50 protein-coding genes and 2 pseudogenes (2 of these 52 only partly in view) are annotated in these 55,863 nt (G+C 70.9%); 27 read left to right on the top strand and 25 right to left on the bottom strand.

Annotated features, from left to right (window positions below; genetic code table 11):
• Both ACFYWY_RS17715 and ACFYWY_RS17710 read right to left on the bottom strand, forming a co-directional pair.
• Positions 1-231, bottom strand: the 5' portion of a protein-coding gene (locus ACFYWY_RS17715; protein ID WP_389186782.1) for a DUF2771 domain-containing protein. Its footprint begins 249 nt before the window's first position; only the first 231 of its 480 coding nucleotides appear in the window; it begins with the start codon at positions 229-231; the stop codon falls past the left edge of the window.
• A 183-nt stretch (positions 232-414) separates the two neighbouring features.
• Positions 415-1,764: an MFS transporter gene (locus ACFYWY_RS17710; RefSeq protein ID WP_389186779.1), complete on the bottom strand. Its 1,350-nt coding sequence runs from the start codon at positions 1,762-1,764 to the stop codon at positions 415-417.
• Between the two features lie 302 nt (positions 1,765-2,066).
• On the opposite strand from ACFYWY_RS17710, the gene ACFYWY_RS17705 reads away from it, so the two are divergent.
• Positions 2,067-3,002 carry a DUF3027 domain-containing protein gene (locus ACFYWY_RS17705; protein WP_389186776.1) on the top strand — a complete coding sequence of 312 codons (936 nt, stop codon included), beginning with the start codon at positions 2,067-2,069 and terminating at the stop codon, positions 3,000-3,002.
• Positions 3,003-3,192: 190 nt separating this feature from the next.
• Complete coding sequence (locus ACFYWY_RS17700) at positions 3,193-6,351, top strand: sacsin N-terminal ATP-binding-like domain-containing protein (protein WP_389186773.1); 3,159 nt, start codon at positions 3,193-3,195, stop codon at positions 6,349-6,351.
• A gap of 85 nt (positions 6,352-6,436) precedes the next feature.
• Here ACFYWY_RS17700 and ACFYWY_RS17695 read toward each other — a convergent pair whose 3' ends face one another.
• Positions 6,437-7,363 (bottom strand): DMT family transporter, encoded by a 927-nt coding sequence (locus ACFYWY_RS17695; RefSeq protein WP_389186771.1) that lies wholly within the window; start codon positions 7,361-7,363, stop codon positions 6,437-6,439.
• Positions 7,364-7,444: 81 nt separating this feature from the next.
• On the opposite strand from ACFYWY_RS17695, the gene ACFYWY_RS17690 reads away from it, so the two are divergent.
• Entirely contained in the window at positions 7,445-8,368 is a 924-nt protein-coding gene (locus tag ACFYWY_RS17690) for a LysR substrate-binding domain-containing protein (protein WP_389186768.1), read from the top strand.
• A 29-nt stretch (positions 8,369-8,397) separates the two neighbouring features.
• Here the strand turns inward: ACFYWY_RS17690 and ACFYWY_RS17685 are convergent, their stop codons facing one another.
• Entirely contained in the window at positions 8,398-10,857 is a 2,460-nt protein-coding gene (locus tag ACFYWY_RS17685; RefSeq protein ID WP_389186765.1) for an HAD-IC family P-type ATPase, read from the bottom strand.
• A 105-nt stretch (positions 10,858-10,962) separates the two neighbouring features.
• Positions 10,963-11,292, bottom strand: a complete 330-nt coding sequence (locus ACFYWY_RS17680; protein ID WP_389186762.1) for a DUF2530 domain-containing protein — start codon at positions 11,290-11,292, stop codon at positions 10,963-10,965.
• A 167-nt stretch (positions 11,293-11,459) separates the two neighbouring features.
• Here ACFYWY_RS17680 and ACFYWY_RS17675 point away from each other — a divergent pair, with 167 nt between their 5' ends.
• Complete coding sequence (locus ACFYWY_RS17675; RefSeq protein ID WP_389186759.1) at positions 11,460-12,914, top strand: NCS2 family permease; 1,455 nt, start codon at positions 11,460-11,462, stop codon at positions 12,912-12,914.
• Positions 12,915-12,931: 17 nt separating this feature from the next.
• Here ACFYWY_RS17675 and ACFYWY_RS17670 read toward each other — a convergent pair whose 3' ends face one another.
• Positions 12,932-13,114, bottom strand: a complete 183-nt coding sequence (locus tag ACFYWY_RS17670; RefSeq protein ID WP_389186756.1) for a ribbon-helix-helix protein, CopG family — start codon at positions 13,112-13,114, stop codon at positions 12,932-12,934.
• A 163-nt stretch (positions 13,115-13,277) separates the two neighbouring features.
• Here ACFYWY_RS17670 and ACFYWY_RS17665 point away from each other — a divergent pair, with 163 nt between their 5' ends.
• The 3 genes from ACFYWY_RS17665 to thpR all read left to right on the top strand — a co-directional run bounded on the left by ACFYWY_RS17665 (position 13,278) and on the right by thpR (position 15,788).
• Positions 13,278-13,721, top strand: coding sequence for a MarR family winged helix-turn-helix transcriptional regulator (locus tag ACFYWY_RS17665; protein ID WP_389186753.1), 444 nt, complete (start codon positions 13,278-13,280; stop codon positions 13,719-13,721).
• Positions 13,722-13,750: 29 nt separating this feature from the next.
• A complete protein-coding gene (locus ACFYWY_RS17660; RefSeq protein ID WP_389186749.1) occupies positions 13,751-15,067 on the top strand; it encodes an MFS transporter in 1,317 nt (438 codons plus the stop codon).
• Positions 15,068-15,218: 151 nt separating this feature from the next.
• Positions 15,219-15,788: an RNA 2',3'-cyclic phosphodiesterase gene (gene thpR / locus ACFYWY_RS17655; protein WP_389186745.1), complete on the top strand. Its 570-nt coding sequence runs from the start codon at positions 15,219-15,221 to the stop codon at positions 15,786-15,788.
• A 144-nt stretch (positions 15,789-15,932) separates the two neighbouring features.
• Here thpR and ACFYWY_RS17650 read toward each other — a convergent pair whose 3' ends face one another.
• From ACFYWY_RS17650 to ACFYWY_RS17640, 3 genes are all read right to left on the bottom strand, one after another.
• Positions 15,933-16,922, bottom strand: a complete 990-nt coding sequence (locus ACFYWY_RS17650) for an aldo/keto reductase (protein ID WP_389186742.1) — start codon at positions 16,920-16,922, stop codon at positions 15,933-15,935.
• Positions 16,923-16,971: 49 nt separating this feature from the next.
• Positions 16,972-17,550 carry a Uma2 family endonuclease gene (locus tag ACFYWY_RS17645; protein ID WP_389186739.1) on the bottom strand — a complete coding sequence of 193 codons (579 nt, stop codon included), beginning with the start codon at positions 17,548-17,550 and terminating at the stop codon, positions 16,972-16,974.
• Between the two features lie 92 nt (positions 17,551-17,642).
• A complete protein-coding gene (locus ACFYWY_RS17640; RefSeq protein ID WP_389186736.1) occupies positions 17,643-18,158 on the bottom strand; it encodes a MarR family winged helix-turn-helix transcriptional regulator in 516 nt (171 codons plus the stop codon).
• Positions 18,159-18,182: 24 nt separating this feature from the next.
• On the opposite strand from ACFYWY_RS17640, the gene ACFYWY_RS17635 reads away from it, so the two are divergent.
• On the top strand, positions 18,183-18,695 hold the full coding sequence (locus ACFYWY_RS17635) for a carboxymuconolactone decarboxylase family protein (protein WP_389186733.1): 513 nt from the start codon (positions 18,183-18,185) through the stop codon (positions 18,693-18,695).
• A 236-nt stretch (positions 18,696-18,931) separates the two neighbouring features.
• Positions 18,932-19,399 (top strand): hypothetical protein, encoded by a 468-nt coding sequence (locus tag ACFYWY_RS17630; RefSeq protein WP_389186730.1) that lies wholly within the window; start codon positions 18,932-18,934, stop codon positions 19,397-19,399.
• A 112-nt stretch (positions 19,400-19,511) separates the two neighbouring features.
• On the opposite strand, the gene ACFYWY_RS17625 is transcribed toward ACFYWY_RS17630, so the two are convergent.
• Positions 19,512-20,147, bottom strand: coding sequence for a hypothetical protein (locus tag ACFYWY_RS17625; RefSeq protein ID WP_389186727.1), 636 nt, complete (start codon positions 20,145-20,147; stop codon positions 19,512-19,514).
• 162 nt (positions 20,148-20,309) lie between these two features.
• Here ACFYWY_RS17625 and ACFYWY_RS17620 point away from each other — a divergent pair, with 162 nt between their 5' ends.
• Together ACFYWY_RS17620 and ACFYWY_RS17615 are read left to right on the top strand one after the other, a co-directional pair.
• Entirely contained in the window at positions 20,310-20,729 is a 420-nt protein-coding gene (locus ACFYWY_RS17620; RefSeq protein WP_389186723.1) for a winged helix-turn-helix transcriptional regulator, read from the top strand.
• Positions 20,730-20,984: 255 nt separating this feature from the next.
• Positions 20,985-21,815 (top strand): hypothetical protein, encoded by an 831-nt coding sequence (locus tag ACFYWY_RS17615; RefSeq protein WP_389186720.1) that lies wholly within the window; start codon positions 20,985-20,987, stop codon positions 21,813-21,815.
• Positions 21,816-21,817: 2 nt separating this feature from the next.
• On the opposite strand, the gene ACFYWY_RS17610 is transcribed toward ACFYWY_RS17615, so the two are convergent.
• Positions 21,818-22,510, bottom strand: a complete 693-nt coding sequence (locus ACFYWY_RS17610) for a GDSL-type esterase/lipase family protein (protein WP_389186717.1) — start codon at positions 22,508-22,510, stop codon at positions 21,818-21,820.
• A 124-nt stretch (positions 22,511-22,634) separates the two neighbouring features.
• On the opposite strand from ACFYWY_RS17610, the gene ACFYWY_RS17605 reads away from it, so the two are divergent.
• Complete coding sequence (locus tag ACFYWY_RS17605; protein ID WP_389186713.1) at positions 22,635-23,603, top strand: WD40 repeat domain-containing protein; 969 nt, start codon at positions 22,635-22,637, stop codon at positions 23,601-23,603.
• Between the two features lie 128 nt (positions 23,604-23,731).
• Here ACFYWY_RS17605 and serC read toward each other — a convergent pair whose 3' ends face one another.
• Both serC and ACFYWY_RS17595 read right to left on the bottom strand, forming a co-directional pair.
• The gene (gene serC, locus ACFYWY_RS17600) at positions 23,732-24,850 is read right to left on the bottom strand and encodes a phosphoserine transaminase (protein WP_389186710.1); all 1,119 of its coding nucleotides are present in this window, start codon (positions 24,848-24,850) and stop codon (positions 23,732-23,734) included.
• Positions 24,851-24,932: 82 nt separating this feature from the next.
• Positions 24,933-25,604, bottom strand: a complete 672-nt coding sequence (locus ACFYWY_RS17595; protein WP_389186707.1) for an ATP/GTP-binding protein — start codon at positions 25,602-25,604, stop codon at positions 24,933-24,935.
• Positions 25,605-25,822: 218 nt separating this feature from the next.
• Between ACFYWY_RS17595 and ACFYWY_RS17590 the strand changes: the two genes are divergently transcribed.
• Positions 25,823-28,687, top strand: a complete 2,865-nt coding sequence (locus tag ACFYWY_RS17590; protein ID WP_389186704.1) for an FAD-binding and (Fe-S)-binding domain-containing protein — start codon at positions 25,823-25,825, stop codon at positions 28,685-28,687.
• Here ACFYWY_RS17590 and ACFYWY_RS17585 read toward each other — a convergent pair.
• The 5 genes and pseudogenes from ACFYWY_RS17585 to ACFYWY_RS17565 all read right to left on the bottom strand — a co-directional run bounded on the left by ACFYWY_RS17585 (position 28,674) and on the right by ACFYWY_RS17565 (position 31,240).
• On the bottom strand, positions 28,674-29,108 hold the full coding sequence (locus tag ACFYWY_RS17585; RefSeq protein WP_389186701.1) for a pyridoxamine 5'-phosphate oxidase family protein: 435 nt from the start codon (positions 29,106-29,108) through the stop codon (positions 28,674-28,676). The genes ACFYWY_RS17590 and ACFYWY_RS17585 overlap by 14 nt on opposite strands.
• Positions 29,105-29,599: pseudogene (locus ACFYWY_RS17580) on the bottom strand (hypothetical protein). Before ACFYWY_RS17580 ends, ACFYWY_RS17585 begins: the two are co-directional and overlap by 4 nt.
• Before the next feature lie 63 nt (positions 29,600-29,662).
• A pseudogene (locus ACFYWY_RS17575) lies at positions 29,663-29,764 on the bottom strand (helix-turn-helix domain-containing protein); the annotation flags it as partial.
• A complete protein-coding gene (locus tag ACFYWY_RS17570; RefSeq protein WP_389186698.1) occupies positions 29,761-30,285 on the bottom strand; it encodes a DUF6879 family protein in 525 nt (174 codons plus the stop codon). The gene ACFYWY_RS17570 and the pseudogene ACFYWY_RS17575, both read right to left, overlap by 4 nt.
• A gap of 97 nt (positions 30,286-30,382) precedes the next feature.
• Entirely contained in the window at positions 30,383-31,240 is an 858-nt protein-coding gene (locus ACFYWY_RS17565) for a LysR family transcriptional regulator (RefSeq protein WP_389186695.1), read from the bottom strand.
• Positions 31,241-31,340: 100 nt separating this feature from the next.
• On the opposite strand from ACFYWY_RS17565, the gene ACFYWY_RS17560 reads away from it, so the two are divergent.
• The 9 genes from ACFYWY_RS17560 (at position 31,341) to ACFYWY_RS17520 (ending at position 42,765) form a co-directional block, all read left to right on the top strand.
• Complete coding sequence (locus ACFYWY_RS17560; RefSeq protein WP_389186692.1) at positions 31,341-32,288, top strand: DMT family transporter; 948 nt, start codon at positions 31,341-31,343, stop codon at positions 32,286-32,288.
• A 94-nt stretch (positions 32,289-32,382) separates the two neighbouring features.
• Positions 32,383-33,174, top strand: coding sequence for a TIGR03084 family metal-binding protein (locus ACFYWY_RS17555; RefSeq protein ID WP_389186689.1), 792 nt, complete (start codon positions 32,383-32,385; stop codon positions 33,172-33,174).
• On the top strand, positions 33,174-34,880 hold the full coding sequence (locus tag ACFYWY_RS17550; protein WP_389186686.1) for an acyclic terpene utilization AtuA family protein: 1,707 nt from the start codon (positions 33,174-33,176) through the stop codon (positions 34,878-34,880). Before ACFYWY_RS17555 ends, ACFYWY_RS17550 begins: the two co-directional genes overlap by 1 nt.
• Positions 34,877-36,475 (top strand): acyl-CoA carboxylase subunit beta, encoded by a 1,599-nt coding sequence (locus ACFYWY_RS17545; protein WP_389186683.1) that lies wholly within the window; start codon positions 34,877-34,879, stop codon positions 36,473-36,475. Before ACFYWY_RS17550 ends, ACFYWY_RS17545 begins: the two co-directional genes overlap by 4 nt.
• Before the next feature lie 10 nt (positions 36,476-36,485).
• Entirely contained in the window at positions 36,486-38,687 is a 2,202-nt protein-coding gene (locus tag ACFYWY_RS17540) for an acetyl/propionyl/methylcrotonyl-CoA carboxylase subunit alpha (RefSeq protein WP_389186680.1), read from the top strand.
• The gene (locus tag ACFYWY_RS17535) at positions 38,684-39,814 is read left to right on the top strand and encodes an acyl-CoA dehydrogenase family protein (RefSeq protein ID WP_389186677.1); all 1,131 of its coding nucleotides are present in this window, start codon (positions 38,684-38,686) and stop codon (positions 39,812-39,814) included. Before ACFYWY_RS17540 ends, ACFYWY_RS17535 begins: the two co-directional genes overlap by 4 nt.
• 40 nt (positions 39,815-39,854) lie before the next feature.
• The gene (locus ACFYWY_RS17530) at positions 39,855-41,447 is read left to right on the top strand and encodes a 4-coumarate--CoA ligase family protein (RefSeq protein ID WP_389186674.1); all 1,593 of its coding nucleotides are present in this window, start codon (positions 39,855-39,857) and stop codon (positions 41,445-41,447) included.
• Entirely contained in the window at positions 41,444-42,190 is a 747-nt protein-coding gene (locus ACFYWY_RS17525) for an enoyl-CoA hydratase family protein (protein ID WP_389186671.1), read from the top strand. Before ACFYWY_RS17530 ends, ACFYWY_RS17525 begins: the two co-directional genes overlap by 4 nt.
• Complete coding sequence (locus tag ACFYWY_RS17520; RefSeq protein ID WP_389186668.1) at positions 42,178-42,765, top strand: TetR/AcrR family transcriptional regulator; 588 nt, start codon at positions 42,178-42,180, stop codon at positions 42,763-42,765. The genes ACFYWY_RS17525 and ACFYWY_RS17520 overlap by 13 nt, the downstream gene beginning before the upstream one ends.
• A 187-nt stretch (positions 42,766-42,952) precedes the next feature.
• On the opposite strand, the gene ACFYWY_RS17515 is transcribed toward ACFYWY_RS17520, so the two are convergent.
• Positions 42,953-44,053 (bottom strand): citrate synthase 2, encoded by a 1,101-nt coding sequence (locus tag ACFYWY_RS17515; RefSeq protein ID WP_389186665.1) that lies wholly within the window; start codon positions 44,051-44,053, stop codon positions 42,953-42,955.
• 520 nt (positions 44,054-44,573) lie between these two features.
• Between ACFYWY_RS17515 and pdxH the strand changes: the two genes are divergently transcribed.
• Entirely contained in the window at positions 44,574-45,197 is a 624-nt protein-coding gene (pdxH, locus tag ACFYWY_RS17510) for a pyridoxamine 5'-phosphate oxidase (RefSeq protein ID WP_389186958.1), read from the top strand.
• Here the strand turns inward: pdxH and ACFYWY_RS17505 are convergent.
• The gene (locus ACFYWY_RS17505) at positions 45,189-46,067 is read right to left on the bottom strand and encodes a winged helix-turn-helix transcriptional regulator (RefSeq protein WP_389186662.1); all 879 of its coding nucleotides are present in this window, start codon (positions 46,065-46,067) and stop codon (positions 45,189-45,191) included. The genes pdxH and ACFYWY_RS17505 overlap by 9 nt on opposite strands.
• Before the next feature lie 436 nt (positions 46,068-46,503).
• Between ACFYWY_RS17505 and ACFYWY_RS17500 the strand changes: the two genes are divergently transcribed.
• Complete coding sequence (locus ACFYWY_RS17500) at positions 46,504-47,883, top strand: PAS domain-containing protein (RefSeq protein ID WP_389186659.1); 1,380 nt, start codon at positions 46,504-46,506, stop codon at positions 47,881-47,883.
• An 83-nt stretch (positions 47,884-47,966) separates the two neighbouring features.
• On the opposite strand, the gene ACFYWY_RS17495 is transcribed toward ACFYWY_RS17500, so the two are convergent.
• Positions 47,967-48,722: an SIS domain-containing protein gene (locus tag ACFYWY_RS17495; protein ID WP_389186656.1), complete on the bottom strand. Its 756-nt coding sequence runs from the start codon at positions 48,720-48,722 to the stop codon at positions 47,967-47,969.
• A 223-nt stretch (positions 48,723-48,945) separates the two neighbouring features.
• Here ACFYWY_RS17495 and ACFYWY_RS17490 point away from each other — a divergent pair, with 223 nt between their 5' ends.
• Positions 48,946-49,638, top strand: coding sequence for a metal-dependent transcriptional regulator (locus ACFYWY_RS17490; protein ID WP_389186653.1), 693 nt, complete (start codon positions 48,946-48,948; stop codon positions 49,636-49,638).
• Positions 49,639-50,254: 616 nt separating this feature from the next.
• Positions 50,255-51,124, top strand: coding sequence for an alpha/beta fold hydrolase (locus ACFYWY_RS17485; RefSeq protein WP_389186955.1), 870 nt, complete (start codon positions 50,255-50,257; stop codon positions 51,122-51,124).
• A gap of 307 nt (positions 51,125-51,431) precedes the next feature.
• Here the strand turns inward: ACFYWY_RS17485 and ACFYWY_RS17480 are convergent, their stop codons facing one another.
• Complete coding sequence (locus ACFYWY_RS17480; protein ID WP_389186650.1) at positions 51,432-51,896, bottom strand: subtilase-type protease inhibitor; 465 nt, start codon at positions 51,894-51,896, stop codon at positions 51,432-51,434.
• Positions 51,897-52,383: 487 nt separating this feature from the next.
• On the opposite strand from ACFYWY_RS17480, the gene ACFYWY_RS17475 reads away from it, so the two are divergent.
• Positions 52,384-52,884 carry a hypothetical protein gene (locus ACFYWY_RS17475; protein ID WP_389186647.1) on the top strand — a complete coding sequence of 167 codons (501 nt, stop codon included), beginning with the start codon at positions 52,384-52,386 and terminating at the stop codon, positions 52,882-52,884.
• 14 nt (positions 52,885-52,898) lie between these two features.
• Here the strand turns inward: ACFYWY_RS17475 and ACFYWY_RS17470 are convergent, their stop codons facing one another.
• From ACFYWY_RS17470 to ACFYWY_RS17460, 3 genes are all read right to left on the bottom strand, one after another.
• On the bottom strand, positions 52,899-53,747 hold the full coding sequence (locus ACFYWY_RS17470; RefSeq protein WP_389186644.1) for a hypothetical protein: 849 nt from the start codon (positions 53,745-53,747) through the stop codon (positions 52,899-52,901).
• Between the two features lie 72 nt (positions 53,748-53,819).
• Positions 53,820-55,415: a transporter gene (locus ACFYWY_RS17465; RefSeq protein WP_389186641.1), complete on the bottom strand. Its 1,596-nt coding sequence runs from the start codon at positions 55,413-55,415 to the stop codon at positions 53,820-53,822.
• Positions 55,412-55,863, bottom strand: the 3' portion of a protein-coding gene (locus ACFYWY_RS17460) for an ABC transporter ATP-binding protein (RefSeq protein WP_389186952.1). It continues 370 nt past the right edge of the window; only the last 452 of its 822 coding nucleotides appear in the window; its start codon lies beyond the right edge, outside the window; the stop codon is at positions 55,412-55,414. The genes ACFYWY_RS17465 and ACFYWY_RS17460 overlap by 4 nt, the downstream gene beginning before the upstream one ends.

The following is a 55,863-nucleotide window of genomic DNA, read 5'->3' as shown; positions in this document are numbered from 1 at the left end:
CTTCACGGTCTTCGCGGGCTTCTGGGTCAGGCAGCGCTGGAGCAGCGATTCCTTGATCGGCTTGCCGTCGTTGTAGCAGGCCGCCTCGGTGTGGACCGAGTCAGTCCCGACGGTCACGGTCGCGAGCGGGGTCGGCTTGTCGCAGGCGGAAAGGACGAGGAGCCCGGCGGAGACGGCACCCAGAGCGGCAGCGGCCCGGCGGCGCTTGCCCGAGAAGAACGCAACGGTCATGGCCCGAAGGCTATCGGGCGCGTCCGCTCCTGCCACGCGGGGGTACGGCGCGCCGCGCACGAGGGGCCCGGGGGCGCCAAGGCGGCTCGCGACACCAGCACCACCGTGGCCCGCGGCACCAGGCGAGCGCGGGCGAGGCGCACCGGGTCCGACCCGCAGGGATCTGTTCGCGGACGAACCTGTCTACGCCACCCGTGCTCGCGGTGTGCCGCTCCTTCGTGCCGCGCCCAGCAGGCCGCGAAGCGTCGTCAGGAATCCCAGCGCCACGATTCCCGCCGCCACCGACATGCCCAGCGTCGCGTTCAGCGGCAGCGCGATGCCGATTGCGCCGCCTGCCACCCAGGCCATCTGCAGCAGCGTCTCCGAGCGTGCGAACGCCGACGTGCGTACCTCTTCCGGGACGTCCCGCTGGATCAGCGCGTCCAGGGACAGCTTCGCCAGGGCCTGGCACAGGCCCGCCGTCGCGCCCAGGACCGCCACCATGCCCGAGCCGAAGAACGCCGCCGTCGTGATCGCCGCGGTCAGCACCACCGCCTGCACCGTCGCGATGATCAGCTCCGGGCCGCGGGCCTTCAGCCACGCCCCCACCGCCGTGCCGAGCGCGTTGCCCACGCCCGCCGCGACGCCCACTATCCCCAGCGAGACCGCCGCGCTCTGCCCTGCCAGCGGATGCTCCCGCAGCAGGAAGGCCAGGAAGAAGATCAGGAACCCGGACAGCGCACGGAACGCCGCGTTCGCCTGCAGCCCGTGCAGTACGGACGGCCCGACCGTACGCAGACTGGGCTTCTGCTCACCGTGCGTGAGCATGTGCGCCTTGCGCTCGCCCTTCGCCGAGTCGACCTTGGGCGGCATCGTGAACGCCCAGTACCCCCCGAGGACGAACAGCGCGCACGCCCCGTACAGCGGCCACTCAGGCCCGATCTGCTGCAGCCCGATCCCGATCGGCGCCGCGATGCCGGTCGCCAGCAGCCCCGCCAGCGTCACCCGCGAGTTCGCCTTGACCAGCGAGAAGCCCGGCGGCAGCAGCCGCGGCACGACCGCGCTGCGCACCACTCCGTACGCCTTCGACGCGACGAGAACCCCCAGCGCCGCCGGGTACAGCTCGAGCCCGCCGGTCGCCACCGCCCCCGACATCGTCAGCGCGAGCAGCGCGCGGGTGAGCATCGCGCCCGCCATCGCCGCGCGGCGGCCGTGCGGGATGCGGTCCAGAAGGGGGCCGATGACGGGGGCCAGCAGAATGAAGGGCGCCATCGTGACGGCGAGGTAGAGCGCGACCCGGCCGCGTGCCTCGTCCGTCGGTACGGAGAAGAAAACCGTCGACGCGAGCGCGACGGTGATCATGACATCGCCCGCGCCGTTCACCGCGTGCAGTTCGATCAGTTTGCCCAGGCCCGACTCGCCCGCGCCGTGCGCATGCGTCGCCTTGCGGATGCCGCGGGCCGTGCCGGTGAACGGAAGATGCAAGGCACGGCCGACCGCCCGGCCTGCTCTTCCGAGCCGGCCGGTTCCCTCCGACGAACTGACGGCTGCCACCCCGTCATAGTGCCCCAAGGCCCGCTGAGCCGAACCGAGGTGCGGTGTTGTTCGCCCCTTGTTGGGGCGGGCAGGTGGGCGAGGAGCGACAGAGGGGGTAGCGTGCGTAGCGCGCCACCGGCGGTTGTTCCCGGCCGCGCGCCTGTCCGGCATCCCGCAGAATGGATGACGGTAGGTGTGCCCGAGACAGGTTGGTCTGGGCGCGGACGTCGATGCGGCCCCTTGGTCCGCTCCGCCTGCGGCCCGTACCTCGCGAATCGGCCGGCGCACCCGTGAGACGGCGTAGGAGAGAAGCGAGACCTGTGAGTGCTGCGACGCGAAGCCGTACCCCTGACCGCCTGTGCGCCGAGGCGGTAGACCTCGCCCGGTCGGCGGCCGAGGAGGCCGCGGCCCCGGGAGTGGTCGGCGAGCATGTGTCCCTCGTCTCGGAGGGAGACCGCGTCGTCACGCACTTCTTCGAGAGCACTGAACTCGCCTACCGGGGCTGGCGCTGGGCGGTGACGGTCACCCGGGCCTCCCGCGCCAAGGTCGTCACCCTCGACGAAACCGTCCTGCTGCCCGGTCCCGACGCGCTGCTCGCCCCCGAGTGGGTGCCGTGGAGCGAGCGGCTGCGCCCCGGTGACCTGGGCCCCGGCGATCTGCTGCCCACCGAGGCGGAGGATCTGCGCCTGGAGCCCGGCTTCACGGGCGAGGACGTGCCCCCGCCGAACTCCGTGGTGGCCGAGGCCGTGCCGTCGCACGACCTCGCCGAGCGCGTCGAGGCGGAGGACGCCGAGCTCACCGACCGCAGGCCCGTCGACGCCACCGCCGCCAACGGCCGCGGCGCGATCGCGGCGCTCGCCGAAGAGCTCGGCATGCGCCGGGCCAGGGTCCTGTCCCGGTACGGGCTGCACATCGCGGCCGACCGCTGGGAGGAGTCCCACGGCGCGAAGACCCCGATGGCGCAGGCGGCCCCCGCGGCCTGTGTGACCTGCGGATTCCTGGTTCCGATGGCGGGCTCTCTGCGGCAGGCCTTCGGCGTCTGCGCGAACGAGTTCTCCCCGGCGGACGGGCACGTCGTGTCCCTGACGTACGGCTGCGGAGGTCACTCGGAGGCGGCCGTGATGCCGAAGCCGCCCACCCCCGCGCCGCCGGTGTTCGACTCGATGGGCACGGACGAGTTCCTGCTGCACCCGGCCCGCGACAGCGGCTCGGTCTCCCCGGAGCCGGAGGGCACCGAGGACCTCGGCCACTCGTAGGTTTCGCTTCCCTCTCCTGGGTTTCTCTGTCCTCGAACGCCGGACGGCCTTGATTTCAAGCCCGTCCGGCGTTCGAGGCACGGGTCCTGCCAACCTCCCCCGGCCCACGTTCACCACGACCCCCCACACCGGGGTACCTTCGGCCGCACAGGCACATACGCGGGTCAACCGGAGAGAGCGGAGTCACAGCGTGGGCGTCAGGACGACCGAGTGGGCCGACCCGTTCGGGACGGCGCGGCTGCGGCGCGGGGTGCTCGACGCGTGGGGGGCGAGTCCCGCCCGCTTCCGGGAGGACGCCAACGCCGAGGAGGACCTGGCGCTCGGCGGCTATCGGGACCGCCTCGTCGTGGAGCTGGCGCAGAACGCAGCCGATGCCGCCGCGCGGGCGGGCGTGCCCGGCCGGCTCCGGCTGACCCTGCGGCCGGCCACGGTCGATCAGCCCGCCGTCCTCGCCGCCGCGAACACCGGCGCCCCCCTGGACGCGACCGGCGTGGAGTCCCTGAGCACCCTGCGCGCTTCGGCCAAGCGCGATGGCAACGAGTCCTCCGTCGGCCGTTTCGGCGTCGGCTTCGCGGCCGTACTGGCGGTGAGCGACGAGCCCGCCGTCGTCGGCAGGCACGGCGGTGTGCGCTGGTCGCTCGCGGAGGCCAGGGAGCTGACCCAGCAGGCCGCCCAGGCAAGCCCCGGGCTCGGCGACGAGCTGCGCCGCCGCGACGGGCACGTACCGCTGCTGCGGCTGCCGCTGCCCGCAGAGGGGACGGCGCCCGAGGGGTACGACACCGTGGTCGTCCTGCCGCTGCGGGACGGCGCGGCGGTCGACCTCGTGGAGCGGCTGCTCGCCGGGATCGACGACGCGCTGCTGCTCACGCTGCCCGGGCTCGCCGAGATCATGATCGAAACCCCGTCCGGTGTACGGGAGTTGAGGCGCTCCGTGCATGGGGCGTACGTACACATCGAGGACAGCGCGCAGGGCGACCGGCGCTGGCGGGTCGTCAGCCACGGCGGCTCCCTCGAGCCCGCGCTGCTCGCCGACCGGCCGGTCGAGGAGCGGCTGCGGCCGTTCTGGAGCGTCACCTGGGCCGTGCCCGTGGACGACGAGGGCGCACCCGCCCGGCCGCGCACCGCCCCGGTGGTGCACGCGCCGACGCCCACCGACGAACCCCTCGGCGTGCCCGCGCTGTTGATCGCCTCGCTGCCGCTGGACCCCACCCGCCGACATCCCGCGCCCGGGCCGCTCACCGACTTCCTGGTGCGGCGGGCTGCGGACGCGTACGCCGAACTGCTCGGCGACTGGCAGCCGGTGAGCGTCGGCACCATCGACCTGGTGCCCGGGCCGCTCGGCAAGGGCGAGCTGGACGGCGCCCTGCGGGCGGCGATCCTTCAGCTGCTGCCGCGCACGGCCTTCCTTCAGGCGGCGGCGCCGCGCGATGCGTCCGGCGAGGAGACGGGTCTGCCCGACCGCGAGGTCTCCGCCGGACTGCGGCCGATCGAGGCGGAGGTCCTGGAGGGCGCGGGCGCGGAGACCGTACGCGTCCTTGCCGAGGTGCTGCCGTGCCTGCTGCCGGCCGGTCTTGAGCGCCGTGTCGAGCTGCGTACGCTCGGCGTCGCGAGGGTGCCGCTGACCGAGGCGATCGACCGGCTGGCGGGTCTCGAGCGCGAGCCCGGCTGGTGGCAGCGGCTGTACGACAGCCTCGCGGGCGTCGACCCCGACCGGCTGTCCGGACTTCCCGTTCCCCTCGCGGACGGCCGTACGACGATCGGGCCGCGCCAGACGCTGCTGCCGATGGCCGATACACCGCCGCAGCTGGCCCGTCTCGGCCTGAAGGTCGTCCACCCCGACGCGGCGCACCCCTTGCTCGAGAAGCTGGGCGCGCTGCCCGCGACGCCGCGCGCCGTGCTGACGACGCCGCAGGTCAGGTCGGCGGTCGCGGGCTCGCTGGACGCGGGCGAGGTTTGGTACGACGGAGTCGGGGACGGTGCCGCGCTGGACGCGGACGAGCTCGCCGAGACGGTGCTCGCGCTGGTACGGGACGCGGGCATCGAGCCCGGCGACGAGCCGTGGCTGGGCGCGCTCGCGCTGCCCGACGAGGACGGCGAACTCGCGCCTGCCGGTGAACTGGTCCTCCCGGGCAGCCCCTTCGCCTCCGTGATGCGCGAGGACGAACTGGCGCTGTGCGACGCCGAACTGGCCGAGCGGTGGGGCGAGCAGCCCCTCGCCGCGTGCGGTGTGCTGGCGAACTTCGCGCTCGTACGGGCCACGGACGTCGTCCTTGACCCCGACGAACTGGAGCCCCGCGAAGGGGACTTCGCCGAGCCCGACGACGCGGGCCTGCTGGACGCGGTCGACGTCTGGTGCGAGGACGTGCTCGACCGGCTTCCGGACACGCCGGTGCCGCCGGTCGCCACGGAGATCGTCGCGGTCCGCGACCTGGACCTGGTGGACGACGACTGCTGGCCGCAGGCGCTGGCCCTGCTGGCGCAGCCGCCGCTGCGGGACGCGCTGACCCAGAACGTACGGATCCTGCTGCCGGACGGCACGACGGAGACGGTGCGCCCGTACACGGCGTGGTGGCTGCGGGACCATCCGGTCCTGGACGGCCGGCGCCCGGCGGGCCTGCGGGCCGCGGGCGGCGACCCGATGCTTGCCGGGCTCTACGAGGCCGTGGACGCGACGGGCTTCGACGACGCGCAGGTGCTGCGGGCGCTGGGTGTACGCACCTCGGTCGCCGCGCTCCTCGACGAGCCGGGCGGGGCGGCGGAGCTGCTCGGCCGCCTCGCGGACCCGGACCGCCCGGTGCGCCCGGCCCAACTCCACGCCCTGTACACGGCCCTGGCCGACCTCGACCCGGAACAGGTCACGCTCCCGGACGACTTGCGCGCGGTCGTGGACGGCGAGGTCCGCGTGGTCGACGCGGCGGACGCGGTGGTCGCGGACGCGCCGGACCTGCTCCCGCTCGCCGCGGGCCTGCCGCTGCTTCCGGTGAGCCCTTCGCGGGCGGCGGAACTGGCGGAACTGCTCCAGGTCCGCCGCCTGAGCGAGACGGTCGCGGCGGCGGTGACGACCCGGGGCGAGGAGCACGAGGTCCCCGAATCGGTGCACGTCCTCCTCGGCCCGGCCACGCCGGCGACGTACGTCGAGCACGAGGAACTGATCGCCGGCGGCACGGAACTGGAGTGGCGCCGCACCCCGGACGGCGTGATCCACGCGTCCACGGTGGAGGGCGTGGCGGCGGGCCTGGCCTGGACGGCCGGCCAGTGGCCACGCCGCTTCGAGGTGGCGGCGCTGCTGGAGGACCCGTCACGCACGGAGGAACTGGCCACGGCACGCTGGTTCGACGCGACGCGGTAGCGAGGGCGCACTGACGGTCTCGGTAGTGCCTTCGGGTTGTGGTCGATCAGCCGGTACGGGGTGTTGGTGGTGTCGAGCAGGGTGATCAGGCGCTGGTAGGTGTCGTGATTCGGCGTACGGCGTTCTCCTTCACGGTGGTGGCGCGGTGGGCCCGTTCGATGGTCTGGCCCCAGTAGGTCCCCGCGACCATCAGCACCGCACCAAGGGCGGCGAGGACGGTGAGCCGTTCGCCGCCGAGGCCGATGCCGATCACGACGGCCCAGACGGGTTCGGTGCCGAGGAGAAGGCTGGCCCGGCTGGCAGAGGTGCGTTGTACTGCCCAGGTCTGGGCGAGGAAGGCGAACACGCTGCAGAACAGGGCGAGGTAGACCAGCTGGGTCCACGTCATGGCATCGGCGTGGATCAGGACCGGGAGTTGGCCGGCGGCCGGCACCAGGAACAGCGCCGAACCGACGACGGTCTGCACGGCTGTCAGGTGCAGCGGACGCAGCTCGCGGCCTGTGGTGAGCCGTCCGACGAGCACGACGTGCACCGCCCGCACCGCTGCGGCGGCGAGCATCAGCAGCTCGCCGGCTCCCGGAGTGTGGAGGCCGCTGCCGGACATGAGCAGCCCGACAGCCAATACGCACACGCCTGCGGCGGCGAAGAACCGTGGCGGCAGTCCGCCTCGGCGGCCCGTACGGTCCAGCAGCGGGGTGAGCACAATGGTCAGGCTGATGATCAGACCCGCGTTGGCGGCACTGGTGTGCGCAACTCCGTATGTCTCCAACGCCAGGACGGCCGCCTGCGTGACCCCCAGCAGCGACCCGGACCTGATCTCGTCACGGGTGTAGCGGGGCCCCCGACGGGCGGCGACCAAGGCGACACAGGCAAGGGCGGAGATCACGTACCGCGTGAACAGAATCGCCAGGACCGGGATGGCTACGGTGGCTGTCTTCGCCGACAGATAGCTGGAACCCCAGACGGTGGCGACGAGCAGCAGTACCAGATCGGTACGGCGGGAATCGGGCATGGCTTCAACGCTGGACCCTGGAGACACTGAAGCCAAGGACGAGTTCCTCAAACGAATCTTTAGCATCCCTACACTGACAGCATGGATGAGCGTCAGTTGCGGGTTCTGCGTGAACTCGGCGAGCTGGGAAGTGTCACCGCGGTCGCCGAGGCGCTGTTGGTGACGCCTTCTGCGATCTCCCAGCAGCTACGACTGCTGCAACGTTCAATGCCCGTCCCGTTGACCGAACGCGATGGACGACGACTGGTACTCACCGCTGCCGGGCAAGCCCTGGCCGGCGCGGCGATCGAAGTGGAGACCGCCCTGGCCCGAGCGCGACGCACCGTTGACGCGTTCGTCGACGAACCGGATGGCAGTGTCTCGGTGGCAGCATTCCACAGTGCGGCCGCGGCGTTCCTGCCGCTCCTGCTACGCGGCCTCGCCGGGCCGGGGTGCCCGCAGCTCACCTTCGCCGACGAGGACGTCGCACAAGAAGACTTCCCGCCGCTGACCCGGGAGTACGACCTGGTCCTGGCTCACCGCCTCGACCACGCTCCGCCCTGGCCCCACACGGTGGGCGTCACCGCGTTGTTGCACGAACCGCTCGACGTCGCCATGCCGGAAGATCACCCGCTGGCCGGTAAGCGACGCCTCACCCCTCAGGACGTCGCCGGCCAGCCCTGGATCACCGTCCACGACGGCTTCCCGCTGATGGCCACCATCGAGGCCCTCGCCGCCGCCGCGAACCGCCGACTCGACATCCGTCACCGCATCAACGAATTCGCGGTGGTCGCCGAGGTCGTCGCCGCCGGTGGGGGACTCGCCCTGATGCCGCGCTGGACCGCGCGTCCCCACCCCGGGGTGGTCCTCAGACCGCTCAGCGGCGTACATGCCCGACGTCATATCGACGCGCTGCATCGCCCCGAGCGCACCGCACGAAGAGCCGTCCGGACTGTCCTCGCCCAGCTGCGGCGCGATGCCGCAACGATTCGGAGTGGAGAGAGCGACGCAGCCCCCGCCCGCTGAGGCGGCGCTGCGTTTGCGTGAAGACCCTCCTACGCCGGGAACTTCCTGTCCACCACCCGCCACGCGACCTCCAGCAGCACCGCCCCCGTCGCCGCGAGCCCCACCGCGCCCCACGGCATCGTCGTCCCCACCAGCTTCAACGCGAAGAAGTCCTGCAGCCACGGCACGACCAGCACGATCAGGAAGCAGGCCCCCATCGTCGCCACCAGGCACACCCGCCACCACGTGTACGGGCGGGCGATGATCGCCAGGACCCACATCGAGACCAGGAACAGCGTCAGCGTCGCCGCGCTCGTTTCCGCGTCCAGCGCGCCCGGGCCGCTGTAGTGCGAGCGGGCCAGCAGATAGGTGGCGAAGGTCGCCGCACCCGCGATCACGCCCGCCGGGATCGCGTACCGCATCACCCTGCGTACGAAGTGCGGCTTCGCGCGCTCCTTGTTCGGGGCCAGCGCCAGGAAGAACGCCGGTACGCCGATGGTCAGCGTCGACAGCAGCGTCAAGTGCCGTGGCAGGAAGGGGTATTCGACCTGGCTGCACACCACCAGGATCGCCAGCAGCACGGAGTACACCGTCTTGGTCAAGAAGAGCGTGGCGACCCGGGTGATGTTGCCGATGACCCGGCGGCCCTCCGCCACCACCGAAGGCAGCGTCGCGAAGCTGTTGTTGAGCAGCACGATCTGAGCCACCGCGCGCGTCGCCTCCGAGCCCGTGCCCATCGAGACACCGATGTCCGCGTCCTTCAGGGCCAGGACGTCGTTGACGCCGTCGCCCGTCATCGCGACGGTGTGGCCGTGGGACTGCAGCGCGCCCACCATGTCGCGTTTCTGCTGCGGGGTGACCCGGCCGAAGACCGCGTTGGAGTCCAGGGCCGTGGCCATCTCTCCGCGCTCCTCTGGGAGATGGCGCGCGTCCACCGTGTTCTGCGCGCCCGGCAGACCGAGCTTTCCGGCCACCGCGCTCACCGACACCGCGTTGTCGCCGGAGATGACCTTCGCCGAGACGTTCTGCTCGGCGAAGTACCGCAGTGTGTCGGAGGCGTCGGGCCGCAGCCGCTGCTCCAGTACGACCAGCGCCGTCGGCTCGGCTCCGGTCGCGACGGCCGGCGCGTCCAGCTCGCCCGCCGCCCGGGCCAGCAGCAGCACCCGCAGACCCTGCTGGTCGAGCTGCTCCATCTCGGCCAGGGCGGGATCGCCCGCCCGCAGCAGCACATCGGGCGCGCCCAGCAGCCAGGTGGAGCTCTCGCCGTTGCCCTCGCTGAAGCTGGCGCCGCTGTACTTGCGGGCCGACGAGAAGGGCAGCGACTCGGTGCAGCGCCAGTCCTCGCTGTCCGGATACGCATTGATGATCGCCTGGAGGGACGCGTTGGGCCGGGGGTCGGACTCGCCGAGCGCGCCCAGGACCTTACGTATGTACGTCTCGTCCGAGCCGCCCAGCGGCCGCACCTCGGTGACGTCCATGCCGCCTTCCGTCAGCGTGCCCGTCTTGTCGAGGCAGACGACGTCGACCCGTGCCAGCCCCTCGATCGCGGGCAGTTCCTGCACCAGGCACTGCTTGCGGCCGAGCCGGATGACGCCGATCGCGAAGGCGACCGACGTCAGCAGCACAAGCCCTTCGGGGATCATCGGCACGATGCCGCCGACGGTCCTGGCCACCGAGTCCTTGAAGTTGCTCTCCTTGACGACCAGCTGGCTGATGATGAGCCCGATCGCGGTCGGGACCATCATCCAGGTCACGTACTTGAGGATCGTCGAGATGCCGCTGCGCAGCTCGGAGTGGACGAGGGTGAACCGGGACGCCTCCTCCGCGAGCTGCGCCGCGTACGCCTCGCGCCCCACCTTCGTCGCCGTGAACGCCCCGCCGCCCGCGACCACGAAACTCCCGGACATCACCTTCTCGCCCGGCTGTTTGACGACCGGGTCGGCCTCGCCCGTCAGCAGAGATTCGTCGATCTCCAGGCTGTCCGCCTCCGCCACCTCGCCGTCCACGACGACCTTGTCGCCCGGCCCGAGTTCGACGAGATCGCCGAGGACGATCTCGGAGGTGGAGACTTCCGCGGCCACGCCGTCGCGTCGCACCGTCGGTCTGGCCTCACCGATGACCGCGAGCCCGTCCAGCGTCTTCTTGGCGCGCAGCTCCTGGATGATGCCGATGCCGGTGTTGGCGATGATCACGAAGCCGAAGAGGCTGTCCTGGATCGGCGCGACGAAGAACATGATCACCCACAGCACGCCGATGATGAGGTTGAAGCGGGTGAACACATTGCCGCGGACGATGTCGGCGGTGGAGCGCGAGGAGCGGACGGGTACGTCGTTGACCTCGCCGCGCGCGACCCGCTCGGCGACCTCCGCGGTGGTCAGCCCGGAAGGGCGCGGCACGATCGCTGATTTGGGTGGCTTCATCGGGTGCACGGGGTCGAGTTCGGCCCCCGCGTCGATGACGGGTCGGCCCGGCTCGGGGCCGTCCGTGTCGATCCTCGCCCGCTGCGTCATGGTTTCGACGGTACGGCCGTACGGACCGTCTCACCCGCCGAGTGCGCCGAAGTCAGACCCTGGTAGGACGCGAATGGTCCTCCGGCACTACAAGCGCCTCAAGGGTCACTTGCCTTCGTCGGTTGCGGCGGCCGCACCGCCGTCCGCCGCCTCGGCCGTGTCCGCCGCCTCCGCCGCCTCGGCCGCCTCTGCGGAGTGCGAGCGCTTGATCGCCGCCTCGCGGCCCCGTACGTACCAGATGCCGATCAGCCCCAGACCGGCGCCGGCCAGGCATGTCCACACCCACCACATGAGGTCGCGGTCTTCGAACCAGCTGTAGAAGGGGATCTGTACGAGGAAGAGGACGAACCAGAGGATCGTGCCGCCGATGATGGTGGCGACGACGGGCCCCTCCAGGGGCTCGGGTGCCTCGTGCTTGGGGGTCCACTTCGCCATGCGCACAGTGTAGGCGGCACCCGACCAGCCGTTCGGGCGCCGGTCGTTCCGTGGGTCTACGCGCGGAGATAGCACTCTCCGGCTGATGTGTTCATACTGAAACGGTTTGCCGTTGGCCTGATTTATTCGTGCAAACGTCCAAGCCCCCCGTACGACTGAGGTTCCGCATGCCCCTCACGGCCACCGTCCCGGTCGGCGCCCCGCGGCCGCCGGCTTCGGGTCAGCAGCCGCAGAACCAGCTGGACCGCTTCTTCAAGATCTCGGAGCGCGGCTCCACGGTCGCCCGCGAGGTACGCGGCGGATTCGCCACCTTCTTCGCGATGGCCTACATCATCGTGCTGAACCCGATCATCCTCGGCAGCGCGAAGGACATGTACGGCCACCAGCTCGACGGCGGCCAGCTGGTGACCGCCACCGTGCTCACCGCGGCCTTCTCCACGCTGCTCATGGGTGTCATCGGCAACGTCCCGATCGCTCTCGCGGCCGGCCTCGGCGTGAACACCGTCGTCGCCCTCCAGCTCGCGCCCCGGATGTCCTGGCCGGATGCGATGGGCATGGTCGTACTCGCCGGATTCGTCGTGATGCTGCTGGTCGCCACCGGTCTGCGCGAGCGCGTGATGAACGCCGTGCCGCGCAGCCTGCGCAAGGGCATCGCGATCGGCATCGGCCTCTTCATCATGCTGATCGGCCTGGTGGACTCGGGCTTCGTCTCCCGTATCCCGGACGTCGCCAAGACCACCGTCCCGATCCAGCTGGGCGCGGGCGGCCACCTGGACGGCTGGCCGGTTCTCGTCTTCGCCCTCGGCGCCCTGCTCACGCTCGCGCTGATCATCCGTAAGGTGCCGGGCGCGATCCTCATCTCGATCGTCGTGATGACGATCGTCGCGATGGTCGTCGACGCGGTGGCGACGGTCCCGTCCTGGGGCCTGACCACGCCGAAGTGGCCCGGCAATCCGGTCGCGTCCCCGGACTTCGGACTGGTGGGCGAGGTCAGCCTGTTCGGCGGCTTCGAGAAGGTCGGCTATCTGACGGGCGTGTTGTTCGTCTTCACCGTGCTGCTGTCCTGCTTCTTCGACGCGATGGGCACGATCCTCGGCGTCGGCGACGAGGCCAAGCTGATCGACAAGGACGGCGACTTCCCCGGCATCAACAAGGTGCTGTTCGTCGACGGCATCGCGGTCGCCTCGGGCGGCGCGACCTCGTCGTCCGCCACGACATGCTTCGTGGAGTCCACGGCGGGCGTCGGCGAGGGGGCACGTACCGGCCTCGCGTCCGTCGTCACGGGTGGGCTGTTCTCCGTGGCGCTGTTCCTCACGCCGCTCGCCACGATGGTCCCGTCCCAGGCGGCGACGCCCGCGCTGCTGGCGGTCGGCTTCCTGATCCTGGCGGGGTCGGTCCGGGACATCGACTGGAGTGACTTCACCGTCGCCGTCCCGGCGTTCCTGGCGATGGTGATGATGCCGTTCACGTACTCCATCACCAACGGCATCGGCATCGGCTTCATCGCCTTCAGCGTGCTGCGGCCGGCGGTCGGGAGGGGCCGCGAGGTGCCCGTCGCCATGTACGTGGTCTCTGCGGTGTTCGTCTTCTACTACGCAATGCCGGCGCTGGGCCTGACGTAAGGCGCACGCAGGGCGCTTCACGTACGCCCGTAGAACTCCTCTGTCTCGTCGACCGCCGCCTTGAAGCGTTCGTCGAAGTCATCGCGGACGAGCGTCCGGACCACGTAGTCCTGGACGCTCATTCCGCGTCTGGCGGCATGGTGCCTGAGACGGTCGAGCAGCTCACCGTCTATCCGGAGGCTGAGCACTGTCGATCCCATGTCAGCCAGGGTCGCCGTATCTCGGTGGCCGGTGCGTCACTTTCCGGATCTGTCTCACTCGTATAGGTGACGCAGCTATCCCCTGCGTGTCTGCTGCGCAGCTCCTGACCGCCTGCGGATACCGGCTGGTCTTTAGGCAGGGTAATGAGTTATGCTAACAAACATGCCTGCCCTGTCCCCTGGCAGCGACGCCGACGTCGCCGCCGTGAACGCTCTCCGCTCGGCCGTGATGCGGCTGAGCCGACGCCTGAAGCATCAGCGCGTCGACGAATCGCTGAGCCCCACCGAGATGTCGGTGCTCGGCACCCTCGCCCTCTGCGGCTCCGCCACCCCCGGCGAGCTGGCCCGCAAGGAGCATGTCCAGCCGCCGTCCATGACCCGGATAGTGGCCTTGCTCGAGGCGAAGGGACTGGTCCGGCTCGAGCCGCACCCCGATGACCGCCGGCAGAAGGTGGTCAGCCAGACCGAGCGGGCGGAAGCCATGCTCGAGGAGAGCCGCCGCAAGCGGAACGCCTGGCTGGCCTCGCTCGCAGAGGGTCTGGACGAGGACGAATGGGCGACGCTGCGTGCGGCCGCCCCCGTGCTGGAGAAGCTCGCACACCTGTAACCACAGCACCTTTGAGGAGGCGAACCCTTTTGAGTCCGGGACCCGGAGCAGACTCCGCACCCGCACCCGCCCCTACGAGAATGTTCAGCTCGCTGAAGATCCGTAACTACCGGCTCTTCGCCACCGGGCAAGTCGTCTCCAACACCGGCACCTGGATGCAGCGCATCGCCCAGGACTGGCTGGTACTGACGCTGACCGGATCCGCGTCCGCCGTCGGCATCACCATCGCGCTGCAGTTCCTGCCCATGCTTCTGTTCGGCCTGTACGGCGGGGTGCTCGCGGACCGCATGCCCAAGCGGCCGCTGCTGCTGGCCACTCAGGTCGCGATGGGCCTCACCGGCCTGGCGCTCGCCGTGCTCACGCTCAGTGGCCATGTCCAGGTGTGGCACGTCTACCTCACGGCCTTCCTGCTCGGCCTCGTCACCGTCGTCGACAATCCGGCGCGTCAGTCGTTCGTCGCCGAGATGGTCGGTCCTGAGCAGCTGGCCAACGCGGTCAGCCTCAACTCCGCGAACTTCCAGTCCGCGCGGCTGGTCGGTCCGGCCGTCGCCGGTGTGCTGATCACGGCCGTGGGCAGCGGCTATGCCTTCCTGCTGAACGGTCTGTCCTTCCTCGCGCCCATCGCGGGCCTGCTGCTGATGCGCAACAGCGAGCTGTACAAGGTCCAGCGCGCACCGCGCTCCAAGGGGCAGCTGCGGGAAGGGCTGAAGTACGTCGCGGGCCGCCCCGAGCTGATCTGGCCGATCGTCCTCGTCGGCTTCATCGGCACCTTCGGCTTCAACTTCCCGATCTGGCTCTCGGCCTTCGTGGACGACGTCTACCACTCGGGCGCGAGTACGTACGGCCTGCTCAACACGCTGATGGCGGCCGGCTCCCTGGCGGGCGCCCTGCTCGCCGCCCGGCGCGGCACCTCGCGACTGCGGGTGCTGGTGGGCGCGGCGATGCTGTTCGGCGGTCTGGAGATCGTGACCGCGTTCGCGCCGCAGTTCTGGATCTTCGCGGTGCTGATGGTGCCGATCGGGATGTTCGGCCTGACGGTCAACGTCACGGCCAACTCCAGCATTCAGATGGCGACGGAACCGGCCATGCGAGGCCGCGTGATGAGCCTGTTCATGATGGTCTTCGTGGGCGGTACGCCGGTGGGCGCGCCCCTCGTCGGCTGGATCACCGACACCTACGGACCGCGGATCGGCTTCGCGGCGGGTGGCGCGGTGGCCCTGGTCGCAGCGATCGGAGTCGGCGTGATGCTCGCCCGTGTGGGCGGGCTGCGCCTGAAAATAGATCTGCGGCGGGGACACAGACATGTGGAGTTCGTCCCGAGGGAGGAGCTGGCGACGGCGGCGTGAGCGGGCCGCGCGGCCGCGGGTGCGCCGGTTTTCGCGGCTCGGGCCTCGCGGTCGGTACGGCTCGGGCCTCGCGGTCGGTACGGCTCGGGCTCGTCCGTAGGAGACCGGCCGGCCCGTACCGTACCGCCCCCGTTTGGGTCAGACTCGGATCATGAGACTCTTCGCTGCCGTACTGCCGCCGGCCCCGGCCGTAGGTGAACTCGCCGTCGCCGTCGAGCGGTTGAGGGCCCTCCCTGGCGCGGACGGACTGCGCTGGACCGGCCGGGACGGCTGGCACTTCACGCTCGCCTTCATGGGCGAGGTGGACGACGGCCTGCTCCCCGAGCTGCACGAGCGGCTCGGGCGGGCCGCCCACAGGACCGCGCCCTTCCCACTGCGCCTCCACCGCGGCGGACGGTTCGGCCGACGGGCCCTGTGGGCGGGCGTGGCGGGCGGCCTGGAGGAGATGCGCATGCTCGCCGAACGCGCGGACGCCGCGGCCCGGCGGGCCGGGGTCAGCATGGCGGAGCACCGCCGCTACCACCCGCACCTCACGATCGCCCGCAGCCGCGACGACGCGGATCTGCGCCCGTACGTCGAGGCGCTCGACACCTTCGAGGGCGCGCCCTGGGAGGTGGCCGAGCTCGCGCTCGTACGCAGCAACCTGCCGGTGAGCGGGGTAGAGGGCGAGCAGCCGCGGTATGAGACGGTCGGGTCCTGGCCACTCGAACGGGCGAGTTAACCTCGTTGCGTGAACCCCAAGACCAGAAACCAGATCATGGCAGGCGTGCTCGTGCTGATCTTCGCGATCGTCGCCGTGGCGGCCGTGGTCGGTCGGTGACGTAACGCCGACCCCACCACGGCCGCGCCCCAGGCTTGTCAGGCCCTACCAGGCGAAGGCCTCGGGGGACGGCCCCGGCCCCGGGAAGATCTCGTCCAGCGCGGACAGCACCTCGTCGCTCAGCTTCAGCTCGACGGCGCGCAGCGCGGAGGCGAGCTGGTCCGCCGTACGCGGCCCGACGATGGGCCCGGTGACCCCGGGCCGGGTGAGCAGCCAGGCCAGCGCGGTCTCGCCCGGCTCCAGGCCGTGCTTCTCGAGCAGATCCTCGTACGCCTGGATCTGCGCACGGGTCTCGGCGTCGGCGAGGGCTTCCGCGGCCCGCCCGGAGGCGCGCCGTCCGCCCGCGGTCTCCTTCTTGATGACTCCGCCGAGCAGCCCGCCCTGCAGCGGCGACCACGGGATCACGCCGAGGCCGTACTCCTGCGCTGCTGGGATGACCTCCATCTCGGCACGGCGCTCGGCGAGGTTGTACAGGCACTGCTCGCTGACCAGGCCGTACGAGCCGAGGCGGCGGGCGGTCTCATTGGTCTGCGCGATCTTCCAGCCGGCGAAGTTGCTGGAGCCCGCATAAAGGATCTTGCCCTGCTGGATGAGGACGTCGATCGCCTGCCAGATCTCCTCGACGGGCGTGTCCCGGTCGATGTGGTGGAACTGGTAGAGGTCGATGTAGTCGGTCCGCAGCCGCTTGAGGCTGGCGTCGACGGCGCGGCGGATGTTCAGTGCGGACAGCTTGTCGTGGTTGGGCCAGGCCTCGCCCTCGGCGCCCATGTTGGCGTAGAGCTTGGTGGCGAGGACGACCTTGTCGCGTCGCTCGCCGCCCTTGGCGAACCAGCTGCCGATGATCTCCTCGGTGCGGCCCTTGTTCTCGCCCCAGCCGTAGACATTGGCGGTGTCGAAGAAGTTGATCCCCGCGCCGAGCGCGGCGTCCATGATGGTGTGGCTGTCGGCCTCTTCGGTGAGAGGCCCGAAGTTCATCGTCCCGAGGACGAGTCGGCTGACCTTGAGTCCGGTGCGTCCGAGCTGCGTGTACTTCATGAGATCAAGCCAACGCCTTCGAGCGCGCTCGAGGCAAGGGCGGACGGGGTCAGTCGCGGGGGAATTCGCCGGTGGTGAGGGTGAGGCCGACGGGGGTGCAGGTGAGGTCGATGTCCGTGCCGAAGGCGACGGTCGTCTCACTCGCGTACTCATCGCCCTTGGGCTGGGTGTAGAGGTGGCACCTGCCTTGGTAGGGGTCGGCGATCAGATAGACGGGGACCTGGGCGGTGGCATACGCGGCCAGCTTCGGCCCGTAGTCGTTGGCACCGGTGCTCTTGGAGATGACCTCCGCCACGAACCGGACATCCTCGTATCGCCAGTTGCCCGAGTCGGTCTTGACGGCACCCTCGGCCAACAACGTCACGTCCGTCGCGAACCCGTTGAGGTTGCCGGGGTAGTCGATGCGGACGTCGGACTTCAGGCGCTTCCTCGGGTACTTGGACCGCAGCTGTTCGATAATGTCCAGGATGATCTCCCAGTGAGTATCCCGTTGCGGCGACATGTAGATGGCCCCCTCGACGATCTCGGCCTTGTAGCCCTCGGGGACTGACATCTGCTCGAACATCTCGTCCAAGATCTGCTCGTTGATGTTGTCGGCCATCGTGATCCTGTCGTCAAGAACGCTCACTGTGGCACTCCTCCCCACTGCTGCGTGGCTGCATGCAGTCGCCGCGTACAACGATACGCACGGTGACAGTGACACGCCGTGGCGAGAACTGGTCACGCGCCGCCGAACCAGCCCGCGGCGTCGAGTCGGAAGGCGCCGGCAGGGACGACCGTACGCAGGGACTCCTCGATCTCGCGTACGCGCCCCGCGCCGAGCGCGTCCGCCCACTCCGCGCGCAGTTCGTCGAAGATCGCGGCCGAGCGGGCGAGGACGTCCACTCCGCGCGCGGTCAGCCGGATCAGCTTCCGGCGCGCGTCGGCCGGGTCGTCGGCGCGCTCGGCGTAGCCCAGGGCGACGAGGCGGTCGACCGTCTTGCCGGCGGCCTGTTTGGAGACCCCGAGCCGCCGCCCGATCTCGCTGGCCGTCACGCCGTGCGCGCCGATCGCCTGCATGGCGAAGCCGTGCGCGGGCCGTACGTCCGGGTGGCCCTGCGCGGCCAGCTCGGAGTGGAGCCGGTCGATCAGGGAGCGGAACCCGGCGAAGAGCAGCAGGGGCAGCTCGTAACCCGGTGCGGCGGCTGGGGTGTTGCGCACTTCGACAACCTGGTTTACCTTTTTGTCGTCAACCACGTTGTCGATTATAGGAGCTGCCGCATGTTCGCTGAACACACCCTGGACTCGGCGCCCGCCGCTTCGCGCCGCGTCATGGAGTCGACGGTGAAGCGCCTGGGGCACTTGCCGCCGGCCGTCGCCAGACTCGCCTCCTCACCCCACCTGCTGGACGGTTTCCTGAAGCTCAGCGCGATGTTCGAGCAGACGACTCTGGACCCGGTCGCCCGCGAGGTGGTCGTCATGACGGTCGCGGCCCGGAACGAGTGCCATGTGTGCGTGGCGATGCACACCGGCAAGCTGCGCGCGCTGGGCGCGGAGGAAGGGCTGATCGCCGCGCTGTGCGAACAGAAGCCGCCGGCCGACGAACGCCTCGAAGCGGTACGGCAGTTCACGCTGGAGGTGCTGCGTACGGCAGGAGGCGTGGGTGACGAGGAGCTGGGGGCGTTTCTGGCGCACGGCTACACCGAGCAGAACGCGCTGGAGGTGGTCATGGGCATCGGGACGTACACGATGTCGACGCTGGCGAACCGGCTTACACGCGCTCCGCTTCGGTAGCGGCCGAATTTGGTCGGTGCAGGCCAAAATTCATGGCGAACGTCCTTGCCTTCTCAGGACGCCCGTGCCCCAATGCAACTGTCACTGACTGCCCATCAGACACAGAGCGGTCGGCGCCGGAATCGAGCCCCTGGGCGATCCCCAGCACCCCCACCCCATGGATCCCGCGAGTCCGCGAGCCGCGCAGTGGCAGTCGGCGACGCCAGCCCGCAAACCCCCACATGAAGGCGGCACCCATGAGGCACGGCAGACTCGGAATCGGCGCATTACTGGGCATCGGCGTGATGGCGGCAGGTTCGCTCGCCATGGCGCCCACCGCGAACGCGGTGGCGCCGCAGACGGCCACCATCTCCTTCGACTGCGGTTCCTTCGGCTCGGGGACGGCGACGCTCACGGCCACTCAGGACGGCACGGCCGCGACCATCAGCGTGTCCACTTCGGCCATCAAGTCCCCCATCAACATCTCGGCGAACTCGGTCAAGTCGACCCTCGCCCTGACCAACAACGGCACCGGCACGTCGACGTTCACCGGCAATGCCAACCCGGCGATCCCCGCCGGGGGCGATGTGTCCACCGGCCCCCTCAGCGGGACGGTCGCCGCGGGCGACAGCCTGGAGGCGAAGTCACTGACGGTCGTGGTCTTCGGCATCACCGCGACCTGCAACGCCACGTCCGCGCAGACTCCCGGCCCGTTCGTGTTCTGACGGCCGGACGAGCGACCCGGGGCGGCGTCACGCGCGCGCGTGGCGCCGCCCTGGACGGGTGGCCCCCAAGAGGCGAGGACCACAGATGCGCGCGGTATCCCGCGTAAGGTCGTCAGGGCCCGGTCGGCGCCTGGCGCGAGCTGCCGCCGCCGGTCTTCGCAGTGTCGGTGATCAGGTCCAGGACCGACCGTGGCGGGGCTTCCAGCAGTGCCGTCAGATCGCCTTCCCGCTGCTCCAGCAGTCCGGCGTTGACGTTGGAGAACGCTGAGATTGTGTGGGTCACCTGATACGGCTCGAGGCCGCCGGCGGTCAGCACGGCCCGTACATCGGCCAGCGATGCCGCCTCGTACCGGACCGGGCGGCCCAAGGCCCCGGCCAGCGCCCCCGCGATGTCCTCCCCGCCGACGGCGCTCACGCCTTCCAGCTCATAGGTGCGCCCTGCGTGCCGACTGCGGCCCCCGGCGCGGAGGTCGGCGTCTGTCCCGACGGCGATCCGTGCGGCGATGTCGGCAAGGTCTTCCCGGGCGACGACCGACATCCGGCCGGTGCCCATCGGTGCGGCGAACACGCCGCTTTCTGCGGCCGACTCCGCGGAGGCGAGCGCAAGCCCTGCCGGTATCTCCGCGTACAGCCCGTTGCGCAGGATCGTGACGTCGAGCGGGGCGTCGGCGAGTCGGGCCTCGGTCCAGCGGTGCGGCAGCGCGATGGTGAGTCGATCACCCGAACCGGCCAGGCTGGTGTAGATCACGTGCTTGATCCCGGCTGCCGCCGCCGCACGGATCACTGCGCAGACCGCCGAGCGCGCCGGATGCACCGGTGACGAGAATCACGAGATACCCCTACTGTGGTTCTGTTCGGTAACCAGCCCCAGCATCGCGACCAGTGGCCACGCCCGTAAGGAGGCACTCTCATGTCGGTCGGGCACAATGCCGTAACCGCCCAGGTCAGCGGCATCGCGGCCGTCGGCCCCTGTGACGGCGACGACTGCGGCATCCGCGATGTTCTCGACCGGATCGGCGACAAGTGGTCGGTGCTGGTCATCGCCGAACTTGCGAAGGGCGTGCACCGTTTCCGCGAGCTGCAGCGCGCGATCCCAGGGATCTCCCAGCGGATGCTGACCCTGACCACCCGCCGGCTCTGCCGCGACGGGCTGGTCGAGCGGACCGCGTACGCGACGATCCCGCCGCAGGTGGATTACCGGCTGACCGCGACGGGCCAGAGCCTGGCCGGGGCTGTGCTCGGACTCGCCGACTGGGCTCGCGAACACAAGGACGTGATCGCAGCGTCACGGCAGCAGTGGGACGCCGAACACTCCGACGACCGCGGCTGAAGACGCGTCCCCCGACGACCGCGGCCGAAGACGCGTCCGGGCGGTCCGGGCGGAGTGCATCCCGGGTGCTGAGGTTGCTCCAACACCCCTTCGTCGTACAAGTGTTGCAGTATCCGGGGACCGTAACGGCGTCGTCGCGGGTCGAGGACTTGCCTTCCCCCGGCCCGCTCACCTCGCGCATGGTGATCGCACAGCCGCTCACCACGGGGCCCGGGGCATCCGCCGCCGTCCCCATCCATGCAAAGGGGACACACCATGGCTTCCACCCTCCGCGCCAAGTCCTTTCTCGTCGCCGCCGCGTTCCTCGCGGGTACCACGCTGCTGACGGCCTGCCAGGGCGACACCGAGGGCGCAGACTCCTCGTCGAAGACCGGCGCCGCCGCGGCGGCGGGCGACTCGCAGAAGGGCGGCGCCTCCGCAGCGCCGGTGGGGGCGGCGGCGAAGTCCAAGGGGGTCAGCGGGACCTTCGCCGGCGGGACGGTGGAGTATCTGGCGCCGGGCAAGCACATCGTCAATGCCAACGGCAAGGAGCAGCAGTTCTGGGTCGCCGAGGACACCAAGGTCTACGGCGCGGGCACCATCTGCGGCAAGCTCAACCCTGCCGCCGACACCCCCTGCACGGTCGACGATCTGGAGAAGGCCCTCAAGAGCGGGTCGATCGCCGCGGACGTGGTCATGAAGGACGGCATCGCCAGCAAGGTCACCGAGCGCCCGGCACCGGACGAGGGCCCCGCGGTCGACGACAGCGGGAGCGGCTCCGGCGCCGGCGCCCCGGAGTCGGCAATCGACGGCATCAACAAGGGCAAGGGCGTCAACGGCACCTGGTTCGGCAACGTGAAGTACCTGGCGCCGGGCAAGTTCACCGTCTCGGACATGAAGGGGACCGAGCAGCAGTTCTTCGTCGCCGAGGGCACCGAGATCTGGGGCTACGGCGGCATCTGCGGCGACGAGAACGGCGGTGAGGGCGGCCAGGCCGGCATCGAGTGCACCGAGGAAGAGCTGAAGGCGGCCACCAAGGGCACCGGCGTGTCCGCCGAGGTCGTCATCGTCAACGGCATCGCCACCACCATCCGCGACGACCACTGACCTCACACGCGGCTGACGGGCGTGTACGGTCCGCCCAAGCCCCAGCCCTGGTGCATCGCCCCCGCGAACGCCGCCGCCAGCTTGTGTTCACCCGACGGGCCCGGGTGCGTCCCGTCGTATGTGTCCCTGTCGATGGCGTACGACTCCGGGCGCGACGCCAGCAGCAGAGGCGAGGACGGCTCGTCCAAATCCGCGACCGACTTGGCCAGCAGTTCGTTGAAGCGGTCGCACTCCGCCGCGAAGGGGGCGTCCGAGCGGGCCCGGATGTTCGGGATGACGGGCAGCAGGACGAAGCGCACACGCGGGTTGGCGGCACGGGCCTCTGCGATGAAATGCCGGGCGTTCAGGGCGGTTTGGGCGCTGTCCGTGTAGAAGCCGAGGTCTATCAGGCCGAGCGAGACCAGCAGTGTGTCGGCCTGCTCCGCGGCGACCGTCTCCCGGACGACCGGCGCCATGTGCAGCCAGCCCTCTCCCCAGCCCGCGAGGTGCCTGCGGGCGTCGGCGGGGAAAGCGGGGTCCGCGTACGAGGTGCCGACGGGGGCGTCGGCGACGGTGTCGTACAGCTCGGTGCGCGGGCCGACGATCTCGTACGGGCCGTCGAAGGACGTGGCCAGGTGCTGCCACATGCGGTAGCGCCAGGTGTAGTCGCCAGCGCGTCCGATGGTCATGGAGTCGCCGACGAACATGAAACGCATGGGCGCAATCATGGCCGATCATGCCGTGCACCTGCGATGTGAGGCTGGACACGGGCGGTGCCGACGCAAGGGGCGGCCGGGACGTCGGCGTTGCCGGCTGATCGCGTCGTGGCAGGCTGGGGCCATGCGCTCGCTTCCGTACGTCACCGGGGCCGCCGCCGCTGCCGCCGTGGTGGTGCTCGCCGCCGCCCCCGTCGCCGCCGACGACTCCGGGTTCACGATCCAGGACTCGCGGATAACGGAGTCCAGCGGGCTCGCCGCCAGCCGGGTGCACCCGGGGATCTACTGGACGCACAACGACCAGGACGAGCCGCGGGTCTTCGCCGTCGACTCCAAGACCGGCGAGACGGTCGCGACGATCACCCTGAGCGGGGTCGGGAAGCCCAGGGACATGGAGGCCATCTCGGTCGGGACGGACGGGAACGTCTACGTCGGGGACATCGGCGACAACCTCAACGGCAGCTGGGACCACGTCTGGATCTACCGTTTCACGGAGCCGAAGACGCTCAAGGACATGACCGTCCGCGCGAAGCAGTACACCGTGAAGTACGCGGACGGCGCGCGGAACGCCGAGGCGATGATGGTCCATCCCAAGACCGGCCGCGTCTACATCGCGTCGAAGAACGAGGACGGTGGCGGGCTGTACGAAGGGCCCGAGACCCTGAGCCCCACCCGGACCAATGTCTTCCGGCGGATGGGGGAGGTGCCGTGGGTGACGGACGGCGCCTTCTCGCCGGACGGGAAGGAGCTGGTGCTGCGCTCGTACTTCAGCGCGCGCGGGTACGAGTGGAAGAACCGCGGGCTCGGGGCCGACCACCGGGTGTCGGCGCCGATTCAGGGCCAGGCCGAGTCCGTGACGTACACCGCTGACGGCAAGGCGCTGATGTTCGGGTCGGAGGGGGAGCAGAGTGAGGTGAAGCGGGTCCCGCTCGGCAAGGAATCCGTCTCGGAGGGGGGAAGCAAGTCACCGTCCGAGAACGGGAGTCCGGCCGCAGAGGACAGCGACAGGAGCAGCTTCATGTATGGGCTCATCGTCCTGGCCGGCGCCACCGCGCTCGTCTTCGGGGTGAAGCGGCTGCTGCGCCGCGACTGAGCCGACCTCGCGAACCCGACGCACCCGGACACCGGCCGAGCACTCCCGTACGCGAATGAGGGGCCCGGCGGCGTGATGCCGCCGGGCCCCTCACTCGTAGACGTTGACGCAGACGTGACCCGCAAGCCTCAGAGCTTCTCGATCACGTAGTCGACGCACGCCGTCAGAGCCTGCACGTCCGCCGGGTCGATCGCCGGGAACATCGCCACCCGCAGCTGGTTCCGCCCCAGCTTGCGGTACGGCTCCGTGTCGACGATGCCGTTCGCGCGCAGCACCTTCGCCACCGCCGCCGCGTCGATCTCGTCCGCGAAGTCGATCGTGCCGATGACCTGCGAGCGCTTCGCCGGGTCCACCACGAACGGCGTCGCGTACTTCGACGCCTCGGCCCATCCGTACAGGTTCCGCGACGACGTCGCCGTGCGGCGGACCGACCAGTCCAGACCGCCCTGGGTGTTCAGCCAGGTCAGCTGCTCGTTCAGGAGGAAGAGCGTGGCCAGCGCCGGGGTGTTGTACGTCTGGTTCTTGCGGGAGTTGTCGATCGCCGTCGGCAGCGAGAAGAACTCCGGTACGTGGCGGCCCGAGCCGTGGACACGCGCGGCGCGCTCCAGCGCGGCCGGCGAGAAGACGCCGATCCACAGGCCGCCGTCCGAGGCGAAGGACTTCTGCGGGGCGAAGTAGTAGACGTCCGTCTCTGCGATGTCGACCGGCAGCCCGCCCGCGCCCGACGTGGCGTCGACCAGGACCAGCGCGCCCTCGTCCGCGCCCGCGACCCGCTTGATGGGGGCCGCGACGCCGGTGGAGGTCTCGTTGTGGGTGAAGGCGTAGACGTCGATGCCCGCCTCCGCCTCGGGGTCCGGGTGTGTGCCCGGGTCGGAGGCGATGACCGTCGGCTCGGCCAGCCATGGCGCGAGCTTCGACGCCTTCGCGAACTTGGAAGAGAACTCGCCGAAGGACAGGTGCTGGGACTTGTTCTCGATCAGGCCGTGTGTCGCGATGTCCCAGAAGGCGGTGGAGCCGCCGTTGCCCAGGATCACTTCGTAGCCCTCGGGGAGCTGGAAGAGGTCGCGTACGCCGTCGCGCACCGCGCCGACCAGGTTCTTGACCGGGGCCTGGCGGTGGGACGTGCCGAGGAGGGATGTGCCGGTCGCGGCCAGGGCGTCCAGCGCCTCCGTACGCACCTTGGAGGGGCCCGCGCCGAAACGGCCGTCGGCGGGCTTGATGTCAGCGGGAATCTGGATCTCAGCCACGTTCCGGAGCGTATCGGGTCGAGGGACGCGGCGGAGATGCGGTCCGGCCGATGAGACGGGCTCCCTGGTCCTGACCTGCGCGTCAGTCGCCCTTGCGGTCCTGACCGCGGTCACCCTTGTGGTCCTGACCGCGGTCGTCCTTAGGGTCTGCCTCGCCCAACGACAGCGCGTGCAGATACTCCACGAGCGCGATCAGCACGAACTTGCTGGAGGAGTGATCGCGGGCGTCGAACTCCACCAGCGGCACCTCCGGGCCCAGTGCCAGCGCCTCGCGTATCTGCTCCTCGCTCCGCAGCGGGCCGCCGAAGTCGTTGACGGCGATGATGAAGGGCATGCCGTGGTGTTCCAGGCGGTCCAGTGCGTACCAGGCGTCGGGCAGCGAGCGGGTGTCGACGAGGACGACCGCGCCGAGCGTGCCGTCGAAGAGGCGGTCCCACAGGAACCAGAAACGTTCCTGGCCGGGCGCGCCGAAGAGGTACAGGACGCTGCGCTCGTCGATCGTGATCCGGCCGAAGTCCAGGGCGACGGTGCTGGAGCCCTTGGCGCGTACCCGACAGGTGTCGTCCAGCGTGCGGCCCGCGCGGCTCACCCCCTCCTCCGTGTGCAGCGGGCGGATCTCGCTGGCGGAGCGGACCATCGTCGTCTTGCCGACTCCGAAGCCGCCCACGACGGCGATCTTCAGGGCATCGACGGTCGTCCCGGGGAGCGCGGGGTGGGGCTGCGCCGGGGGGACCGCCCGCGTGACGCGGGTCATTGGTTCTGCGCGGTGCCGGTCATCGAGTGTTGCCTTCCGGGGTGGCGAGGGCGTAACTGGAGCCGTTTGTTCCTGATCAAGTGGTCGTCACTATAGGAGAGTTGACGAGCGCAATTGCGGAATTCCTGTGGGCATTTCCGCGGGCGCCGCGGCGCAATGGGCGCGAGCGGCACGTTTCCTGCCGGTGTGATGTGAGTGACAGGGGCATCCTGAGACACATGGCTGAACAGCGACAGGCGGGGCGAGGCGGGGCGAGCCGGCGCGAGACCGGCGAGCTGGCGCGGGAGCTATCGAAGGCGGTGCGCGGTGAGGTGGACTTCACCACGGCCACCCGGGCCCTGATGACCATGGACGCGTCCAACTACCGGCGCGTACCGGTCGGCGTCGTGACGCCGCGCGACGCGGAGGACGTGGCCGCCGCCCTGCAGGTGTGCAGGCGGCACGGCGTGCCGGTGGTGCCGCGCGGCGGCGGTACGTCGATCGCCGGGCAGGCCACCGGCATCGGCGTGGTGCTGGACTTCACCCGCCATATGAACGAGGTGCTGGAGCTGGACACGGCCGCCCGTACGGCGGTGGTGCAGCCCGGCGTCGTACTGGACACGCTGCGCGATGCGGTACGGCCCGACGGGCTGACGTTCGGGCCGGATCCGTCCACGCACAACCGGTGCACCCTCGGCGGGATGATCGGCAACAACTCCTGCGGCGCGCACTCGGTGGCCTGGGGAACGACCGCCGACAACGTCCGTGGCCTGTCCGTCGTGACGTACGGCGGGGACGAACTCCGCCTCGGCCAGGGCTGGGAGGGCGGTGCCCCCACCGGCCTGCGGGAACTCGTCGGACGAAACCTGGCGCTGCTGCGGACGGGGTTTCCGGACGGGCTGCCACGCCGAATCTCCGGATACGCGCTGGATGCCCTGCTGCCCGAGAGGGGCGTCGATCTGGCGCGGGCGTTCTGCGGCAGTGAGGGCACGCTGGGGGTGGTGACGGAGGCGGCCCTGCGCCTGGTCGACGCGCCGCGTGCGCGGGCGCTCGCCGTCCTCGGATACCCCGACGAGAGCGCGGCGGCCGACGCTGCGCCCGGGCTGCTGGCGCACCGGCCGCTGACCGTCGAGGGCATGGCCGAGGACCTGGTGCCCCACGCGCACGGGCTGCCGCGCGGCGGGGCCTGGCTGTTCGTGGAGATGGGCGGCGACACGGCGGCACAGGCGCGGGCCGCCGCGGCCGGGATCGTGCGGGCGGCGGACGCGCTGGACGGCACGGTGGTGGACGACCCGGCGGGCATGCGGGCGCTGTGGCGGGTACGGGAGGACGCGGCGGGGACGGCGACGCGGACCGCCGAGGGCGGCGAGGCCTGGCCGGGGTGGGAGGACTGCGCGGTGCCGCCGGCCCGGCTGGGGGCGTATCTGCGGGACTTCCGGGCGCTGCTCGCCGAGCACGGCCTGAGCGGCACGCCGTACGGACACTTCGGCGACGGCTGCATTCACGTCCGTATCGATTTCGACCTGATGAGCGCGGAGGGCGTGGCCCGCTTCCGGACCTTCTCCGTCGACGTCGCGGAACTCGTCGTCGCGCACGGCGGCTCGCTGTCGGGCGAGCACGGCGACGGGCAGGCGCGCGCGGAGCTGCTGCCGAAGATGTACGGCGACGAACTGGTCGCCCTCTTCGGCCGGTTCAAGGACGTGTGGGACCCGGCCGGCGGCATGAACCCGGGGATACTCGCCCGCCCCGACCGGCTCGACTCCAATCTCCGCTTCTCCGTCCTGCCGAAGAAGCCGGTGGAGGTGGCGTATGGCTATCCGGACGACGGCGGGGACTTCGCGGGGGCGGTACGCAGGTGTGTCGGCGTCGCCAAATGCCGTACCACCGACGCGGGTTCGGGCGGCGGTGTCATGTGCCCTTCCTTCCGGGCGACGGGCGAGGAGCAGCACTCCACGCGCGGGCGGGCCCGGCTGCTGCACGAGATGCTGGCGGGCGAGGTCGTACGCGACGGCTGGCGCTCGACGGAGGTGCGCGACGCCCTCGACCTGTGCCTCTCCTGCAAGGGGTGCCGCAGCGACTGCCCGGTGGGCGTCGACATGGCCACGTACAAGGCGGAGTTCCTGCACCACCACTACGCGGGCCGGGTTCGGCCCGCGTCTCACTACACGATGGGCCGTCTGCCCCTCTGGCTGCGGGCGGCCGCTCCCTTTGCCCGCGTGGTCAACGCGGTGGCGCGGGTGCGCCCGCTGGCGGCGCTCGCGAAGCGGTTGGGCCAAATCGCCCCGGAGCGTTCACTTCCCACGCTCGCGCCGGTGACCTTCCGGCGCTGGCTGCGGGAGCACATGGGTGACCGGACGGAGATCCTGGCGAAGAACCGCACGGCGGTGCTGTGGCCGGACACCTTCACCGACCACCTGTCGCCGTCCGTCGGCCGGGCGGCGGTGAAGGTGATGGAGGCGGCGGGCATCGGCATCGTGCTGCCACCGGCCCGGGTCTGCTGTGGCCTGACGTACGTCTCCACGGGCCAGCTCGACCGCGCGCGTGCCGTCATGCGCCGGACGCTGGACACGGTGGAGCCGCTGCTGGAACTGGGCGTGCCGGTGGTCGTCCTGGAGCCGAGCTGTGCGGCGGCGCTCAAGACGGACCTGCCGGAACTGCTGGCCGACGACCTCCGGGCGGCCCGCTTGGCGGCATCGGTCCGGACCTTCGCCCAGGCGCTGGAGGAGTGCGCCCCGGACTGGTCCCCGCCGCGCCTGGACCGGGCGGTGGCCGGCCAGACGCACTGCCACCAGCATGCGGTGCTCGGGGACGCGGCGGAGCGCCGCTTGCGTGAACGGGCCGGGCTGGTGGGGGAGTTGAGCGGGGGCTGCTGCGGCCTGGCGGGGAACTTCGGCTTCGAGAAGGGCCACTACGCCGTGTCGGTGGCGTGCGCGGAGGACCAGCTGCTGCCGGCGGTGCGGGCGGCCGGGGAGGGGGCGGAGCTGCTGGCGGACGGGTTCTCGTGCCGTACGCAGCTGGAGCAGCTGGAGGGGAGGCGGGCGAGACATCTCGCGGAGGTGCTGGCGGAGGGCCTTGCGGAGGGTTGGGAAGTCACCCGATCGTGAGCTCGTCGACGGTGAGCTCTTCGACCAGCGGCGGGTCCTGGGTGAAGTCGCTGTAGCGCACCCAGGTCGGCCGGACCCGCACGTGCGTGATGCCCGGCCAGGCGAGACGGTCCCGGCCGTCCGGGTACGCGGTGAAGTAGCACGCCTGAATACGCTCGAGCTCGGAGCCGGTGGGGAAGTCCGCGACACCCTCGATCTGCGCGGTGATCGCGTCGTCCCAGCCGATCACGAGCGCGATGCGGGGGTCGGTGTGCAGGTTGAGGCACTTGCGCGTCGTCTCGACGGTGTCGAACACGATCTCGAGCTCGTCGCTGACCGCGTATCCGACGACCGCGGCCTGGGGTCCTCCGTCCGACGCCACGGACGCCTGGACGGCGAGCTTGTACCTGCGAAGGAACCACATCAGCTCGTCGCGCTTCATGAGCCCTCTCTACCACGGGCGGGACGGCGCAGCGGGCAGCCCGGATCGGGCGCGGTGCGGGTTGGTGAGCACGTCACGAGCGCGAGGGAGAGGAACGCGGGGCGTTCGAGGTAGAAGCCGAGGGATACGTCGCCGCCCCAGCGGAGTGTCCCGGCGGTGGAGTTGACCAGCGCGGCCAGGCGGGCGCTGTCCCGGTCCGAGTCGGAGCCGAAGCGGGGCGCGTACTCGACCAGTCGCTCGCCGAGCCAGCCCGCGGCTTCCTCCGGCTCCTCCCATGTTCCCAGGACCAGGCTTCTGGGCTTCATGAGCCAGTGAGGGATTTCGAGGGGCGGCAGATCGGAGACGGGGACTCCACGACGACGTCGCGGTACCGCTGGATCAGCTCGGGTCTGCTGCCGGCCGGGGGGCGGTTCGGGGTGTGGGGGACGACGCAGGCCTTCCTGGTCGAACCGCTGTTTCTGGCCGGTCCACAGATAGCCGTGGTGGTGCACCCTGCGCCCCGTTCCGTGTGGTTGGAGGCCTCGGCCCCCAGGGGGCAGGTCAATCTTGGACAGCTTGGACGGAGACATGAGTGCGCTGCGGGCCACCGCTTTGGCCTCCTTCCCGGATGCCTCTCGCAGTGCCCGCAGTGCGGCTCCAAGCTGCGTTCTGTTCACTTGCCGTGCTTGGCCCACCAGTCGGTGAACGGCTCTGAATGAGCCAGCGCCACCTCCCGATATTCGGCGAACTCGCTTGCTCGCCCGGCATCGAGGACTTCTGCGCCGAGGAACGCCCCGGTCTCGTCATACTCCAAAACGGCTGTATCCGTCGAATCGAAGAGCCAGAAGTCGGGAACGCTCTCAAGAGGATTCGGCTGCTCAGTCGTGTCCAGGATGAAGAACTCCTCGCCCCCGCTCATGTTCTTCTGGTAGCCCCAGCCGAGTTCAAAGCGAAGGTAGGGGGTCAGCGGGCGGCACAGGACATGCACGCGATACACGCGCTTTCCCCTGCTCACGTGCGATTGCAGCTCGGCGACCCAGTCCGCGTTGTAGCCCTCAGGCTGCGACTCGGCCGCCATGAATGACTGGAAGGCGTCAATGTTTCCGGACTTGCTGTAGTCGTCCAGGGTCTCCAGTCGGAAGGCTTCCCGCTCGAAGGTATCGAACAGCTCCGCGAACGTCCTAGATGAGCTGCTCACGAATCGCCCTCCGAATAAGCTCCATCGGGATTTCCACGAGAGTCTCACGGGCAGGAATGCGCAGTCCGTGGTCGGCGGGCGTCTCCCCTTGCACCAGCTACTGCGGAGCCGCCACCTCCCGGGCCAACGCCGCCAGTTGAGGGATCGCCGGATGCGGCGCCGTCTCGCGCCACGCCAGCAGTACCGGCGCCGGTGGCGCGTCCGACAGCGGGAGGTACGCGACCCCCGGGTGCGGGTGCATCTCCGCTGTGGAGGCCACCGACGCCCCCGCCCCCCGGCCCGCCGCGATCGCCGTCAGCCAGTCGTCCGTGTTCGCGACCGTGAGCACCCTCGTGGGGCGGGACTCCAGGGGCCAGAGGTCCAGCGTCGTCAGGCCCGAGACCGGGTTCAGGATCACCGGTCCCGCCGCCAGGTCCGCGAGTGCCAGAGAAGCACGCGCCGCCAGGGGGCCGTCCGACGTCACCGCCGCCACCCGGGGTTCCGTGAAGAGGAGTTCGGTCACCAGTCCGGGGGTGTCCACCGGGCCGCGCAGGACCGCCGCGTCGACCTCGCCGCGGGCGAGGCCCGCCGTGCGGTCGTCGATGCGGAGGAGTTCCAGCGGGGTGTCCGGGTGCTCCTGGTGCCAGCGGCGCAGCAGTGGGGTGGTGTACGGGCCGAAAGCGGACCAGGCGTGGCCGAGCCGCAGTGGCCCGCGGCGCAGCCGGTCCACGTCCAGGGCGTCGTCGAAGGCGGCGACCGCTGCCGCCGCCTTGTCGCGGAAGACCAGGCCCTCCGCGGTGAGGGCGAGATGATGGGTGGAGCGGTCCACGAGCCGGGTGCCGAGGTGCTTTTCCAGCGCGGCCAGCGACCGGGAGACCGCGGGCTGAGTGATGTGCAGCCGGGCCGCCGCCCTGGTCACGCTGGACTCTTCCGCGATGGCCAGGAAGCAGCGGAGATGGCGTAGCTCGATGCTCATGCACGTGGAGCATAACGGCAGCCCAATAAGCATTTCACGCAGCGCGCGAAGACCCGTAGCGTGGAGGGCGTCGGCCGAAAGGCATCGAGGGAGGTTTCCGGTGGACGAGTCTCGCCGCACCGTCGTCCCCAACGAGCCGGAAGCCGCCGCGGCCTTGGAGGGTGCTGTCGCCCTGGAGGGTGCCGCCCGTGCGCCGGGCTCCCGGCGCACCGTCGGGCCCGTCGCGCTCGTCGTCGCCGGTGCGCTCTCCGTCCAGTTCGGCGCGGCCATCGCCGTACTGCTTATGCCGCGGGCCGGAGCCCTCGGCGTCGTCACCCTCCGGCTCGTCCTCGCCGCGCTCGTCCTGCTCGTCGTCTGCCGGCCGCGGCTCCGCGGGCATTCGCGCGCCGACTGGGGCACCGTGGTCGCCTTCGGTGCCGCCATGGCCGCCATGAACGTCCTCTTCTACCAGGCGGTCGACCGCATCCCGCTCGGCGCGGCGGTCACCTTCGAGGTCCTCGGACCGCTCGCGCTCTCGGTGATCGTCTCGCGGCGGCTGGTCAACCTCGTCTGGGCGGGCCTGGCCCTTGTCGGCGTGGTCCTGCTCAGCGGCGGCGGCTTCGACCGGCTCGACCCCGTGGGCGCGCTCTTCGCGCTGTCCGCGGGCGCGATGTGGGCCGCGTACATCGTCTTCAGCGCCCGCACCGGCCGGCGGTTCCCGCAGGCCGATGGACTCGCGCTGGCCATGGCGGTGGGAGCCGTGCTGAGCCTGCCGCTCGGGATCGCCGAGGCCGGATCGAAGCTGATCGTGCCGTCCACGCTCGGGCTCGGCCTCGCCGTCGCGGTGATGTCGTCCGTCCTCCCGTACACCCTGGAGCTGCTCGCGCTGCGCCGGCTGGCCGCCCCGACCTTCGCGGTGCTGATGAGCCTGGAGCCGGCGATCGCGGCGACGGCCGGGTTCTTCCTACTGCATCAAGCCCTTTCCGCGCTGGACGCGTTGGCGATCGCGCTGGTCATAGCGGCGAGCATGGGTGCGGTACGGACCCAGGTGGCCAGAAAGGCTCTCTGAAAGGCGAAAGACCCAAAGCAAGCATGCTTGCTTGTTTTGGTGGGCGCTGCCATGCTCCGGGACACACAACGTCGTGTCCTTAAGGGAGCGCACCGTGTCCGACCCGGCAGCCGTACTCGACGACCTGCGCAGCGAAAGTGATGAACTCGACCGGTTGGTCGGGGAGTTGGACGACGAGGGGTGGTCGCGGGCGACCCCCGCGCCCGGCTGGACCATCGCCCACCAGATCGCCCACCTCGCCTGGACGGACACCGCTGCCCTGCTCGCGGTCACCGATCCCGGGGCTTTCTCCGCCGAGGTCGAGAAGGCCGTCGCCGCGCCCGACTCCTTCGTCGACGAGGGCGCGGAGGCCGGTGCCGCACTGCCCCCCGCCGCGCTGCTGGCCCACTGGCGCGACGGCCGCGAGCGGCTTCAGCAGGCCCTGATGGAGGCCCCCTCCGGCGTCAAGTTCCCCTGGTACGGGCCGCCGATGAGCGCCACCTCGATGGCGACGGCGCGGCTGATGGAGACCTGGGCACACGGTCAGGACATCGCGGACGCGCTCGGAGCCGTACGCGAACCGACCGCGCGTCTGCGGCACGTCGCGTACATCGGGGTGCGGGCACGCAACTTCGCCTATCAGGTCCACGGGCTGACGCCGCCCGCCGAGCCGTTCCGGGTGGAGCTCACCGGACCGGGCGGGGAGCTGTGGACGTACGGCCCCGAGGACTCCGAGCAGCGCGTGACCGGACCCGCCCTCGACTTCTGTCTGCTGGTGACACAGCGCGCGCACCGCGACGACCTGGCGGTACGGGCCGAGGGCGCCGACGCCGACCGGTGGCTGGACATCGCGCAGGCTTTCGCGGGACCGGCGGGCGCCGGCCGCGCGCCGAAGGGGGACCGCTGATGACCGGGCCACTGCGTATCGGCAACGCCTCCGGCTTCTACGGCGACCGCTTCGACGCGGTCAGGGACGTGCTCACCGGCGGGCCGCTGGACGTACTGACCGGGGACTATCTGGCCGAACTCACCATGCTCATCCTCGGCCGCGACCGGCTGAAGGACCCTCGCCTCGGCTACGCCAAGACCTTCCTGCGGCAGCTGGAGGAGAGCCTCGGGCTCGCCCACGAGCGAGGCGTGAAGATCGTCACCAACGCGGGCGGGCTCAACCCGGCGGGCCTCGCCGACGCCGTGCGGGAGCTTGCGGACCGCGTCGGCGTACCCGTCGAGGTCGCCCACGTCGAGGGCGACGACCTCGCCGCCCGCTTCCCTGACGCCCTCACCGCCAACGCCTACCTCGGCGGCGCCGGCATCGCCGAGTGCCTGCGCGCCGGCGCCGATGTGGTCGTCACCGGCCGGGTCACCGACGCGGCCCTGGTCACCGGGCCCGCGGCCGCGCACTTCGGATGGGGCCCCGAGGACTACGACGCGCTCGCGGGCGCGGTCGTCGCCGGACACGTGCTGGAGTGCGGCACGCAGGCCACCGGCGGCAACTACGCGTTCTTCAGCGGGCACGACGTACGCCGACCCGGCTTCCCCATCGCCGAGATCCACGCCGACGGGACCTCCGTCATCACCAAGCACGACGGCACCGGCGGTCTGGTCGACGTCGGCACGGTCACCGCGCAGCTGCTGTACGAGACCGGGGGCGCGCGGTACGCGGGACCCGACGTCACCGCGCGCCTGGACACCGTACGGCTGGCGCAGGACGGTCACGACCGGGTGCGGATCTCCGGCATACGCGGCGAAGCCCCGCCGCCCACCCTGAAAGTCGGCCTCAACCGGATCGGCGGCTGGCGCAACGAAGTCGTGTTCGTGCTGACAGGACTCGACATCGAGGCCAAGGCGCGCCTGGTGCGGGACCAGTTGGAGGACGCTCTCGGCAAGCACCGTCCGGCCGACGTGCGGTGGGAACTGGCACGCACCGAGCGGCCCGACGGCGACACAGAGGAGCGGGCGAGCGCGTATCTGCGCCTCGTCGTGCGCGACAGCGACCCGGACAGGGTCGGGCGTGCGGTGAGCGGCGCGGCGATCGAGCTGGCGCTCGGCAGCTATCCGGGCTTCCATGTGACGGCCCCGCCGGGGAAGGGCGCGCCGTACGGGGTCTTCGAGGCCGAGTACGTCGACGCGGCAGAGGTTCCGCATACGGCCGTACTGCCCGACGGGCGGCAGTTCGCGGTGCCGACTCCCGTACGTACGAAGGAGGTCGAACCGGCCGACAGCGGACCCCGGCTGCCGGATGCGCCGCCAGTCGTCCTGCCGGATCCGCTGCCCGACGGGCCTCGTCGCGCCGCGCCGCTCGGCCTGATCGCCGGCGCCCGCAGCGGCGACAAGGGCGGCGACGCCAACGTCGGGGTGTGGGCGCGTTCCGACGACGCCTGGCGCTGGCTCGCCCACGAGCTGACCGTGGACCGCTTCCGCGCGCTGCTCCCGGAGACTGCCGGGCTGAGCGTCGTACGCCATGTCCTGCCGAATCTGCGCGCCCTGAACTTCGTCGTCGAAGGCATCCTCGGCGAAGGCGTCGCCGCGCAGGCCCGGTTCGACCCGCAGGCCAAGGCGCTCGGCGAGTGGCTCCGTTCGCGCTACGTCGACATCCCGGAGGTTCTGCTGTGACCGTGTTCGCCTCGGCCGTCGACCCCGCCGGTCCCGAATTCACCGCCCGCCGCGACGCCATGCTCGGCAGGCTCGCCGAGCTGGACGCCGAGCACGCCAAGGCGCTCGCGGGCGGCGGCGAGAAGTACGTCGCACGGCACCGGGGGCGCGGCAAGCTCCTCGCTCGCGAACGCATCGAGCTGATCCTCGATCCGGACACGCCCTTTCTGGAGCTGTCCCCGCTAGCCGCGTGGGGCAGCGAGTATCCGGTCGGCGCGTCGATGGTCACCGGAATCGGTGTGGTGGAGGGCGTCGAGTGCCTGATCACGGCAAACGACCCGACCGTGCGCGGCGGGGCGTCCAACCCCTGGACGCTGAAGAAGGCCCTGCGCGCCAACGAGATCGCGTACGCCAACCGGCTGCCCTGTATCTCTCTTGTCGAGTCAGGCGGCGCGGATCTGCCGTCCCAGAAGGAGATCTTCATCCCCGGCGGTGCGCTCTTCCGGGATCTCACCCGGCTGTCGGCGGCCGGGATTCCGACGATCGCGGTGGTCTTCGGGAACTCGACGGCGGGCGGGGCGTACGTACCCGGGATGTCCGACCACACCATCATGATCAAGGAGCGGTCGAAGGTCTTCCTCGGCGGACCGCCGCTGGTGAAGATGGCGACGGGGGAGGAGAGCGACGACGAGTCGCTCGGCGGAGCGGAGATGCACGCGCGTACGTCGGGCCTCGCCGACTACTTCGCTCTCGACGAGGCGGACGCGCTGCGGCAGGCGCGGCGGGTGGTCGCGCGCCTCAACTGGCGCAAGGCGCACGCCGATCCGTCGCCCGCCGAGCCGCCCAAGTACGACGAGGAGGAACTCCTCGGCATCGTGCCCGAGGATCTGCGTACCCCCTTCGACCCGCGCGAGGTCGTGGCGCGGATCGTCGACGGCTCGGACTTCGACGAGTTCAAGCCGCTGTACGGGACGAGCCTGGTGACCGGGTGGGCGCGGCTGCACGGCTATCCGGTGGGGGTGCTGGCCAACGCGCAGGGCGTGCTGTTCAGCGAGGAGTCCCAGAAGGCGGCGCAGTTCATCCAGCTCGCCAACCAGCGGGATGTGCCGCTGGTCTTCCTGCACAACACCACCGGCTACATGGTCGGCAAGGAGTACGAGCAGGGCGGCATCATCAAGCACGGCGCGATGATGATCAACGCGGTGTCGAACTCGAAGGTCCCGCATCTGTCGGTGCTGATGGGGGCGTCGTACGGGGCGGGGCACTACGGGATGTGCGGTCGGGCGTACGACCCGAGGTTCCTCTTCGCGTGGCCGAGCGCGAAGTCGGCGGTGATGGGCCCGCAGCAGCTGGCGGGCGTGCTCTCGATCGTCGCCCGGGCGTCGGCGGCGGCGAAGGGCCGGCCGTACGACGAGGAGGCGGACGCGGGGCTGCGCGCCATGGTCGAGCAGCAGATCGAGTCCGAATCGCTGCCGATGTTCCTGTCGGGGCGGCTGTACGACGACGGGGTCATCGACCCGCGCGACACGCGGACGGTGCTGGGTCTGTGCCTGTCCGCGATCCACACGGCACCGGTCGAGGGCGCGCGCGGCGGCTTCGGCGTCTTCCGGATGTGAGGGCTTGACGATGATCACTTCTGTCCTTGTCGCGAACCGGGGCGAGATCGCGTGCCGGGTCTTTCGTACCTGCCGTGAGCTGGGCGTCTCGACGGTCGCGGTGTACTCCGACGCGGACGCCTCCGCGCTGCACGTCCGGGAGGCGGACGCGGCGGTACGGCTGCCGGGGGCGGCGCCGGCGGACACGTATCTGCGCGGCGACCTGATCGTGAAGGCGGCGCTCGCGGCGGGAGCGGACGCGGTGCATCCGGGGTACGGCTTCCTGTCCGAGAACGCGGAGTTCGCGCGGGCGGTGACGGACGCGGGGCTGGTGTGGGTCGGCCCGCCGCCGGAGGCCATCGAGGCGATGGCGTCCAAGACGCGGGCGAAGGAGCTGATGGGCGGCGCGCCGCTGGACCCGTCGGCGGTGACGGATTCGGACCTGCCGCTGCTGGTGAAGGCGGCGGCGGGGGGTGGCGGCCGGGGCATGCGTGTCGTCCGCGAACTGGCTTCGCTGGCCGGTGAGTTGGAGGCGGCCCGGTCGGAGGCGGCGTCGGCTTTCGGCGACGGCGAGGTGTTCCTGGAGCCGTACATCGAGCGTGGCCGCCATGTGGAAGTGCAGGTGCTGGCGGACGCGTACGGCACGGTGTGGGCGCTCGGCACCCGCGACTGCTCGCTCCAGCGCCGCCACCAGAAGGTGATCGAGGAGTCCCCGGCACCGGGCCTGGCCGACGCGCTGGTCGCGACGCTGCACGAGTCGGCGGTGACGGCGGCGCGGGCGGTGGGCTACCGGGGCGCGGGAACGGTGGAGTTCCTGATCTCGCCGGAGGGCCGGGCCCACTTCCTCGAGATGAACACCCGCCTCCAGGTGGAACACCCGGTCACGGAGGCGGTGTTCGGCATCGACCTGGTGGCGCTGCAACTGCGCGTGGCGGAGGGCGAGGCGCTGCCACCGGGCCCGCCGGCGGGGCGGGGGCACGCGGTGGAGGCGAGGCTGTACGCGGAGGATCCGTCGAAGGGGTGGACGCCGCAGACGGGGGTGCTGCATGCACTCGAGGTGCCGGGGGTCTTTCCCACCCACCAGCCCATGAATGCGGGGGGTCGAACCCCCCAAGCCCCCGAGGACGGCCCGACGCTGCGCGCGGGCGGGGGCCATGGCGGTCCGTCGGCCGCGGGGCCGGCGTCCCGCGACGATGCCGTCCGCCCGACGCTGCGCGCGGGCCAGGGCCCGGCGGCCCAGGGCCCGGACGGTCCGTCGGCCGTCGGGCCGGTGTCCCGCGACGATGCCGTCCGCCCGGCGCTGCGCGCGGGCGGTGCGGGTGACTCGGACGGCCCGACGCTGCGCGCGGGTGGGGAGGCCGTTTACGGTGCCCCGTGGGTGCGCGTCGACACCGGGTTCGTCGCCGGTGACTCCATCGGCGTGCATTACGACCCCATGATCGCCAAAGTCATCGCCTGGGGCCCCACCAGGGACCAGGCCGTGCGGCGGCTCGCCCACGCGCTGCGGCGGGCCCGTGTGCACGGGCCCGTCACCAATCGGGCGTTGCTCGTACGGTCCCTGGAGCACCCCGAGTTCACCGGCGCGCAGCTCGACACCGGGTTCTACGAGCGGAACCTGGACGCGCTCACCGCCCCCGGTGACGGCGAGCGGTACGCGGCCGTCGCCGCCGCGCTCGCCGACGCCGCCGGACGCCGCGGGGCGTGGCGGAACCTCCACTCCCAGCCGCAGGTCAAGGCCTACGGCCCGCACGAAGTCCGGTACCGCCGCACCCGGGACGGGTTCCTCCTCGTCGACGACCCAGGCGTGCGCGTCGTCCACGTCACCCCCCACCGTGTCCGGCTCGAGGTCGACGGCGTCGTGCGCCCCTTCGACGTCACCGAGCACGGCGACGGTTTCGTCCACGTCGACAGTCCCGCCGGCGCGTACGCCCTGCCCGTGCGGCCGCGGTTCACCGAACCCCGGGAAAGGACCCGGCCCGGCTCGTTGCTCGCGCCCATGCCCGGAACCGTCGTACGGGTCGGGGAAGGGCTGGCCGAAGGGGTGCAGGTGACTCAGGGGCAGCCGCTCGTATGGCTCGAGGCCATGAAGATGGAGCACCGCATCCTCTCGCCCGCCTCCGGCACCCTCACCGCACTCCACGCCGAGCCCGGCCGTCAGGTCGAGGTCGGCGCCCTGCTCGCCGTCGTACAGAACGCAGACGTACAGGACGCAGACGTACAGGAGGAAGCATGAGCACCGTAGAGACCCAGGAGCACACCGCACTGCGCGCCGCCGTCGCCGCGCTCGGGCAGCGGCACGGACGCGGATACGACCGCGAAGAGCTGTGGGCCGAGGCCGCCAAGCTCGGCTACCTCGGGGTGAACCTTCCCGAGGAGCACGGCGGCGGCGGGGGTGGGATGCAGGAACTGTCCATCGTGCTGGAGGAGTTGGGCGCGGCCGGCTGCCCCCTCCTCATGATGGTCGTCTCGCCCGCCATCTGCGGCACCGTCATCGCCCGCTTCGGCACCGAAGCGCAGAAGCGGCAGTGGCTGCCCGGACTCGCCGACGGCAGCCTCACCATGGCCTTCGGCATCACCGAGCCCGACGCCGGGTCGAACTCCCACCGGATCACCACGACCGCCCGCCGGACCGGCGACGGCTGGGTACTCAACGGGCGCAAGGTCTTCATCTCCGGCGTCGACATCGCCGACGCCACCCTCATCGTCGGACGGACGGAGGATGCCAGGTCCGGCAAGCTCAAGCCCTGCCTCTTCATCGTCCCCCGGGACGCCGAAGGCTTCCAGCGCTCCCGGATCGACATGGAACTGGCCGCCCAGGAGAAGCAGTTCGAGCTCGTCATCGACGACGTCCGCCTCCCCGAGGACGCCCTCGTCGGGGACGAGGACGCCGGCCTCCTCCAGCTCTTCGCCGGGCTCAACCCCGAACGCATCATGACCGCCGCCTTTGGCATCGGCATGGGGCGCTATGCCCTCGCGCGGGCGATCGAGTACGCCAAGACCCGCCAGGTCTGGAAGGACCCCATCGGCGCGCACCAGGCCATCGCCCACCCCCTCGCCCAGGCCCACATCGAGCTCGAACTCGCCCGCCTGATGATGCAGAAGGCCGCCGCCCTCTACGACGCGGGCGACGACGTCGGCGCGGGTGAGGCCGCCAACATGGCCAAGTACGCCGCCGGTGAGGCCTGCGTCAGGGCCGTCGACCAGGCCGTCCACACCCTCGGTGGCAACGGTCTCACCCGCGAGTACGGCCTCGCCCGGCTCGTCACCGCGGCCCGCGTCGCCAGGATCGCGCCGGTCAGCCGCGAGATGATCCTCAATTACGTATCTCACCAGTCCCTGGGTCTCCCCAAGTCGTACTGACACAGGCGATTCTGGCCGTCCACACAGCGAGGGGGCCGTCATGGTGTTTCGGAGCGTGTTTCACAGCGAGTACGCAGATGTCCCGGCCGTTGTCGAGCCGATCCACGACGCGGTGCTCGGGCGGGCCGCCGAGTTCGGCGGCACGAGCGCCCTGGTCGACGGCGTCAACGGCACCACCGTCACGTACGCGCAGCTCGACCTGTTCCACCGGCGGATCGCCGCCTCGCTCGCCGACGCGGGCCTGCGCAAGGGCGACGTCCTCGCCCTGCACAGCCCCAACACCGTGGCGTACCCCGCCGTCTTCTACGGGGCCACCCGCGCCGGCGCCTCCGTCACCACCGTCCATCCGCTCGCCACGCCGGAGGAGTTCGCGAAGCAGCTCCGCGACTCCTCCGCGCGCTGGATCGTCACCGTCTCACCGCTGCTCGAGATCGCCCGCAGGGCCGCTGAACTGGCCGCGGGCATCGAGGAGATCTTCGTCTGCGACCGCGCCGACGGGCATGTGAGCATGCTCGACATGCTCGGCTCGACCGCACCCGAGCCCGATGTCGCCATCGACCCGTCCGCGGACATCGCCGCCCTGCCGTACTCCTCCGGCACCACCGGCGTCCCCAAGGGCGTGATGCTCACGCACCGCTCCATCGCCACCAACCTCGCCCAGCTCTATCCGCTGATGCCGATGAGCCCGGGTGACCGCATCCTGGCGGTGCTGCCCTTCTTCCACATCTACGGCCTCACCGCCCTGATGAACGCCCCGCTGCGCAACGGCGCCACCGTCGTCGTGCTGCCCCGCTTCGAGCTCGACACCTTCCTCGCGGCGATCGAGAAGCACCGCATCAACGGCCTGTACGTCGCGCCGCCGATCGTCCTCGCCCTGGCCAAGCACCCGGCTGTCGCGCAGTACGACCTGTCCTCGCTGGAGTACATCATCTGCTCGGCCGCCCCCCTGGACGCCGAACTGGCCGCGGCCTGCTCACAGCGGCTCGGGCTCCCGCCCATCTGCCAGGCGTACGGCATGACCGAACTCTCGCCCGGCACCCATGTCGTGCCGCTGGGCGCCCCGAACCCGCCGCCCGGCACCGTCGGAAAGCTCATCGCCTCGACCGAGATGCGGCTCGTCTCCCTCGATGAACCCGGCAAGGACGTCGGCGTCGGCGAGGTCGGCGAGATCGTGATCCGCGGCCCGCAGGTGATGAAGGGCTACCTCGGCCGGCCGGACGCCACCGCGGAGATGATCGACGCCGACGGCTGGGTGCACACCGGCGACGTCGGGCGCGTCGACGCCGACGGCTGGCTCTTCGTCGTGGACCGGGTCAAGGAACTGATCAAGTACAAGGGTTTCCAGGTCGCCCCGGCCGAGCTGGAGGCGCTGCTGCTCACGCACGAAGGCATCGCGGACGCGGCGGTGATCGGCGTGTACGACGCGGACCGGAACGAGATCCCGAAGGCGTACGTCGTACGGCAGGTGGGTGCAGAAAACCTCACAGAGGACGACGTCATAACCTTTGTCGCCGGGCGCGTGGCGCCGTACAAGAAGATCCGGCGCGTCGAGTTCATCGGCGGGGTGCCGCGTGCCGCCTCGGGGAAGATCCTCAGGCGTGAACTGAGGAACCGGGACAGGGAGAACACGTGACACAACGCCTGACGCTTCTCGCCACCGCACACGAGCGAGGCATCACCACTCTGACGCTGGACTCGCCGGCGAACCGCAACGCCCTGTCGGCGCGGCTCGTCGGCGAGCTCGGCGAGGCGCTGGCGGACTGCGCCAAGGACGAGTCCGTACGTGCCGTCGTCCTCACCCACACCGGGTCCACGTTCAGCGCGGGCGCGGATCTCAAGGCCCCGCCCAATCCGTACACCTTCGTCGGTCTGCTGCGGCAGATCGTCACGCTGCCCAAACCGGTGGTGGCCCGCGTCACCGGGCATGTGCGGGCAGGGGGCCTCGGCCTGCTCGGCGCCTGCGACATCGCGGCCGCGTCCACGGGGGCCGACTTCGCGTTCACCGAGGTACGCATCGGGGTCGCGCCGGCCGTCATCTCGCTGCCCCTGCTGCCGCGGATGGACCCGCGCGCGGCCGAGCGCTACTACCTCACCGGGGAGCGCTTCGACGCGGCGGAGGCGGTACGGGCCGGGCTGCTCACGCTCGCCGCGGACGATGTGGACGAGGCGCTCGCCCCGGTGCTCGACGGGCTGCGAGGGGCGTCGCCGCAGGGGCTGGCCGCGTCGAAGGAGCTGCTCGCGGCCCGGCTCATCGAGGCCTTCGACCGGGACGCCGAGGACCTGGTGCAGCGTTCGGCGTCGCTCTTCGCGTCCGCGGAGGCGCGCGAGGGGATGGCGGCCTTCCTCGAACGGCGGGATCCCGCATGGGCGTTGTGACCTCTCCGAAGCAGGACCGCAGCCGGGCGACGCGGCAGCGGCTGCTGGAAGCCGCGGTGGCCTGCCTCGCCGAACACGGCTGGGCGGGCTCGACCGTCTCGGCGGTCGCCGAGCGGGCCGGAGTCTCGCGCGGCGCGGCGCAGCACCACTTCCCGACCAGGGAGGACCTGTTCACGGCGGCCGTGGAGTACGTCGCGGAAGAGCGCTCACAGGCGCTGCGCGCGCTCCCGACGCAGGACCGCACAGCGGTCGTGGCGGCGCTGGTCGACCTCTATACGGGGCCGCTGTTCCGGGCGGCGCTGCACCTGTGGGTGGCCGCCTCCAACGAGGAGCAGCTGCGATCGCGGGTGACGGAGCTGGAGGCGAAGGTGGGCCGCGAGACCCACCGGATCGCGGTTCAGCTGCTGAACGCGGACGAGTCACGTCCGGGCGTACGGGAAACGGTCCAGGGCCTGCTGGACATGGCCCGCGGCCTGGGCCTCGCCAACCTCCTCACGGACGACGCCGCGCGCCGCCGGAGGGTGGTGTCACAGTGGGCGGCGCTTGTCGAGGAGGGGCTGCAGGACCACGGGTGACCATGGGGGCCATGGGTGACCAACTCCCCGCCCCGGCTCCGGGCCCACCCTCAGGTCGCCGCGCGTCACCACCAGGACCTGCTCGTCCCCGCGTGACAGGCGCATGCCGCCGTACCCCCGCGTGACACGCGTACGGCGCCGCACCCCCGCCTGAGCAGGGGCGCGGCGCCGTAGCGGACGCAGCGACTCAGTCGGCGATGTCGTCGTAGCCGACGATCTCGCGCGGGTCCCGGGTACCGGGACCGACGTACCGCGCGGACGGCCGCACCAGCCGGCCCGTCCGCTTCTGCTCCAGGATGTGCGCCGACCAGCCCGCGGTACGGGCGCAGGTGAACATCGAGGTGAACATGTGCGCGGGGACCTCGGCGAAGTCCAGCATGATCGCCGCCCAGAACTCCACGTTCGTCGCCAGCACCCGGTCCGGGCGGCGGTTGTGCAGCTCCTCCAGCGCGGCCCTCTCCAGTGCCTCCGCGACCTCGAAGCGCGGCGCGTCGAGCTCCTTGGCCGTACGGCGAAGGACGCGCGCCCGCGGGTCCTCTGCGCGGTAGACCCGGTGGCCGAAGCCCATCAGCCGCTCGCCGTTGTCGAGGGCCCGCTTGACGTACGCCGTCGCGTCCCCGGTCCGCTCGATCTCCTCGATCATGCCGAGGACGCGGGAGGGCGCCCCGCCGTGCAGCGGCCCCGACATCGCGCCGACCGCACCGGACAGCGCGGCGGCGACATCCGCGCCGGTGGACGCGATGACGCGCGCGGTGAACGTGGAGGCGTTCATGCCGTGCTCGGCGGCCGAGGTCCAGTACGCGTCGACGGCCTTGACGTGCCGCGGGTCCGGCTCCCCGCGCCAGCGGATCATGAACCGCTCGACGACGGACTGCGCCTTGTCGATCTCCTTCTGCGGGACCATCGGCAGCCCCTGGCCGCGCGCACTCTGTGCCACGTACGAAAGGGCCATGACGGCTGCCCGCGCAAGATCGTCGCGGGCTTCCGCCTCGTCGATGTCCAGCAACGGTTTCAGACCCCACACCGGCGCAAGCATCGCCAGCGCGGACTGCACATCGACGCGGATGTCGCCGGAGTGCACGGGGATCGGGAAGGGCTCGGCGGCCGGCAGGCCGGGATTGAAGGCGCCGTCGACCAGCAGCCCCCATACGTTCCCGAAGGAAACGTGCCCCACTAGATCCTCGATGTCGACGCCTCGGTAACGGAGCGCCCCGCCTTCCTTGTCGGGTTCGGCGATCTCCGTTTCGAACGCGACGACTCCTTCGAGTCCAGGTACGAAGTCGGACATCAGGCGGCTCCTCGAGATGTGTGCGACAGGCGTGGGTCGCCGGTGGTCGGTGTGGGTGTGGATCTGTCACCCCGGTGATGCCCCGAGCGGCTGGTGGTCACCCAAACGCCGGGAGGCAGGCACGATATCCCCTGCTGTATGGAGGCCACAGTGGCCCGACCCAAGATTTTGGCGGGTCCGGCTGATGCGGGGAAGCGTGACATCCGGCACACTGCCCCATTTCGGGCGGGGAGGATTAGCGGCACTCCGTGCCGGGCAAACTCGGCCTCTGCGGCAGGATGGCACCGTGACCGACCACGATCTCGCCGCGCTGGGACGCGCAGTCCCGGACCCCGCAGCCGTCCCGGACCCCGCCACGGCGGCCGCCGCTTCCCGGGCCGCCGCCCCGCATCCCGCCGCTTCCGGAGCCGGCTCTGGAGCCGCCGGCTCTGGAGCCGCCTCAGGAGCCGCCGGCTCAGGCCCCGTCGTCCCGGACCCCGTCGTTCCGGACCCGGAAGCCGGCTCGCACGACCCCGCCGTCATGCGGGAGCAGTACCGCTCCACCCCGCTCCTGGAGACGGATCTGGCCGCCGACCCCATGGACCAGTTCGCCCGCTGGTTCAAGGACGCCACTTCCGGGGGGCTGCACGAGCCGAACGCCGTGATCGTCTCCACCGCCACCCCCGACGGCCGCCCGTCCTCCCGCACCGTGCTGCTGAAGCAGTACGACGCGCGCGGCTTCGTCTTCTACACCAACTACGACTCCCGCAAGGGCCGCGAGATCGCCGCCAACCCCTACGTCTCGCTGCTCTTCCCCTGGCATCCGCTGGCCCGGCAAGTCATCGTCACGGGCGTCGCGGCCCGTATCGGACGGGACGAGACCGCCGCGTACTTCCGCAGCCGTCCGCACGGATCGCAGCTCGGCGCATGGGCGAGCGAGCAGTCGTCGGTGATCGGCTCGCGCGACGAACTGCTGCGCCGATACGAGGAGTTGGCGACCCGCTACCCGGAGGGCGAGCAGGTCCCCGCGCCGCCGGAGTGGGGCGGCTACCGGATCGATCCACAGACGGTGGAGTTCTGGCAGGGCCACGAGAACCGGCTGCACGACCGGCTGCGGTATGTCCGTACGGAGCCGGGCTGGCGGGTCGAGCGCCTGTCACCCTGACAGCTGCCGGCCCTGTCGCAGCGCGGTGCTGACCGCTTCCGGGATGTCGGTCACCGGGAACTGCACATGCCGGACGGCCCGCTCCCGGTCCACCACCAGCACCGCCCGCTTCAGTCGCAGCGCCTGCCCCGCCCGGAAGGTCGGCAGCCGCAGCGCCGCCGACAGCCGGGTGTCCATGTCGGAGAGCAGCGGGAAGGGAATGTCCTCGGCGGCGGCGAAGGCGCGCTGCTCGTCGGGCCGCTGGGTGCTCACCCCACGTACCGCGACGCCCGCCGCGGTGAAATCGCCGTACGCGTCGCGGAACAGCCGGTTCTCCAGGGTGCAGCCGACCGCCCCCGGGATGTCGTCCCAGCCGTCCGGCAGCGGGCTCGGCCGCCCGGTGGCCGGATAGCAGAACAGCACGGTGGCCGCAGCCCGCGCGTCCACCGGATCCAGCTCGCCGCCGGTGTGCGCGGGCAGCACGATCCGCGGCAGCCGCGTGCCGGGCAGCCCGAGCAGCCGGTGTGCCTCGGCGCTGTGCTCGTCGGCGGATGCGGTGAGCGTGCCGTCGCCGAGCAGCCAGCGGTCGGCCCAGTCCTGCATGGACACGAGCACCGGGAGCAGCGCGCGTCCGGTGTCGGTGAGCCGGTACTCGTATCGGACGGGTCCCTGCTGGTAGGGGACCTTCTCCAGAACGCCGCTGCCGACGAGGTGGTTCAGTCGCTCGGTGAGGACCTTCCTGGAGATGTCCAGCTCCTGCTGGAGCTCGTCGAAGCGGTACCGGCCGCGTGCGCTCTCGCGTACGAGCAGAAGGCTCCACCAGTCGCCGATCACGGCGGCGGCCTGCGCGACGGCACATGCGGCGTCGCGCTCGGGTACTGATCTGGCCATGGCCGGCACCTCCGTGAGTTCCCGATGGAAACTCTAGGCGGAGAAGGCTCCTGGCAGCTCTGGGCCCGGAAGCTCTGGGCCCGGAAACGCAGAAACCCGCGGGCTCTGGTTCCTCCGGAGAGGAGCCGGCCGGATGTGCCGGCGAGCCCGCGGGTCGGTGACTGCTTGGAATTTCGGCCGACGGTCAGTCGGCTGCACACAGAGTGCGACGACGGGCCGTCAGCCCGCAGTCACCTCACGCATCCGAAACGACTTCACTTCCGGATCACCTCCTTTCACCGTGTGGCCCACACCTTAGGAAGCGTCGAATCGAGGATCAACCGAATTAATCGGGGGTAGAAAGATTTTGGGGAATCCTATGTGTCCTGCGTCACGTTCCAGTTGAATGATCTGACGTGCATCAGCATGCGCGGAGGCGTCCTGCAGGGGGTCCGGGATGAGTGCTTCCAGGAGTGAGACCACCAACGCGCTCGGGCCTGACGAGCCGGTGCCCGAGGGCGGGGGACCGCCGGTGGCGGGGGCAGGGGCGGAGCTGCTTGCCGCGCTGCTCGACGGGATGGACGCCGCACTCTGTGCGTTCGACGCCGACGGCACGATCACGCACTGGAACCGCGAGGCCGAGCGGATTCTCGGGTGGTCGTCCGAGGAGGCCGTGGGGCGGCACGGGTTCGCCGGGTGGGCGGTTCGGACCGCCGACGCCGAGGAGGTGCAGGGGCGGCTGATGGCCGCGATGGACGGGCCGGGGCGGCAGGTCCACGAGTTCGCGCTGCTGCGCAAGGACGGCGGTCGGGTTCTCGTACGGACCCAGTCGGCGCGGGTCCTCGGAGCGGACGGCAAACCGGCGGGGGTCTACTGCGCCTTCAGCGAGGTGCATGCCCAGATCGACCTGGAGCGGTCGATCGCGCTCAGCGAGGCGCTCTTCGAGGACGCGTCCTGGGGTGTCGTCCTGGTCGACGTGGACCTGCGGCCGACCGTCATCAACGGCTATGCGTCGCGCGCCCTCGGCGCGGGGCGTACCTCTCCGCTCGGGCGGCCGCTGGGTGAGCTGGTCGTCCAGGGCGTGGAGGAGCTGGAGGGCGCGCTCCACCATGTGCTGGCGGAGGGTGCGCCGCGGGGGCTCGTGGAGCTGTGGGTGACGCTGGGCACGGGCGACGCGGAGCGGCGGCGGTGCTGGCGCAGCGGGTTCCTGCGGCTGGCCTCACCGCTGGCGGAGGAGCCGGTGCCGCTCGGCGTGGGGTGGCTGTTCCACGACGTGACCGAGTCGAAGCTGGCCGAGCAGGAGGCGGACCGGCTGCGCTTCCGGTCGAGCCAGCTGCACCGGGCGGGGCGGGCCGCCGCGGAGTGCGAGGACCCGATGGAGGCGGCGACGGCGTATCTGGACTTCGCGCTGGCGGGCTTCGCCGACCATGCGCTGATCGACCTGGCAGAACCGGACGGCGTACGCCTGATCCGCGCGGCGGCGACCCCGTCGGGCGCGCCGGGCCCGTGCGTCCCGGTGGTGGGCGGCGGCATCCCGGTGCGCTACCCATCGGGCCACCCGGCGCTCCAGGCGGCCGACCGCAACGGCTCGGTGCGGGCGAGCGCGCCCACGGGTAAGCCGGCCGGCGACTGGGCGGCGGAGCGCCGGTGGCCCGGGGACGCGGTGCACGCGCTGTGCACGGTGCTGCGGAGCCGGGGCCGGACGCTGGGTGTGGTGACGTTCCTGCGCGGAGCGAGCCGCCCGGCGTTCGAACGCCCGGACGCGATGTACGCGGAGAGCATGGCGGTACTGACGGCGTCGGCGCTGGATGTGGCGGCGGTGACGCGGGAGGACTGACGACTGACGCGGGAGAGTGGCGCGGGACAGGTCAGCGTCGGCGGGTACTCCTGCCAGACCACCTGGCACGTCGGGGGCGGGGCCTAGTGGCGGAAGAAGATCCGGTCCCCGTACTCACTCATCACGCGCCCATTCCACTCGTGCCCGCCGTCCACATTCCCCGACCTCAGCAGCGGAGGCTCGATCCCGCGCTCCACCAGGCTCTCCGCCGCCGCGGCCACCGTCGCCTGCATCAGCGCGCTCGTCACGACCGTCGACGCCGGCGCGAACGGCGCCTCGATCCCCTCGTGCGTCAGCTCCGCATCCCCGACCGCGATCTTCGAATCGAGCACGATGTCGCAGTGGTCCTTGAGGAATGTGCCGGACATGTGCCGGGACCTCGTCTCCCGCGTGTACGCGACCGACGTCACGCCGATGACCTTGAGCCCGAGCGCCCGCGCGTTCATCGCCATCTCCACCGGCAGCGCGTTCCGCCCGGACAGCGAGATGATCACCAGTAGGTCGCCGGACCTGGCCGGGCTGGAGTCGAGGACCGCCCCCGCGAGCCCGTTCACCCGCTCCAGAGCGGAGCCGAGCGTCGCCGGCATGACGTCGACCCCGACGACGCCGGGGACGGCGAGCAGGTTCATCACGGCGAGGCCGCCGGCCCGGTAGACGACATCCTGCGCCGCGAGCGAGGAGTGCCCGGCGCCGAAGGCGAAGAGCCGCCCGCCCGCCGCGACGGTGTCGGCGATCGCGACCCCGGCGGCCGCGATGTTGGCCGTCTCCTCGTCCCGTACGCGCTGCAGCAGACCGATCGCGGCGTCGAAGAAGTGACCGGCCAGCTTGCTTTCGCTCATCGCCGAGCCCTTTCCGCAGGGTGGATGCGTACGCAGGTAACGCAGGGGGAACGACCACATGGCACGCGGCGGGAATACCCGTGCCGCGGATCACGTTGCGGTCTGGACCATTGCCCTGTCAATACGGCTCTGCGACTGGCTTTCCCCGGCACGGCACGGTTGTCAGTGGGATGAGTCAGAATTGAGTCGGGGCCGCAGCGCACGATTCCATCGAGGGGCACGTATGTCCGGACTGATCGACACGACGGAGATGTATCTCCGCACCATCCTCGAGCTGGAAGAGGAAGGCGTGGTGCCCATGCGCGCCCGTATCGCCGAGCGACTCGACCAGAGCGGTCCGACGGTCAGCCAGACCGTGGCGCGTATGGAGCGGGACGGCCTGGTGACAGTCGCCGGCGACCGCCACCTGGAGCTGACCGAGGAGGGCCGGCGGCTGGCGACGCGCGTGATGCGCAAGCACCGACTCGCCGAGTGCCTGCTTGTCGACGTGATCGGCCTCGAGTGGGAGCAGGTCCACGCGGAGGCGTGTCGCTGGGAGCATGTGATGAGCGAGGCGGTGGAGCGGCGCGTGCTTGAGCTGCTGCGCCACCCCACGGAGTCGCCGTACGGCAATCCGATCCCGGGCCTGGAGGAGCTGGGCGAGAAGGCGGAGGCCGACCCGTTCCTGGACGACGGCATGGTGTCGCTGGCGGACCTGCACCCGGGCGCGGACGGCAAGACCGTGGTCGTGCGCCGTATCGGCGAACCGATCCAGACGGACGCCCAGCTGATGTACACACTGCGGCGGGCGGGCGTGCAGCCCGGCTCGGTGGTGAGCGTGACGGAGTCCGCGGGCGGGGTGCTGGTGGGCAGCAGCGGCGAGGCGGCGGAGCTGGCGGCGGATGTCGCGTCGCACGTCTTCGTGGCCAAGCAGTAGCCGGGTAACCGTCACCTCGCTTTCCGTCAGTCAGTAACCGATTTCTGTCCGGAATGGCAGCGCCCGGGCGAATCGCGTGCCACGCTGTGGCTAGGCATGACCCGACGGCCGGGGAGGGATCAGGGTGATGCGCCCGTCGTACGCTCCGCGCGCAGAACACCGCGCCCGCCGCATTCCGTACGCCCAGCGCGTTCCCTGCGCCCTGTGTGCACCGCACGCCCACGGAGCTGTGCACGCCCAGCGGACTCCGCACGTCCCATGGGCCCCGCACGCCGCGCAGGTTCCGTACGCCCGGCGCATGCAATGCGCCCCGTACGCACAGGAGGGCCCCGGCGCCCATCGGCGCCGGGGCCTGTCCTCCCCTGTGTTGACCCGGAGCCCCGAGCTCTCAGGGTCAATCCCCTCGGACCGTCTTCCCCGACCGGCCCGCCTCCCGCTGAAGATCTCCCCTCGGCCACGGGCGTCAATCCTCGGAGGCGGTCACTCGAACGAGGGGTGTTGCGCGCCAGAAGCGCATTTTCGAATAAAGGTTCGATAGTCTGGCGGTACTCGACACGAGCTCGACAGGGGCTCGGCGCGGTCTCGATCCGGGGGAGAGAAGGGGGTGCCAGGCCACATGGTGCGGCGCATCGACGTAACCGGAGCCAACGGCGTAGGCCTGGCTGCCTGGGAGTTCGCAGATCCACCCAAGGGGCCGGGCGAATCCGTACACGCCCCGACGCCCGGAGTATTACTGCTCCACGGCCTGATGGGCCGCGCCTCGCACTGGGCGTCCACGGCCCGCTGGCTGGCGGAGCGTCACCGCGCGGTCGCCCTTGACCAGCGCGGCCACGGCCGAAGCGACAAGCCGGCCGAGGGCCCGTTCACCCGCGATGCGTACGTATCCGACGCCGAGGCCGCGATCGAACAACTGAACCTCGCCCCGGTGACCCTGATCGGCCACTCGATGGGCGCGCTCACCGCCTGGCAACTGGCCGCCAAACGCCCGGACCTGGTCCAGGCCCTGGTCATCTGCGACATGCGGGCCTCGGCGCTGGGCGCGGCCTCGCAGCGCGAATGGGAGGACTGGTTCCGCTCCTGGCCCGTTCCCTTTGCGACGCTGGCGGACGTGCGGAAGTGGTTCGGCGAGGACGATCCGTGGGTCGAGCGCCCCAGCCCGTCCCGCGGCGAGTTCTTCGCGGAAGTGATGGCGGAACGGGCCGACGGCTGGCGCCCGGTGTTCTCCCGCCGCCAGATGCTGACCTCCCGCGAGACGTGGGTCCACGACCCCCACTGGGAGGAGCTGGCCCAGGTCCAGTGCCCGGCCCTGGTGGTCCGCGGCCTGGACGGGGAGTTGGGCCGCGCGGAGGCCCAGGAGATGGTGAGGGTCCTGCCGCGGGGTGAGTACGCGGAGGTGGCGGACGCCGGCCACCTGGTGCATTACGACCAGCCGGAGGGATGGCGGACGGCGATCGAGCCGTTCCTGGACGGGGTGCTGACGCCCTGAGGTAAGTCGCCTGCGCCGGGGGCGGGTTCGTGCTCGGGGGGAGGGATCGCCTTCAGCCGCGGCGGCAACGGCTGGGCGATCAGCGAGGTCGGCAATCAGTCGACCGGCCACTGTCCGGGCCTCGGCTCCTGGCCGGCTGTCGCCGGTGGGCCGGATCGGGTGGGGCTCGGTCGTCCTGACACTTCGCGTACGAGGTCGTCTTCCGGCCTTGCGCCGGGTGCGGGGAGGCCAACGTCGTGCGGGAAGGCGACTTCGCGTGCGTCTTCTGCGGGGGTGAGCTACCGGCCTCGTGGAACGTCGCGCGGGGCTAGAAGGCGAAGACCGTGCCCTCGGCCAGGCTGCCTTCCATCTCGCACTCGTTGCCGAAGGTGGCCGACCACGCGACGCGCTTGCCCTGCCACACGCCCTGGGCGGTGACCACGACCGGGGCCCACTGGCGCGTGCACGGCTTCGTCGACGGCTTTTCCGCCAGCGCGCTGAACTCGCCCTCGACGAACAGCAGTTCCATACACGCGGCCGCAGGCATGGGGTGGGTGCCGCTGGGGCGCGGGGCGCAGTTCAGGGTTACGGCGCGCTCGACGGTGGCGGTTGCCGCGTCCTCGCCCTTGCCGATGGTGAGTACGAGGGCGGAGGGGGAGTACAGGCTCTTCGCCTGGGCGGGCTGGGCAGCTTGCGTGGGCTGGGCCTGTGCGGCGCTCGCCGCGGCCGTGCCGGTCAACAGGAGGGCGGTAGCCGTGGCGGTCGCGGCGGCTGTGTTGAGGATGTAACGCATTTGTGAAACTCCTTCGCTCGAGGGGTGATTGCGGTCGGGAGTCTTGCGCATGCGGACAGTGAGTGCACATCCGTCGCCACTTTCCGGCCGCGTACGTTGCAGAAGTGGCTACCGAATGGTCGTTCGGGCTGCTCGGGGCGGGTGTGGGGGTGTGTCCAACATGTGGATGATCTATGGTGGTGTAACAGAAAACAACCGTCTGATCTGCATAGATGTTCGGACGATACTTCGTTCGGGCGGGCTGCTTCGACTGGAAAGCGTCGCTCGGTGAGCGCTGCCGGGGCCGGGGCCGGGCCGCGGTTGGGCTCGCCCGGGTTCGCCTGCGCGATCGGAACGTATACGAGTGCCAATCAGCGGGGGTCGCCCTGGTGGCTGCGATGTGAGCGCCGAGTTGTGTGCGGGGGGTGGTGATGAGGTCGCCCGGGGCCCGACGCTCTGCTCGGCAGCCCCAACTGACCGGTCTTTCAGTCGAATACGCTCGTCGATCATGAACGGGATTGAATTCATCGCTACGGCCGTCGCCACCGGGCAGATTCACGGAGTGGGGATCGGATCCCCGCTCCGCACGGTGGATCGAGCCATAAGCTTCGACTTTCTCGACGTCCTCAGCGAAGAAGGTTTCGACCTTCGCCGGGACTACGGGCCGGTCGAGATCTACTTCACCGGCGGGCCGGGTGCTCGCCGAGACGAATGGACTCTGACCGGCTGGTCCATCGATCTGCACCGGCTGTGCCATCGCCCTGAACTGACGGAGGGATGGCGGGAAGCCATGGACGTCGAGTTCCCGGCGTATACCTCCTGGGCGGAGTTGAGAGAGGCCCTGTCCAGGATTCCAGGGGCCCCCGTCCTCGAAGGCGAGGACCACGGCGAGTTCCACACATTGCGCGCGGCCGAAACGAAGGTCTCGGTATTCGTCGTGGACAGCCCGGACGACGAGCGCGACTACTGGCCGGGGCATGGGGACGTATGGTCCGTCAGCACGCCCTGACCTGACGCGGACCGTCAGCCGATCGGCTTACGGATCTCCTCGCGCACCTTCAGCGTCGCCTCCGCAACTGCCTTGAGGTCGACCTCTTCCGGGGTCTGCTTCGCGATCCGGACGTCGGTCAGGGCGACCGCCACATTGGTGTTGTCGTCGGCCCAGGCGCACATCGGGAGTGTGGATGTTCCGCCGCCGCCGGTCTGCTCCGCCGTCAGCACCTGGCAGAAGACGGGCACTTCCGAGCCCACCGGAGTGAAGTCCTTGGCGGGTACTGCGATGGTGGACCCGTCCGACTCCCCGGCGCCCCTCAGGATGCTGGTGCGGGCCTCGTCCGGATCGTTGATGCGGCCGTACCCGCCCGAGATGACCAGGACCCCGGACTCCGACGTCGAGACGTACTGCCCCACGGCGGCCTTCGCATCGCGGATGTTGGCCTCGCTCGTGCCGGCCAGCGCGTCCTGACCCTTCGCGGACTGGTCCTCGGCCAGTTTGTACTTTCCGTCGAGCAGCGTCTGGGGGAGCGTCAGTTGGTACTCCGCCTCCGGGAAGCTCCCACTGCTGCTACCCCCACTCCCACTGCTGCCGCCACCGCCGACGACGTTGTTCCCGAACCAGGAGAAGGCGAATATCCCCGCGATGGACCCCAGCGTGATGAGCGCGATCTTCGGGCCTTGGTTCTTCTTCTTCGGCGGCGGGGGCGGCGCGCCCCAGCCGTACGCCGGGCCGCCCGCCCCCGGGCCACCCGGGTACGGCTGCTGGTACTGAGGCTGAGGCGCGTACCCCTGCTGCGGATAGCCCTGCTGCGGGTACTGCGGATGTTGCGGATACTGCGGCTGCGTATACGGGTTGGGGGGCGGCGGCGTCGACATGGCCGTCACGCTACTTCACGGTGCGTAGCGCCACACCAGCAGGTCCCTCACGCCTCAACCCCCACAGCTGCCTCACCCCTTACTTACCGCCATCAGAATCTCCGGCAGCCTCCTCGCCGTCTGCGGCGCCGCCAGCCGTATCCCCGCCCATCCGATCAGCAGGCCGTACGCCGTGCCCACCGGCAGCATCAGCCAGAGCGCCGACTGGGAGTTGGAGGCATGCAGCCAGATCGTCAGGGCGATCACCGGGGCGCACAGCAGCGCCGCCGAGATCATGCCGCCGAAGATCGAGATCCAGGCGAGCCCGCCCTGGCCAGGGGCGACGTTCTTGTACGCGCTGTCCTGCGGGATCGAGTACGGGAAACGGGCCGACGACACCGCCCCCGTCGCCAGCATCGCGCCCAGCAGCGCGAAGGAGAGACCGATCACCTCCGGCAGGGCCTCCCAGTCGCCGAGCAGGGCCACGGTGAGGGACGAGACCAGGGCCGTGTACGGGAGAGTGATCACCAGCAACGCCAGGGCGCGGGCGCGCAGTTCCGTGTACGCGTCCTTCGTGGACGAGATCGTCAGCGCCACCATCCAGAACGCGGACGTGTCCTGGCCGAACTGGTTGTACATCTGGATGCCGAGCATCCCCGCCGCGAAGCAGGCGAAGTAGACCGAGCCGGTGCCCTGCAGCGCGTTGAACAGCGGCACGATGAGACCGATCGCCAACGCCGACACCCACGCCGCCTTCGTCTTCGGGTCCCGCCACACGTAGCGCAGGCTCCGCTGCATCACCGTCCCCGTACGTCCCTCGGGCAGCAGCTGGTGGAAGCTGGACGCAGCCTCCTTGCGGGTCGGCTCCGACGCCGCGGCGAGGGTCGAGCCGTCCGGGGCCGTCATCAACTTCGTCAGGCTGCGCTGCCAGGACCACAGCAGAGCGAACAGAGCCACGGCCGACAGGGCCAACTGCCCCGCCGCGACCGCGTATGAGCCCTCGCTCGCCGAGCCCACCGCGCCGATCGCGGACGCCGGCGGCAGCCACCGTACGATCCCCGCCACCGGGTCCAGTGCGGACAGGCCGCCCGCGTCCCCGATCCGCTGGGCGCCGAAGTTGACGACCTGGATGCCGACCGCGATCACCAGACCGCTGAGCACCGCCAGGTCGCGGCCCTTGCGCGAGGTCAGCAGGCGGATGTTCGCCGCCGCGACCGCCCGCGCCAGCGCCACGCAGACCAGCAGGGTGAGCGGAATGGCGAGGACGGAGACCAGGACCCCGGCCGCCCCGTGCGCGAGGGCGATCACCGAGCCCACCGCCAGGCACAGCGTGAACAGCGGGCCGATGCCCACGAGCGATGCGGCGAGCAGGGCCCGTACAAGAGGCTGGGGACGCAGCGGCAGCATCACCAGACGGGTCGGGTCCAGCGTCTCGTCACCGCTGGGGAAGAACAGCGGCATCACCGCCCAGCCGAGTGCCAGCACCGCCGTCAGCAGCACCACCACCGACGCCGCGTGATCGTTTCCGCGCAGCGCGATCAAGCCGATGAGCTGGAGGGCCGCGAAGAGGAGGGTGACGACGATGGACGAGATGTATGCGGCTCTGCGGCCGGACGACTGCCGCAGTCCGTTGCGCAGCAGCGACAGCTTCAGCCGTACGAAAATGGGGGCCAGGGAAGCGGTGTTCACCGTGACCCACCGCCGCCGAGCCAGTCCAGCGACTGACCGGCATCCCGGCCGTTCGCCCCCACCAGCTCCAGGAACGCGCTCTGCAGCGACGGCGCATCGCCCCGTACCTCCGCCAGCGTGCCCTGTGCGCGGATGCGGCCCGCGGCCATCACGGCCACCCAGTCGCACAGCGACTCGACCAGTTCCATCACATGGCTGGAGAAGACGACCGTCGCGCCCGATGCGGTGTACCGCTCCAGGACGCCGCGGATCGTCTGAGCCGACACCGGGTCGACGCCTTCGAACGGCTCGTCCAGGAACAGCACTTCGGGGTTGTGGAGCAGAGCGGCCGCAAGACCGATCTTCTTCCGCATGCCCGTCGAGTAGTCGACGACCAGCTTGTGCTGCGCGCCCGCCAGGTCCAGTACGTCCAGGAGCTGAGTGGTGCGCTTGTCCACCTCGTCGCCCG

This window comes from Streptomyces sp. NPDC002870 (genome assembly GCF_042888505.1).
Classification (GTDB): Bacteria; Actinomycetota; Actinomycetes; order Streptomycetales; family Streptomycetaceae; genus Streptomyces.
This window is presented reverse-complemented; position numbering and strand designations above follow the sequence as displayed.

What these genes read in the sequence shown, in the direction of transcription:
- ACFYWY_RS17520 (WP_389186668.1), top strand. Translation starts at nt 42,178, where the DNA reads ATGGGCGTTGTGACCTCTCCGAAGCAGGACCGCAGCCGGGCGACGCGG.
- ACFYWY_RS17620 (WP_389186723.1), top strand. Translation starts at nt 20,310, where the DNA reads ATGTCGGTCGGGCACAATGCCGTAACCGCCCAGGTCAGCGGCATCGCG.
- ACFYWY_RS17675 (WP_389186759.1), top strand. Translation starts at nt 11,460, where the DNA reads ATGCCCCTCACGGCCACCGTCCCGGTCGGCGCCCCGCGGCCGCCGGCT.
- ACFYWY_RS17475 (WP_389186647.1), top strand. Translation starts at nt 52,384, where the DNA reads ATGAACGGGATTGAATTCATCGCTACGGCCGTCGCCACCGGGCAGATT.
- ACFYWY_RS17480 (WP_389186650.1), bottom strand. Translation starts at nt 51,896, where the DNA reads ATGCGTTACATCCTCAACACAGCCGCCGCGACCGCCACGGCTACCGCC.
- ACFYWY_RS17530 (WP_389186674.1), top strand. Translation starts at nt 39,855, where the DNA reads ATGGTGTTTCGGAGCGTGTTTCACAGCGAGTACGCAGATGTCCCGGCC.
- pdxH (WP_389186958.1), top strand. Translation starts at nt 44,574, where the DNA reads ATGCGGGAGCAGTACCGCTCCACCCCGCTCCTGGAGACGGATCTGGCC.
- ACFYWY_RS17565 (WP_389186695.1), bottom strand. Translation starts at nt 31,240, where the DNA reads ATGAGCATCGAGCTACGCCATCTCCGCTGCTTCCTGGCCATCGCGGAA.
- ACFYWY_RS17670 (WP_389186756.1), bottom strand. Translation starts at nt 13,114, where the DNA reads ATGGGATCGACAGTGCTCAGCCTCCGGATAGACGGTGAGCTGCTCGAC.
- ACFYWY_RS17495 (WP_389186656.1), bottom strand. Translation starts at nt 48,722, where the DNA reads ATGAGCGAAAGCAAGCTGGCCGGTCACTTCTTCGACGCCGCGATCGGT.
- ACFYWY_RS17650 (WP_389186742.1), bottom strand. Translation starts at nt 16,922, where the DNA reads ATGAAGTACACGCAGCTCGGACGCACCGGACTCAAGGTCAGCCGACTC.
- ACFYWY_RS17685 (WP_389186765.1), bottom strand. Translation starts at nt 10,857, where the DNA reads ATGACGCAGCGGGCGAGGATCGACACGGACGGCCCCGAGCCGGGCCGA.
- ACFYWY_RS17690 (WP_389186768.1), top strand. Translation starts at nt 7,445, where the DNA reads ATGGATGAGCGTCAGTTGCGGGTTCTGCGTGAACTCGGCGAGCTGGGA.
- ACFYWY_RS17550 (WP_389186686.1), top strand. Translation starts at nt 33,174, where the DNA reads ATGACCGGGCCACTGCGTATCGGCAACGCCTCCGGCTTCTACGGCGAC.
- ACFYWY_RS17595 (WP_389186707.1), bottom strand. Translation starts at nt 25,604, where the DNA reads ATGACCCGCGTCACGCGGGCGGTCCCCCCGGCGCAGCCCCACCCCGCG.
- ACFYWY_RS17585 (WP_389186701.1), bottom strand. Translation starts at nt 29,108, where the DNA reads ATGAAGCGCGACGAGCTGATGTGGTTCCTTCGCAGGTACAAGCTCGCC.
- ACFYWY_RS17540 (WP_389186680.1), top strand. Translation starts at nt 36,486, where the DNA reads ATGATCACTTCTGTCCTTGTCGCGAACCGGGGCGAGATCGCGTGCCGG.
- ACFYWY_RS17470 (WP_389186644.1), bottom strand. Translation starts at nt 53,747, where the DNA reads ATGTCGACGCCGCCGCCCCCCAACCCGTATACGCAGCCGCAGTATCCG.
- ACFYWY_RS17665 (WP_389186753.1), top strand. Translation starts at nt 13,278, where the DNA reads ATGCCTGCCCTGTCCCCTGGCAGCGACGCCGACGTCGCCGCCGTGAAC.
- ACFYWY_RS17490 (WP_389186653.1), top strand. Translation starts at nt 48,946, where the DNA reads ATGTCCGGACTGATCGACACGACGGAGATGTATCTCCGCACCATCCTC.
- ACFYWY_RS17680 (WP_389186762.1), bottom strand. Translation starts at nt 11,292, where the DNA reads ATGGCGAAGTGGACCCCCAAGCACGAGGCACCCGAGCCCCTGGAGGGG.
- ACFYWY_RS17615 (WP_389186720.1), top strand. Translation starts at nt 20,985, where the DNA reads ATGGCTTCCACCCTCCGCGCCAAGTCCTTTCTCGTCGCCGCCGCGTTC.
- thpR (WP_389186745.1), top strand. Translation starts at nt 15,219, where the DNA reads ATGAGACTCTTCGCTGCCGTACTGCCGCCGGCCCCGGCCGTAGGTGAA.
- ACFYWY_RS17515 (WP_389186665.1), bottom strand. Translation starts at nt 44,053, where the DNA reads ATGTCCGACTTCGTACCTGGACTCGAAGGAGTCGTCGCGTTCGAAACG.
- ACFYWY_RS17535 (WP_389186677.1), top strand. Translation starts at nt 38,684, where the DNA reads ATGAGCACCGTAGAGACCCAGGAGCACACCGCACTGCGCGCCGCCGTC.
- ACFYWY_RS17590 (WP_389186704.1), top strand. Translation starts at nt 25,823, where the DNA reads ATGGCTGAACAGCGACAGGCGGGGCGAGGCGGGGCGAGCCGGCGCGAG.
- ACFYWY_RS17635 (WP_389186733.1), top strand. Translation starts at nt 18,183, where the DNA reads ATGTTCGCTGAACACACCCTGGACTCGGCGCCCGCCGCTTCGCGCCGC.
- ACFYWY_RS17695 (WP_389186771.1), bottom strand. Translation starts at nt 7,363, where the DNA reads ATGCCCGATTCCCGCCGTACCGATCTGGTACTGCTGCTCGTCGCCACC.
- ACFYWY_RS17610 (WP_389186717.1), bottom strand. Translation starts at nt 22,510, where the DNA reads ATGCGTTTCATGTTCGTCGGCGACTCCATGACCATCGGACGCGCTGGC.
- ACFYWY_RS17605 (WP_389186713.1), top strand. Translation starts at nt 22,635, where the DNA reads ATGCGCTCGCTTCCGTACGTCACCGGGGCCGCCGCCGCTGCCGCCGTG.
- ACFYWY_RS17630 (WP_389186730.1), top strand. Translation starts at nt 18,932, where the DNA reads ATGAGGCACGGCAGACTCGGAATCGGCGCATTACTGGGCATCGGCGTG.
- ACFYWY_RS17500 (WP_389186659.1), top strand. Translation starts at nt 46,504, where the DNA reads ATGAGTGCTTCCAGGAGTGAGACCACCAACGCGCTCGGGCCTGACGAG.
- ACFYWY_RS17505 (WP_389186662.1), bottom strand. Translation starts at nt 46,067, where the DNA reads ATGGCCAGATCAGTACCCGAGCGCGACGCCGCATGTGCCGTCGCGCAG.
- ACFYWY_RS17485 (WP_389186955.1), top strand. Translation starts at nt 50,255, where the DNA reads ATGGTGCGGCGCATCGACGTAACCGGAGCCAACGGCGTAGGCCTGGCT.